Source organism: Streptomyces sp. NPDC057307, assembly GCF_042667665.1.
In the GTDB taxonomy this organism is placed as follows: Bacteria; Actinomycetota; Actinomycetes; order Streptomycetales; family Streptomycetaceae; genus Streptomyces.
In genome coordinates this window covers 1-46,983 of sequence record NZ_JBHUZM010000039.1, presented here as the reverse complement: position 1 = coordinate 46,983, position 46,983 = coordinate 1, and the positions used below count along the sequence as shown (strand labels likewise).

44 protein-coding genes and 1 pseudogene are annotated in these 46,983 nt (G+C 71.0%); 19 read left to right on the top strand and 26 right to left on the bottom strand.

Annotation, left to right across the window (positions count from 1 at the left end):
• On the top strand, positions 1 to 1,803 hold a 1,803-nt coding region (locus ACFUN8_RS16785), incomplete at its 5' end, for a hypothetical protein (protein WP_383637293.1).
• Between the two features lie 384 nt (positions 1,804 to 2,187).
• Here the strand turns inward: ACFUN8_RS16785 and ACFUN8_RS16780 are convergent.
• Positions 2,188 to 4,206, bottom strand: a complete 2,019-nt coding sequence (locus tag ACFUN8_RS16780; protein WP_383637290.1) for a hypothetical protein — start codon at positions 4,204 to 4,206, stop codon at positions 2,188 to 2,190.
• Between the two features lie 725 nt (positions 4,207 to 4,931).
• Here ACFUN8_RS16780 and ACFUN8_RS16775 point away from each other — a divergent pair.
• Positions 4,932 to 5,768 (top strand): alpha/beta fold hydrolase, encoded by an 837-nt coding sequence (locus tag ACFUN8_RS16775; protein ID WP_383637287.1) that lies wholly within the window; start codon positions 4,932 to 4,934, stop codon positions 5,766 to 5,768.
• 32 nt (positions 5,769 to 5,800) lie between these two features.
• Here the strand turns inward: ACFUN8_RS16775 and ACFUN8_RS16770 are convergent, their stop codons facing one another.
• Positions 5,801 to 6,235, bottom strand: a complete 435-nt coding sequence (locus ACFUN8_RS16770) for an ArsR/SmtB family transcription factor (protein ID WP_383637284.1) — start codon at positions 6,233 to 6,235, stop codon at positions 5,801 to 5,803.
• Between the two features lie 95 nt (positions 6,236 to 6,330).
• Here ACFUN8_RS16770 and ACFUN8_RS16765 point away from each other — a divergent pair, with 95 nt between their 5' ends.
• Positions 6,331 to 8,358, top strand: coding sequence for a heavy metal translocating P-type ATPase (locus ACFUN8_RS16765; RefSeq protein ID WP_383637281.1), 2,028 nt, complete (start codon positions 6,331 to 6,333; stop codon positions 8,356 to 8,358).
• 166 nt (positions 8,359 to 8,524) lie between these two features.
• On the opposite strand, the gene ACFUN8_RS16760 is transcribed toward ACFUN8_RS16765, so the two are convergent.
• On the bottom strand, positions 8,525 to 8,791 hold the full coding sequence (locus ACFUN8_RS16760) for a hypothetical protein (protein ID WP_382564881.1): 267 nt from the start codon (positions 8,789 to 8,791) through the stop codon (positions 8,525 to 8,527).
• Between the two features lie 160 nt (positions 8,792 to 8,951).
• Here ACFUN8_RS16760 and ACFUN8_RS16755 point away from each other — a divergent pair, with 160 nt between their 5' ends.
• The gene (locus tag ACFUN8_RS16755; protein ID WP_383637278.1) at positions 8,952 to 9,710 is read left to right on the top strand and encodes a Type 1 glutamine amidotransferase-like domain-containing protein; all 759 of its coding nucleotides are present in this window, start codon (positions 8,952 to 8,954) and stop codon (positions 9,708 to 9,710) included.
• Here the strand turns inward: ACFUN8_RS16755 and ACFUN8_RS16750 are convergent.
• The 4 genes from ACFUN8_RS16750 to ACFUN8_RS16735 form a co-directional block, all read right to left on the bottom strand.
• The gene (locus tag ACFUN8_RS16750; protein WP_383637275.1) at positions 9,704 to 10,405 is read right to left on the bottom strand and encodes an NAD(P)-dependent oxidoreductase; all 702 of its coding nucleotides are present in this window, start codon (positions 10,403 to 10,405) and stop codon (positions 9,704 to 9,706) included. The two genes, ACFUN8_RS16755 and ACFUN8_RS16750, sit on opposite strands and share 7 nt — an antisense overlap.
• A 198-nt stretch (positions 10,406 to 10,603) precedes the next feature.
• On the bottom strand, positions 10,604 to 11,167 hold the full coding sequence (locus ACFUN8_RS16745) for an exonuclease domain-containing protein (RefSeq protein WP_383637272.1): 564 nt from the start codon (positions 11,165 to 11,167) through the stop codon (positions 10,604 to 10,606).
• 33 nt (positions 11,168 to 11,200) lie between these two features.
• Positions 11,201 to 11,860, bottom strand: coding sequence for a DUF402 domain-containing protein (locus ACFUN8_RS16740; protein ID WP_383637269.1), 660 nt, complete (start codon positions 11,858 to 11,860; stop codon positions 11,201 to 11,203).
• A gap of 121 nt (positions 11,861 to 11,981) precedes the next feature.
• Positions 11,982 to 13,247 carry an LAETG motif-containing sortase-dependent surface protein gene (locus tag ACFUN8_RS16735; RefSeq protein WP_383637266.1) on the bottom strand — a complete coding sequence of 422 codons (1,266 nt, stop codon included), beginning with the start codon at positions 13,245 to 13,247 and terminating at the stop codon, positions 11,982 to 11,984.
• A 156-nt stretch (positions 13,248 to 13,403) separates the two neighbouring features.
• Between ACFUN8_RS16735 and ACFUN8_RS16730 the strand changes: the two genes are divergently transcribed.
• On the top strand, positions 13,404 to 13,853 hold the full coding sequence (locus tag ACFUN8_RS16730) for a hypothetical protein (RefSeq protein ID WP_383637263.1): 450 nt from the start codon (positions 13,404 to 13,406) through the stop codon (positions 13,851 to 13,853).
• A 38-nt stretch (positions 13,854 to 13,891) separates the two neighbouring features.
• On the opposite strand, the gene dmpG is transcribed toward ACFUN8_RS16730, so the two are convergent.
• The 7 genes from dmpG to ACFUN8_RS16695 form a co-directional block, all read right to left on the bottom strand.
• Positions 13,892 to 14,914, bottom strand: a complete 1,023-nt coding sequence (gene dmpG, locus ACFUN8_RS16725) for a 4-hydroxy-2-oxovalerate aldolase (RefSeq protein ID WP_383637333.1) — start codon at positions 14,912 to 14,914, stop codon at positions 13,892 to 13,894.
• Between the two features lie 110 nt (positions 14,915 to 15,024).
• Positions 15,025 to 15,969: an acetaldehyde dehydrogenase (acetylating) gene (locus ACFUN8_RS16720; RefSeq protein ID WP_383637260.1), complete on the bottom strand. Its 945-nt coding sequence runs from the start codon at positions 15,967 to 15,969 to the stop codon at positions 15,025 to 15,027.
• Positions 15,966 to 16,772 carry a 2-keto-4-pentenoate hydratase gene (locus tag ACFUN8_RS16715; RefSeq protein ID WP_383637257.1) on the bottom strand — a complete coding sequence of 269 codons (807 nt, stop codon included), beginning with the start codon at positions 16,770 to 16,772 and terminating at the stop codon, positions 15,966 to 15,968. The genes ACFUN8_RS16720 and ACFUN8_RS16715 overlap by 4 nt, the downstream gene beginning before the upstream one ends.
• Positions 16,773 to 16,821: 49 nt before the next feature.
• Positions 16,822 to 17,757, bottom strand: coding sequence for a 2,3-dihydroxyphenylpropionate 1,2-dioxygenase (locus tag ACFUN8_RS16710; protein ID WP_383637254.1), 936 nt, complete (start codon positions 17,755 to 17,757; stop codon positions 16,822 to 16,824).
• Positions 17,754 to 18,722: an alpha/beta fold hydrolase gene (locus tag ACFUN8_RS16705; protein ID WP_383637251.1), complete on the bottom strand. Its 969-nt coding sequence runs from the start codon at positions 18,720 to 18,722 to the stop codon at positions 17,754 to 17,756. The genes ACFUN8_RS16710 and ACFUN8_RS16705 overlap by 4 nt, the downstream gene beginning before the upstream one ends.
• Positions 18,719 to 19,222: a cupin domain-containing protein gene (locus ACFUN8_RS16700; protein WP_383637248.1), complete on the bottom strand. Its 504-nt coding sequence runs from the start codon at positions 19,220 to 19,222 to the stop codon at positions 18,719 to 18,721. Before ACFUN8_RS16700 ends, ACFUN8_RS16705 begins: the two co-directional genes overlap by 4 nt.
• On the bottom strand, positions 19,222 to 19,998 hold the full coding sequence (locus ACFUN8_RS16695; RefSeq protein ID WP_383637330.1) for an SDR family oxidoreductase: 777 nt from the start codon (positions 19,996 to 19,998) through the stop codon (positions 19,222 to 19,224). The genes ACFUN8_RS16700 and ACFUN8_RS16695 overlap by 1 nt, the downstream gene beginning before the upstream one ends.
• 125 nt (positions 19,999 to 20,123) lie before the next feature.
• On the opposite strand from ACFUN8_RS16695, the gene ACFUN8_RS16690 reads away from it, so the two are divergent.
• The 3 genes from ACFUN8_RS16690 to ACFUN8_RS16680 all read left to right on the top strand — a co-directional run bounded on the left by ACFUN8_RS16690 (position 20,124) and on the right by ACFUN8_RS16680 (position 23,241).
• The gene (locus ACFUN8_RS16690) at positions 20,124 to 20,960 is read left to right on the top strand and encodes an IclR family transcriptional regulator (RefSeq protein WP_383637245.1); all 837 of its coding nucleotides are present in this window, start codon (positions 20,124 to 20,126) and stop codon (positions 20,958 to 20,960) included.
• A gap of 154 nt (positions 20,961 to 21,114) precedes the next feature.
• Complete coding sequence (locus tag ACFUN8_RS16685) at positions 21,115 to 21,579, top strand: cupin domain-containing protein (protein ID WP_383637242.1); 465 nt, start codon at positions 21,115 to 21,117, stop codon at positions 21,577 to 21,579.
• A 3-nt stretch (positions 21,580 to 21,582) separates the two neighbouring features.
• Positions 21,583 to 23,241, top strand: coding sequence for a flavin-containing monooxygenase (locus ACFUN8_RS16680; RefSeq protein ID WP_383637239.1), 1,659 nt, complete (start codon positions 21,583 to 21,585; stop codon positions 23,239 to 23,241).
• A 13-nt stretch (positions 23,242 to 23,254) separates the two neighbouring features.
• Here ACFUN8_RS16680 and ACFUN8_RS16675 read toward each other — a convergent pair whose 3' ends face one another.
• The 6 genes from ACFUN8_RS16675 to ACFUN8_RS16650 all read right to left on the bottom strand — a co-directional run bounded on the left by ACFUN8_RS16675 (position 23,255) and on the right by ACFUN8_RS16650 (position 28,735).
• Complete coding sequence (locus ACFUN8_RS16675; protein ID WP_383637236.1) at positions 23,255 to 23,761, bottom strand: ion channel; 507 nt, start codon at positions 23,759 to 23,761, stop codon at positions 23,255 to 23,257.
• Positions 23,762 to 23,851: 90 nt separating this feature from the next.
• Positions 23,852 to 24,451, bottom strand: a complete 600-nt coding sequence (locus tag ACFUN8_RS16670) for a class F sortase (RefSeq protein WP_383637233.1) — start codon at positions 24,449 to 24,451, stop codon at positions 23,852 to 23,854.
• A gap of 189 nt (positions 24,452 to 24,640) precedes the next feature.
• The gene (locus tag ACFUN8_RS16665; RefSeq protein ID WP_383637230.1) at positions 24,641 to 25,075 is read right to left on the bottom strand and encodes a hypothetical protein; all 435 of its coding nucleotides are present in this window, start codon (positions 25,073 to 25,075) and stop codon (positions 24,641 to 24,643) included.
• Positions 25,076 to 25,198: 123 nt separating this feature from the next.
• Positions 25,199 to 27,316, bottom strand: a complete 2,118-nt coding sequence (locus tag ACFUN8_RS16660) for a sensor histidine kinase (RefSeq protein WP_383637227.1) — start codon at positions 27,314 to 27,316, stop codon at positions 25,199 to 25,201.
• A complete protein-coding gene (locus tag ACFUN8_RS16655; RefSeq protein WP_383637224.1) occupies positions 27,303 to 28,064 on the bottom strand; it encodes a response regulator transcription factor in 762 nt (253 codons plus the stop codon). Before ACFUN8_RS16655 ends, ACFUN8_RS16660 begins: the two co-directional genes overlap by 14 nt.
• Positions 28,065 to 28,141: 77 nt before the next feature.
• Positions 28,142 to 28,735 (bottom strand): TetR/AcrR family transcriptional regulator, encoded by a 594-nt coding sequence (locus ACFUN8_RS16650; RefSeq protein ID WP_383637221.1) that lies wholly within the window; start codon positions 28,733 to 28,735, stop codon positions 28,142 to 28,144.
• 88 nt (positions 28,736 to 28,823) lie between these two features.
• On the opposite strand from ACFUN8_RS16650, the gene ACFUN8_RS16645 reads away from it, so the two are divergent.
• The gene (locus tag ACFUN8_RS16645) at positions 28,824 to 29,576 is read left to right on the top strand and encodes an SDR family oxidoreductase (protein WP_383637218.1); all 753 of its coding nucleotides are present in this window, start codon (positions 28,824 to 28,826) and stop codon (positions 29,574 to 29,576) included.
• 133 nt (positions 29,577 to 29,709) lie between these two features.
• Here ACFUN8_RS16645 and ACFUN8_RS16640 read toward each other — a convergent pair whose 3' ends face one another.
• On the bottom strand, positions 29,710 to 30,147 hold the full coding sequence (locus ACFUN8_RS16640) for a Rid family hydrolase (RefSeq protein WP_383637215.1): 438 nt from the start codon (positions 30,145 to 30,147) through the stop codon (positions 29,710 to 29,712).
• A gap of 175 nt (positions 30,148 to 30,322) precedes the next feature.
• Here ACFUN8_RS16640 and ACFUN8_RS16635 point away from each other — a divergent pair, with 175 nt between their 5' ends.
• The 8 genes from ACFUN8_RS16635 (at position 30,323) to ACFUN8_RS16600 (ending at position 41,155) form a co-directional block, all read left to right on the top strand.
• On the top strand, positions 30,323 to 31,324 hold the full coding sequence (locus ACFUN8_RS16635; RefSeq protein WP_383637212.1) for a GlxA family transcriptional regulator: 1,002 nt from the start codon (positions 30,323 to 30,325) through the stop codon (positions 31,322 to 31,324).
• A 731-nt stretch (positions 31,325 to 32,055) separates the two neighbouring features.
• Positions 32,056 to 32,214: a hypothetical protein gene (locus ACFUN8_RS16630; RefSeq protein WP_382564928.1), complete on the top strand. Its 159-nt coding sequence runs from the start codon at positions 32,056 to 32,058 to the stop codon at positions 32,212 to 32,214.
• A gap of 254 nt (positions 32,215 to 32,468) precedes the next feature.
• The gene (locus ACFUN8_RS16625) at positions 32,469 to 32,972 is read left to right on the top strand and encodes a hypothetical protein (RefSeq protein WP_383637209.1); all 504 of its coding nucleotides are present in this window, start codon (positions 32,469 to 32,471) and stop codon (positions 32,970 to 32,972) included.
• On the top strand, positions 32,942 to 34,360 hold the full coding sequence (locus ACFUN8_RS16620) for a hypothetical protein (protein ID WP_383637206.1): 1,419 nt from the start codon (positions 32,942 to 32,944) through the stop codon (positions 34,358 to 34,360). Before ACFUN8_RS16625 ends, ACFUN8_RS16620 begins: the two co-directional genes overlap by 31 nt.
• Positions 34,357 to 35,805 carry a VWA domain-containing protein gene (locus ACFUN8_RS16615; protein WP_383637203.1) on the top strand — a complete coding sequence of 483 codons (1,449 nt, stop codon included), beginning with the start codon at positions 34,357 to 34,359 and terminating at the stop codon, positions 35,803 to 35,805. Before ACFUN8_RS16620 ends, ACFUN8_RS16615 begins: the two co-directional genes overlap by 4 nt.
• Positions 35,806 to 35,817: 12 nt before the next feature.
• Positions 35,818 to 36,930 (top strand): AAA family ATPase, encoded by a 1,113-nt coding sequence (locus tag ACFUN8_RS16610; RefSeq protein ID WP_382564935.1) that lies wholly within the window; start codon positions 35,818 to 35,820, stop codon positions 36,928 to 36,930.
• The gene (locus tag ACFUN8_RS16605) at positions 36,927 to 39,788 is read left to right on the top strand and encodes a hypothetical protein (RefSeq protein WP_383637200.1); all 2,862 of its coding nucleotides are present in this window, start codon (positions 36,927 to 36,929) and stop codon (positions 39,786 to 39,788) included. The genes ACFUN8_RS16610 and ACFUN8_RS16605 overlap by 4 nt, the downstream gene beginning before the upstream one ends.
• Positions 39,789 to 40,057: 269 nt before the next feature.
• Positions 40,058 to 41,155, top strand: coding sequence for a glutamate--cysteine ligase (locus ACFUN8_RS16600; RefSeq protein WP_383637326.1), 1,098 nt, complete (start codon positions 40,058 to 40,060; stop codon positions 41,153 to 41,155).
• 81 nt (positions 41,156 to 41,236) lie between these two features.
• On the opposite strand, the pseudogene ACFUN8_RS16595 reads toward ACFUN8_RS16600, so the two are convergent.
• A pseudogene (locus ACFUN8_RS16595) lies at positions 41,237 to 41,533 on the bottom strand (helix-turn-helix domain-containing protein); the annotation flags it as partial.
• Between the two features lie 43 nt (positions 41,534 to 41,576).
• Here ACFUN8_RS16595 and ACFUN8_RS16590 point away from each other — a divergent pair.
• A complete protein-coding gene (locus ACFUN8_RS16590; RefSeq protein ID WP_383637197.1) occupies positions 41,577 to 41,753 on the top strand; it encodes a hypothetical protein in 177 nt (58 codons plus the stop codon).
• 76 nt (positions 41,754 to 41,829) lie between these two features.
• Here ACFUN8_RS16590 and ACFUN8_RS16585 read toward each other — a convergent pair whose 3' ends face one another.
• The 4 genes from ACFUN8_RS16585 to ACFUN8_RS16570 form a co-directional block, all read right to left on the bottom strand.
• Positions 41,830 to 43,056, bottom strand: coding sequence for an MFS transporter (locus ACFUN8_RS16585; RefSeq protein ID WP_383637194.1), 1,227 nt, complete (start codon positions 43,054 to 43,056; stop codon positions 41,830 to 41,832).
• Positions 43,057 to 43,254: 198 nt separating this feature from the next.
• Positions 43,255 to 44,025, bottom strand: coding sequence for an NPP1 family protein (locus tag ACFUN8_RS16580; RefSeq protein ID WP_383637191.1), 771 nt, complete (start codon positions 44,023 to 44,025; stop codon positions 43,255 to 43,257).
• Positions 44,026 to 44,232: 207 nt separating this feature from the next.
• Positions 44,233 to 44,688: a MerR family transcriptional regulator gene (locus tag ACFUN8_RS16575; protein WP_383637188.1), complete on the bottom strand. Its 456-nt coding sequence runs from the start codon at positions 44,686 to 44,688 to the stop codon at positions 44,233 to 44,235.
• A 41-nt stretch (positions 44,689 to 44,729) separates the two neighbouring features.
• Positions 44,730 to 45,746, bottom strand: coding sequence for an MDR family NADP-dependent oxidoreductase (locus ACFUN8_RS16570; protein WP_383637185.1), 1,017 nt, complete (start codon positions 45,744 to 45,746; stop codon positions 44,730 to 44,732).
• A 186-nt stretch (positions 45,747 to 45,932) separates the two neighbouring features.
• Here ACFUN8_RS16570 and ACFUN8_RS16565 point away from each other — a divergent pair, with 186 nt between their 5' ends.
• Entirely contained in the window at positions 45,933 to 46,898 is a 966-nt protein-coding gene (locus ACFUN8_RS16565; RefSeq protein WP_383637182.1) for an SDR family NAD(P)-dependent oxidoreductase, read from the top strand.
• Positions 46,899 to 46,983: the final 85 nt, after the last annotated feature.

Sequence of the window (46,983 nt, the reverse complement as noted above, 5' to 3'; positions counted from 1 at the left end):
GGCGACGGGCGACGGGCGACGGGCGACGGGCGACGGGCGACGGGCGACGGGCGACGGGCGACGGGCGACGGGCGACGGGCGACGGGCGACGGGCGACGGGCGGTTCTGTTCGCCGCGCGCTCGGCGATCGCTCTGTACAGGTTGCTCGACGTCCTTCCGGTGTTCGCCGGTGACGAGCGCGTCAGCCGAGTCTTCACGCTCGTTCCCGGTTCCGCGTTCGGGGTCGACGCGCTCGCGGCGATCGAACGGGTGGGCGCGCACACCGTCCCCTGGGACGAGGCGTGCCGCGGCTCGTACGACCTGATCGTCACCGCGAGTCCGAAGGGTGCGCTGCATCTCCTGCGGGGCCCCCGCGTGCTGTTGCCGCACGGCGCCGGCTTCGGCAAGACGTTCCGCGGTGAGGGATCCGCGGGAGAGGCGTCGGGCCTGGATCCGACGTACTTGGTGCCGGACGGCGGTGCACCGCCCGCTCTGCACGCCTTGGCCCACCCCAGCCAGATCGACCGGCTGGCGGCCCTCAGTCCGCAAGCGGCGGCACGCGCCACCGTGGTCGGTGATCCGACCTTGGAGCGGGTCCTCGCCTCGCTCGCCCTGCGCGACAGCTTCCGCGCCGCGCTGGGGACGGGTGGCAGGCGGCTGGTCGCACTGACGTCCACCTGGGGTGAGGAGTCCCTGCTCCGGCGTCGTGCGAGTCTCCCCGGCGAACTCGCCGCCCGCCTTCCGCAGGACGCGTACCAGCTCGCGCTGATCGTGCACCCCAACCAGTGGAGCCGGACCGGTGAGTTCGACCTGTCGGAGCAGCTCGCGCCGGCGCTCGACGCCGGGATGATCCTCGCCCGGCCGCACGAGGAGTGGGCCTCGATCCTGGTGGCCGCCGACGCGTTGATCACCGATCACGGTTCGACCGCGCTGTATTTCGCGGCCGCGCTGGACGGTCCGGTGCTCGCCGCCTACGACGGGGGCGACGAGCTGATCCCCGGCAGCCCCATGGCGGAACTCCTGGCCCGCGCACCACGCCTGGACCGCTCCGCCGACCTCGAAGAGGCGCTGGGCAGTTATCGGGCGGGGACCGGACGGGCTGCCGCCACCTCCGCGTTCACCGTCATCTCGACCGCCTCCGCCGAGCGTGAGAGCGCGTTGGTACGGCTCCGGCGGGAGCTGTACCGGCTGCTCGATCTCGTCCCGCCCGCCGTCCCCGCCGCCGCCCGGCTGCTGCCGATTCCGGCTCCGCCCTCTCGTACACCGTCCGCCTTCGCCGTACGCGTACGTCTCGACGAGGATGAGACGCACATCGAGCGCTTCCCCAGCCACTTCGAGGCGCCCGCGCACCACCTCGCCGCCGAGTACGGCGCGGCCGGGGAACGGCAGTTGCAGAGTGCGGCGTTGCTGTACCTGCGTATAGGCCAGTCAGCGACAGCCGCTCCGTACAGCGTCGTGTGGACCGTGGCCGGCTGGACCTCTCACGCGCTCGACAGCTACCCGGGCTGCCGTACCGCGGCTGCCGTACTGTCCCCGACGCACTGTGTCGTGCGGGTCCGGGGCGGTTCGCTGCTGTCCGTCCGGATCGAAGCACCGCAGGAGGACGGCCGGATCGTCCACAGCGATCCGGCGGCCGTGCTCTCCGCGGTTCACGCACGACTGGCCGCGTCGGGCGGGCAGTTCACCTCTGCAGCCGCTGTGGCCTCCGCAACCTCTATGGGCTCTGCGACCTCTACGCCCTCTGTGACCTGCGTGATCGGAGACCGGCGGTACGCGGTGCGCCTCTCCCCCGCCACCGCGGAGGAGGCGGCGCGGGTCCTCTAGGCCGTTTCTTATGGATCATCAGATCGCTGGTTGATGTGTGTCGTTGACTGACATGCAGTGGGCGCGGATGGAGCCGTTGCCGCCGGATCGGACTCCACCTCGCCGCCATCTTCATCCGGTCTGCCCGGTCTGCCCGGTGCAGTTCAACCAGGGCCGCGACGTCGGCGATGGCTGCCGGTGCGTCGGTCAGCCGCAACGGGAGGTCCGGGACGCCGTTGCGGGTGTAGGTCGGCAACTCGCCGTCGCAGAACTGCACGAGGAAGCCCTGAACATCCACTGCCCACCAGTCCCATACGAACCCAGGTCGAGGGTGCCGCAGGATCGCCGTCATGCCGTCACCGTATCCAGGCCGCACAGGACTGGCGAAGAGCCACAGGAAACGGCCTAGGCGAGGCCGTTCCGGGCGCGAATGGCGTGGGCGGACGCCCGGTGTGCCTCTGCCTCGTCAGGGTGCCCCTCCTCGTCGGCCAGTTCGGCGAACGCGTCGAGGATCCGTTGCTCGTCGGCGTCGGAGCCCCGGCCGCGGGCGCTGGCGAGTGAGTCGTCGTACAGCACCCGCGCCTCTCCGGTACGTCCGAGTCCGCGCAGGACGCCGCCCCACGCGAAACCGATACGCCCGGACAGCCGCTCACGTCCCAGTTCGACGGCCGATCGGTGGGCCTGCTCCAGCAGTTGGGCCGCTTCGTCCAAGTCGCCGAGTTCGGCGGTCGCCTGGCCCAGTCGGTAGGTCTGGAGCGTGACGCCGTAAGTGTTGGAGATCGTGCGGTGCACGTCGCGGGAGCGCCGGAAGTCCGCCGCGGCGGCGGCCCAGTCGCCTCGGACCGAGTGAAGCATGCCTCGGAACTCAACGGCGGACGCCCGCAGTTTGCTCGTCCGCGCGGAATCCCCGAGCGTGTCCAGCGTCGCCAGCGCCCGCTCCAGCTCCTGCGCCGCCTCGTCCGTTCTCCCCTGTTCCCACAGGGGACGAGCCAGTTGGCACCGCATACGGACCAGCGCGGGCAGGTCCCCGGCGCGCCCTGCCGCCGCGACGCCGAGGCCGAACACCTCGATGTCGTCGGCGGGTTGGGGATGGTCGAGATAGTGCGTCCACAGAGGTTCGCACAGGGCCCATGTCTCCGTGTCGAGGCCCAGCGAGTGCGCGAGACGCACCGAGGCGTACAGCGCGTGTCGTTCGGCGTGCAGCCAACGTGCCGCGCGCCGAGCCCTTCTCCTGGCCTCCTCGGGCTGCCCGTTCCGCTCGGCGTCGGCGGGATCCGGGAGCGGGAAGTCGGGGGCGCCTTCGACGGGCGGAACGGCGTCCGCCACGACCAGCCTCCGGCCGGCGGCGAAGGCGTCCGCCCGCTGGGCCTGCCGCAGGAACCAGATCACACTACGCCGCTGTGCCTCGGCCCGTTCCCGCTCCGCCCCGTCGTTCCTGGCCCGGCGACGGGCGTGCGCGCGCATCAGCTCGGGCAGCCGCATCCCGCCGTCCGCGGTGCCGGGCACCTCACGTGTGTCGAGCAGCCCGGCGATCTCCAGTTCTTCGAGCGCATCGTCGGCCGCGTCCCTTCCGAGCCCGAGAAGCGCCGTGGCGGATTCCGGGGTGAACGACGGTCCTGGATGTTCGGCCAGCAGTCGGTAGAGCAGGGCGGCTTCCGAGGTGAGGCTGAGATACGCCGCGTCCCACACCTTCTCGACCACCGGCACGCCCTTCTCGTTCAGCTCCTTCGACAGTTCGGCGAGCAGGCGGGACAGGGGCCGTCGGCGGTACTTACGGATCCACCGGGCGGCCACGTGCAGGGCGGCCGGCAGACCGGAGCAGAGCTGGACGACCCCCTGCGCCGCCTCGGGCTCGTCCGTGAGGCGCTGATCGCTTACCACGAGCCGTAGCAGTTCCGCGGAATCCGCGTCGTCCAGCGGATGCAGCTCCAGATCGACCGCGGCGCCGTCCTCGATGTCGTACAGCGGACCGTGGCTCGCGACGATCGCCACACTGGCGCCGGACCCCGGGAGCAGTGGTACGACCTCCGCTCCGTAGCGCGCGTTGTCGATCACCACGACCAGCCGCTTGCCGTCGGTCCGGGTCCAGTACTGCTTACAGCGTCCCTTGAAGGAGGGCGCCAGCATCTCGGGGGCGACGCCCAGCGAGACGAGCAGTTGGCCCACCGCGTCGGCGACCACCACCGCCCCGTCCCGCCGGAAGTCGTCGAGATCCACGTACAGCACGCTGTCCGGGTACTGGTCGCGCAGCGCGCGGGCGATCCGGAAGGCCAGCTCCGTCTTGCCCGATCCGCCGGGTCCGCTCAACGCGAGGCACAGCGGCCGGGAGCGCGCGTGCCAGTCGGCGACCGCGGTGAAGGCCCGGTTCTGCTCGTCCTCCCGATTGACGAAGTGCACAATCTCCGGAGGAAGTTCATACGCCATGCGGTCCGCCCGACTCCGATGTCCCACGCCCGGGACGCCCGTGGACGGACGCTGCGATCCGCCGTCCTGACGTGCCCTCATGTATGCCGCAACTCTAGGCGGTCAACGCCGCCGAAGCCGGGTGAACTTGATCCGTTCCCCCGGGCGGACCGGCCGCGGGACGTGGACAACCGGACCTCTGGGGGTGTCTTGTCGATCCGGCCCGATCGACAGGACGCCTCCCTAGCCGCGGAACCCGCCCGGCCCCAGGTGCAGGCCGCCCGTGGCGTCGTCTCGGGCAGGGCGATCCGGGTGGTGGCGGAGGAAATGTTGACGATCCGGCCGCCGTCGCGCAGGAGCGGCAGCGCCCGCCACCGTGAGCGCTTCGGGAGCGGTGGGCGCGTACGCCGTGCCGGCACCGGAACCGGCCAGGGTCTCGTCGGCGACCGCTGCGATGTCGGCCGTGGCGACGGACGCCGCCGCGCCTCCGGACGTCGGCACGGTGATCGCGCCCCGGACACCACGTACAGCTGTTGTTCGGCGAAGTTCTGCATGACCCACGCAGGGCGGACGACCGGAGGCGGCGCCGGCCAGGTACCGGCCACGTTCACTCACCCGCCGCAACCAGGGCGCGCACCTCAGGAGTCGGATCAACACTGAGAGCGACCTCCGCTTCCCCACCAGCAGAATTGAGCCCTCCCATGGTTGTGTCACCCCCTTCCCTCCGCCCGGTACGACGTCGCCTCATGCGCGTGGGTGCCTTGTCCCTGGCCCTGACCGCGGGGGTGTTCGCCACCGGCTCGGCCGTCGCCGGCGGGGACCCGTCCGGCAGTGGGAACTCCGAGCCGGCCGGTCGGGGCGCGAAGCCGACGGTGGTGCTGGTCCATGGCGCGTTCGCGGACGCGTCGAGCTGGAACGGGGTGGTCGAGCGGCTCCAGCACGAGGGGTATCCGGTGGTCGCCCCGCCGAACCCGCTGCGGAGTGTGCTCGGCGACTCCGCCTACGTCGCGTCGATCCTCAAGTCGATCGACGGGCCGATCGTCCTCGCCGGCCATTCGTACGGTGGTGCGGTCATCAGCCAGGCGGCCGCCGGCAACAAGAACGTCAAGGCCCTCGTGTACGTGTCGGCGTTCATGCCGGACGTGGGTGAGAGCCCCGCCGCGCTCTCGACGAAGTTCGAGGGCAGCGAACTCGCCCCCGCGCTGCGGGAGGTCCCGTACACGGACGGGAAGACCAGCGGGACGGACCTGTACATCCAGAACGCCAAGTTCCACGCGGTGTTCGCCGCCGACCTGCCGAAGGGGCAGGCCAGGGAGATGGCGGTCGAGCAGCGCCCGGTCGCCGCTGCCGGGTTCGCGCAGAACGCGACCGCGGCGGCGTGGAAGTCGATCCCGTCGTGGGCCGTTGTCGCGAGGAACGACAAGGCCATCGCGCCGGATCTGGAGCGTTTCGAGGCGAAGCGCGCCAAGTCCCGCACCGTCGAGGTCGACTCCTCGCATGTGGCGATGATCTCGCACCCCGACCTGGTCACCGACCAGATCCGTGCCGCCGCCCACGCCACATCCGGCAGGGCGAAGAAGTAGGCGCGACCTCGGGCGAAGGGCCGTGCGCCGGTTCAGCGCGCTGCGGCGGGCGCGGCCCCCTTCTTCTGCGGGAGCGCTTCGGCGGAGGTGCCGGTGGTGTCGGTGATGTCGGTGGTGTCGGTCGTACCGAGGCGGAGGTGTTCCACGTGGTAGAGCGCCTGGTCGAGTAGGCCGGCGACGTGGTCGTCGTGGAGGGCGTAGACGACGGAACGGCCCTCGCGGGTGCCCGTGACAAGGCCGAGGTTGCGCAGCAGGCGTAGCTGGTGGGAGCAGGCGGACTGTTCCATGCCGACCGCCGTGGCCAACTCGGTCGCGGCGCACGGGCCTTCGCGCAGGCGGGCGAGGATCAGCAGACGCGACGGCGTGGCCAGCGCCTGGAGGGTGGTCGCGACCTGGGGCGCGTTCTCCGGAGTCAGCCGGGTGCGTGGCGTCGCGCTGCTGTCCGGTGTGTTCGCTCCATGGCCCATGGTCGCCATTCTACGGAATGAACACATGAATAGCTGTTCAAGCATTCCTGTATGTTGAGGGCCACGACCTCCTCCCGTGAAGGACTCCCGCCGTCATGCCCTCCGTCATGCCCGCCACCCCGACCAAGCCCGCACCGCCGCGCCTCGCCGCGCCCGCCGCCACTCGACGGCGCACCCCCGTCCTGGCTCTGCCCGAAGCCCGCCGGGCGACGGTCTCCCTGGTGCTGTTCCTGATCGCTCTCCCCCTCGACCTGCTCGGAGCGCCGGCGTGGACATGGGGGCCGCTGTTCGCCGTCACGTACCTCACCGGCGGCTGGGAACCGGCACGGGCGGGCCTGAAGGCCCTCAAGGACAGGTCCTTGGACGTGGATCTGCTGATGGTGGTCGCCGCCCTCGGCGCGGCCGCCATCGGGCAGGTCCTCGACGGGGCGCTTCTGATCGTCATCTTCGCCACCTCCGGCGCCCTGGAGGCCGTCGCGACCGCGCGCACCGCGGACTCCGTGCGCGGACTGCTCGATCTCGCTCCCAGCACCGCCACCCGGCTCCTGGCCGACGGCACGGAGGAAAGCGTGGTGACCGAGGAACTCGCCGTCGGGGACACCGTCGTGATCCGCCCGGGCGAGCGGATCGGGGCCGACGGCCGCGTACGGGAGGGAGTGAGCGAGGTCGACCAGGCCACCATCACCGGCGAACCGCTTCCGGTGACCAAGGAGCCGGGTGACGAGGTCTTCGCCGGCACCCTCAACGGCACGGGTGCGCTACGGGTCGAGGTCGAGCGGGACGCCTCGGACTCCGTGATCGCCCGCATCGTGAAAATGGTCGAGGAAGCCTCCGAGACCAAAGCCCCCGCGCAGTTGTTCATCGAGAAGGTCGAGCAGCGGTACTCGATCGGCATGGTCGTCGCCACCCTCGCGGTGTTCCTGGTCCCCCTCGCCTTCGGTGCCGAACTGACCGGCTCGCTGCTGCGTGCGATGACCTTCATGATCGTCGCTTCGCCGTGTGCCGTGGTGCTGGCGACGATGCCTCCGTTGCTCTCGACGATCGCGAACGCGGGCCGGCACGGTGTGCTGGTGAAGTCCGCCGTGGTCATGGAGCGGCTCGGTCAGGTCGACGCGGTCGCCCTGGACAAGACCGGAACGCTGACCGAGGGCACTCCGCGCGTCACCGACATCCTGCCGCTGGACGGCGCCGGCCTGAACGTCCCCGGTCCGGGCGAGGACGCCCTGCTCACGCTCGCGGCGGCGGCCGAGCACGCCAGCGAACACCCGCTGGCCCGCGCGGTGGTGGACGCCGCCCGTGCGCGCGGTCTCGCACTGCCCACCGCCGTGGACTTCAGCTCGTCCCCCGGCATCGGCGTCACGGCCACCGTGAACGGCGACAAGATCGAGGTGGGCGCCCCTTCCCGGCCGCTGAACGGCCATCAGGACGACCGGAGCGACCAGGACACGTCGCCCTCCCCCGCCGCCACGCTCGCGAGTGAGTTGGAGGAGGGTGGCCGCACCGCCGTGCTGGTCCGGGTGAACGGCGTGCCGGCAGGTGTGCTGGGCATCGCGGACCGGCTACGGCCGGACGCCGCCGCCACCGTTGCCGCCCTGGCGCGGCTCACCGGTGCCACCCCGATGCTCCTCACCGGAGACAACCCGCGTGCCGCCGCGCGTCTGGCCGCCGAGGTCGGCATCACCGACGTACGCGCCGGGCTGCTGCCCCAGGAGAAGGCCGCCGCCGTCCGGGATCAGGAGATGGCCGGCCGTAAGGTCCTGGTGGTCGGCGACGGAGTCAACGACGCTCCCGCGCTGGCCGCCGCCCATACCGGCGTCGCCATGGGCCGCGCCGGATCCGACCTCGCGCTGGAGACCGCCGACGTGGTGATCGTCCGGGACGAACTCGCCACCGTCCCCACGGTCGTCGCGCTCTCGCGCCGCGCCCGCGCCCTCGTCGTACAGAACCTGGTCATCGCCTCGGTGTTCATCACCGGCCTTGTGGTCTGGGACCTCGCGGGGAACCTGCCGCTGCCGCTCGGTGTCCTCGGCCACGAAGGATCCACCGTCATCGTCGGTCTCAACGGCCTGCGCCTGCTGCGCGAAACCGCGTGGAAGCGCGCCGGCGCCGAGGCCGTCACATGAGCCGCCGGACACGGCTTCGGGTACGACGTGAGCCGCCGGACGGGGCCCTGAACGCGCGACGGGCGCCGCCGGACGGGGACGTGAGGTCCGGGTCGGCCGGCGGCGCGTCGGGGCGGGCACGCGGAGGTGTGCCGTCGGTCGTTGATCGGACAGCGGACAGTTGCCGTCACGGGCTGTCGCCCTGCCAGTCCCACCGTCTCGAATCACCGGCACGCGGCCCGTACCCGGCGCGCCCACCCGGCCCGTACGCCCCGATCTCCGTCACGAGCATCGCGCCGGCGCCCAGCTCCTCGTCCGTCCAGCCGGTCACGTCCAGGAGCAGCCCGTCCAGCGGACCCGCGCACAGCTCGCGGTACGCGCGGCCCGGCCGAGGCCCCGGATCCGGGTCGTCATGGTCGGCGCCGTACACCCGCCGCCGCATCAATTCGTCCATCAGGGCAGCATCCCAGCCACCACTGACAACCGAGGGCGGGGCGCCGGCCGGCACATGTGCCGACCGGCTTCTATTCGATTGCGGGCACGGACAGGCCCCGGCATTGTTCGACACACCCGCCAGCCCCGCGTCCGTCCGCCGAGGAGGCACCGCCGTGGCCATGAAACCCACTCGCCGTCTCGCTCTCCTCGGCGGAGGCTTCTCCACGGACGACGACGGGCTGCTGGACGACTGGGTGCTCGGCCACGCGCGCGGTCCCCGGCCCAAGGTGTGCTTCGCTCCCACGGCCACGGGCGACACCCCCGCGTACATCGAGCAGTTCCTCACCGCCTTCCGGTCACGCGACTGCGAACCGTCCGTCCTGCGGCTGTTCCGGCGCGAACTCGACGCCGACGCCCTGCGGACCTTTCTGCTCGCCCAGGACGTCGTGTACGTCGGTGGCGGCAGTACCGCGAACCTGCTCGCGGTCTGGCGTACACACGGCGTGGACCGGCTGTTGCGCGAGGCGTACGACGGCGGAACGCTCCTGTGCGGGATCAGCGCCGGCGCGAACTGCTGGGCCGAGGGCTCGCACACCGACTCCTTCGGCCCTCTGACGTCCCTGCCCGACGGGTTGGGGCTGCTGCCGGGATCGGTGTGTCCGCACTACGACAGCGAACCGGGCCGCCGTCCCTCGTACCGGAAGGCCGTGGCGACCGGCACGCTGCCCGCCGGATGGGCGGTGGACGACGGTGTGGGGGCCCTTTTCACGGACGGGCTCCTGACGGAGACCGTGACCCGCGCCCCGGACGCCGGCCTGTACCGAGTGGAGCCGGACGGCGAGGATGACGTCACCGAGCGAGCGGTGGTGTGCCGTCCGCTGGGCGGACCGCTTCGTGGTGTGCCGGCCCGTCGGCAGGTCGGCCCAGCCGTTCAGTAGCCGATCGTGAAGCGGCGCTGGACGAAGCGGGGCAGCTCCACCTCGTCGACCAGGGCGACGGCGGCGTCCTCCGCGGAGATACGACTGACTCCGTCGGCATCCGTGACCAACTGGTCGCCGCCGACCCGGAATCGGCCGGTGCGTTCACCGGGGGCGATGTCCTCGGCGGGACTGAAGTAGGTCCAGAGGCGGTTCGACGTCCGCAGGACGTTCAGGGCGTCCCGGGCTCCGCGTACCGCTGCCGCGTACTCGCGCGGCAGCCCGAGCTTGTCGAGGGTCTCGTGCAGAAGGCCCTCGGAGTCGGCGAGCACCACTCCCGGTTCTCTCTCCAGACTGCCGGCGCCGCCGATGACGATCAGCCGGGTTCTGGGGTGGCTCTCCAGAGCCTTGAGCAGCGCTCGGGCGGCGGTGGTGTGGACCGCGGGGTCGGCTATGGAACGCCGCAGGGTGTCCGCCATGTCCTTGGCCGCGTTGCCGGGTTGGAACCCGCTGATCAGTACGTCCAGGCCCGGCAGGACGGCGGCGATGCTCGCGGGGTCGAGGATGTCCACGCTCGCCCAGGTGACGTTCGCGCGGTGTTCGTCGATCCGCGAGGCGTCACGGCTGAGTGCCGTGACGCGGTGGCCCCGGCCGAGTGCCTCCGTGACGACCCGGCTGCCGATGGTGCCGGTGGCACCGATCACTCCGATGTGCATGGCTCTCCCCTTGTTCGCGGTCTCCGTGCCGGCCACTGCCACGCACATTGACGCCGTGCGTCAACTATACGGCGTGCAGTTCTGATACGGCCACCAATATCCTGAGGGAGGTGGTGCTGGAATTGGGAATGTCAGGGGCGCTGCGCCTGACCACTCTGCTGTTTCAGAAGCACGCCGCGGCCGGGGAGTTCAACCGGGTCAGCCGGCGGGCCAGTCGCCGCGTCTCGCCAGATCCAGCACCAGAGCGGCGATGTTCCACGCGTCGTCGTCGCCTCGGTGGTGGCGGCCTTCGAGAGGGAGGCCGGCCGCCCGCAGTGCCTGGGCCATCCCGGGGCGTCGCCGCAGGGCGTAGGAGACGGTGAAGGCGGCCTTCGCGTTGGTGTGGCGGCGGCCGAAGGGGTACGTCGTATCCGTCCGCCGGCACTGGCGGGTGAACTGGTTACGGTCGTAATCGCCCCAACTGGCCCAGGGCAGCAGGCCCGTCCGGTGCCGGGCGGCCAGCGTGCGGCACGCGTCGGCGAACGACAGGCCCGCGTCCACCTCGGCCTGCGTCAGCCCGGTCAGCTCCGTGCAGAACGGGCTGACCTTCGAGCGTGCCGGGCGGACCAGCAGCCGGTGCTTGGCGAGGCGTTCCCCCGCACGCAGGTCAACGACCGTGAGCCCGATCTCGATGATCTCGTTCACCTGGCCGGGCGGCGGTGGTCCCTCCCAGCATGTCGCTTCGACGTCGACCACGTTGAGCAGGTACTCGGCATCGTCCATGAGAAGTGAGCGTAGGAACAGCCGCGTTGGAGGTCATCCGGATTTCCCGGCCGGGAGGCACGGCACGGGCCAGGACGGGTCCCACCGCCAGGCCGCCCACCGGTCGGCCTCCGCGAACGGCCCCGCGCGCTGTTCGAGCATGGCGAGCACCTGGGCGCGGGCCGACTCCACCGCCCGGTGCTCGGTGTCGGTGACGATGCCGAGGCGCCGGACGTGGGCGTACTCGTCCTCGTCCTTCCACCGCAGCGTGCTCAGGTCGGGGGCGACGACGAGATCGACGGTCAGGTCGAAGGTGTCGAACCCGTCCGCCGCACGGCGGGTGGGGTGCTCGAAGTTGACGTACCAGTTCCGGAGCCGGTGCGCGCCGACATGGTCGGGGGCGAAGAAGGCGTTGACGCTGAACCACGCCCGCGGCGGCTTCCACAGCAGCACTTCGGTGTCCTGCCATACGCCGGGAGCCAGATCCCACTCCCCCGTCGCCATCGCGTCGAAGGCGGACGTACGCACCGAACGGTCGTCGTCGTCGCGGGCCTTGGCGTACAGCGACGCCCAGCGCGCCTCGGCTCCGGGCACGCACGCCGTCACCAACGCCTCGTCGGTGTCGGCGATGACGCGCATCGCCTGCGCGCTCCACACCCGGTCCCGGTACATGTCCCGCCGTGTCACCGTCTCACCGACGTCGAACGTCCTCATCCGCTCACCATACGAGCCGGGGCACGCGTCATCACGCGAGCCACCACGCGCGCGTGCCGACGGCCGGCATTCGATCCCCGTGAATGCCGGCCGCGAGTGGGGCGGGATACGCCTGTAGGTGTCAGCCCGTGTGCTGGGCGCGGCGGCGGCGTACCGCGACGAGGCCGCCCGCGCCCACGACCACCGCCGCGGCCGCCGCGACCGCGATCGGCAGCGTCGCCGAGGAGGACCCGGTGGCGGCCAGGTTGCCGCCGGTCGTCGAGCCCGTACCGCCGGTCGAGGAGGAGCCCCCGGCAGAGCCACCCGAGTCCGAGCCACTTGAGCCCGAACTGCCCGAGCCGCCCGAGCCGTTGGTCGAGCTGCCGGTCGAGCCCGATGAACCGGTCGACGAACCGGTCGACGAACCGCCGCCCGTCACATCCAGCGTGATGTCGGCCTTGTCGTTGGCCTTGTCGGGGTCGAACGGGCGTGCCTCGGTGCTCAGCGCCACCGAGCCCTTGGCGCCGGCCACCTGCTTGTCGATCTTCAGCTTGATCGTGTAGGTCTCTCCCCCGCCCTCGTTGACCCACCTCTGACTCGTACCGCAGGCCAGCGCCTTGCCCTTGGCCTCGCAGAACCCGTGAGACTTGGCGACCGACGTCCCGGCGGGGGGCGTGATGAGGACCTCGACGAGCGGGTCCCCCTCCTTGGTCAGCACCCAGGCGGGCCCGACGTTGGCGAACTCAGCCGTCAGTGTCACCGTGTCGCCGACGGCGCCCTTCAGGGCGTCCCCTGTGACCTGGTAGTCGGCCGTGTTGACGGAGGTGACCGGCACGTCGACGGCGTCCTTGGTGGCCGCGCCCCCGGCCGCGTGCTCGACCAGCTTCACCGCCGGTGCGGTCCCGGCCACCGGGGTGGTGGCGGCCTCGTCCAGTCCCGGCTCGGTGTCCCCGACGGTCACACGCAGGTCGTCGTTGAGCGCGCGGGGCAGCGCCTTTACCGCGAGAGGCTTCTCGGGCGCGTATACGGCGCCGGGCTCCACGGCCTGGTCGAACTTGCACACCACGTTCGACTTCTCGGTCATCTCGTCGTACGAGGGGACCTGATGGGCCTGGCAGTTGGACGGGATCTCCGCGTAGCCGAGGCCCCGCGTGACGGAGTAGTAGACCCACACCGCGTCGACGGCCTGGGTGCCCTTGTTCACCACGGTGACCGACGGGTCGAAGCTGCTGCCCGGCTTCACGCCCTCGATCGGGGCGATGTCTCCCAGGACCAGCCCGGGTGCGGTCTCGTCGGCGAACGCGGTGGGGGCGGCTGCGCACAGCGCGACCAGGCCGGCGGCGCTCAGCGCGGCGACGGCGGTACGGGAGGTGCGACGGTCGCCACGGTTGCGTGGGGGGATCGGCATTGAATAGACCTCTGTAGGACGCGGGTGAACGGACGATGTCCTCCGGGAGAACAGCCCCTCTACCGCTAAGACACCTGTCGATACCGAACGGTTGCACGCGTGCGGGCGCCTCGCCGACTCTTGGCCGCCGCTGGTGACGTCTGCGACGCTGGAGCGATGCGTGAATGTTGGCTGTGCGGCGACCCGGTGGACGCCGGGCAGGTGTACCGCGTCGAGTTGGCGGGAGGCGACGGCCCTCGTACGGTCGACATCCCCGGCTGCGCGGACTGCCGGTGCAGATACGAGGCCCATCGCGCCGGGGGAACGTCCGCGACGGACGTCGGCTTCTTCGTCGCGCTGATAGGGACCCCCACGGCAGGTGTGTTCGCCGTTGGTCTGCGCTCGTTCGTTCTTGGTGCCGTGGCTCTGCTGCTCCTCGGGATGTTCGTGTTCTCCCTGGTGGCGCTGGTCAGGCGGGACCGCGAAAGGACCCCGCCCCTGACGCACGAGCACGGGGGGTGGCAGCACCGTATCGGCATGCGGCCGGAGGTCGCGGCCCTGCTCGGAGAGGGCTGGTGGCTGAAGAGATACCGGCCCTCCCACACGAACGGGCCCGGCGGTCTCTGACGCGGTGCCCGGCCCCCGCCCGACCCGGCGCCGACCGTTCAGCCCCGCCCCTCCGGCAGGTCCAGCGCGATGTCGACCAGCATGTCCTCCTGCCCGCCGACCAGACCCCGTCTCCCGGCCTCCACCAGCAAGTCGCGCACACCAACGCCGTGTTGGCGGGCCGCCGTCTCGGCGTGGCGCAGGAAGCTGGAGTAGACCCCGGCGTATCCGAGGGTCAGCGTCTCGCGGTCGACCCGGATCGGCCGGTCCTGGAGTGGGCGGACGAGATCCTCGGCGGCGTCCTGGAGGGCGAACAGGTCGCAGCCGTGTTCCCAGCCCTCCAACGTGGCGACCGCGACGAAGGGTTCGAGGGGGCAGTTGCCGGCGCCCGCGCCGTGGCCCGCGAGCGAGGCGTCGACCCGGGTCGCGCCCTCCTCGGCCGCGGCCAGCGAGTTGGCCACCGACAGCGACAGGTTCTCGTGCGCGTGGATGCCGATCCCGGTGTCGGGGTCGAGCGTGTCGCGATAGGCCCGGACCCGTTCGCGGACCCCGTTCACCGTGAGGCGCCCGCCTGAGTCGGTGACGTACACGCAGTGCGCGCCGTACGACTCCATCAGCCGTGCCTGGTTGGCCAGTTCGGCCGGGGCGGCCAGGTGACTCATCATCAGGAAGCCCGCCACGTCCATGCCCAACTCGCGCGCCGTCGCGATGTGTTGAGCCGACACGTCGGCCTCGGTGCAGTGTGTGGCGACCCGCACCGACCGAACGCCCAGCGCGAACGCCTGTCGCAGCTCCTTGACCGTGCCGATGCCGGGCAGCAGGAGTGTGGTGAGCCGGGCGCGGGTGATCGCCCCGGCCGCCGCCTCGATCCACTCCCAGTCCGTGTGACTCCCCGGGCCGTAGGTGAGACTGCCGCCGGCCAGTCCGTCGCCGTGCGCGACCTCGATGCCGTCGACCCCGGCGGCGTCCAGCGCTCCGGCGATCCGGGCGACCTGCTCCGGGGTGATCCGGTGGCGCATCGCGTGCATACCGTCCCGGAGTGTGACGTCCTGGACGAACAGCCGACGGTCAGGTCGACCGATCGACGGACCGATGGATGGACAGGTCAGTGGATGGGTCGATGGACGGGTCGGCGGATGGATCTGTGGATGGGGCTGTGGATGGGTCTCTGCACGGGGCGGTCGACGGGTCATCAGATGGCCTCCCGCGCCGGGTGGTTGGCGATGCGCTCGGCGACCGCCAGGGCGGCCGAGGTCATGATGTCGAGATTCCCGGCGTACGCGGGCAGATAGTGGCCCGCACCCTCCACCTGGAGAAACACACTGACCCGGTGCGTGACGCGGGCGTCTCCGGCCAGGGTGCGTACGTCGTCGTCGAGCGGGGTGATCTGTACGCGCTGCTTGAGCCGGTAGCCGGGTACGTACGCCGCCACGTCCGCGACCATCCGCTCGACGGAGGCGACCACCCGCTCGTGTGTGGCGGGATCCGGATCGCCGATCAGACAGGACACCGTGTCGCGCATGATCATCGGTGGCTCGGCCGGATTGAGGATGATCACCGCCTTGCCGCGGCCGGCCCCGCCGACGGTCCGGATCGCGGTCGCCGTGGTCTCGGTGAACTCGTCGATGTTGGCGCGGGTGCCCGGACCGGCCGACTTCGACGCGATGGCCGCGACGATCTCGGCGTACGGGACGGGAGTCACCCGTGAGACGGCGGCGACGACCGGGATGGTCGCCTGACCCCCGCAGGTCACCATGTTGAGATCGGGCGCGTCCAGATGCTCACCGAGATTCACCGCGGGGACGACGAACGGGCCGAGTGCGGCCGGTGTGAGGTCGATCAGCCGTTTGCCGTACGGCGCGAGCGCCCGTGCGTTGGCCTGGTGCGCGCCGGCCGACGTGGCGTCGAAGACGATCTCGATCTCGTCGGCCCCGGGGAGCGCGAGCAGACCCTCGACACCGTCCGCCGTCGTGGGCACACCGAACCGGGCTGCGCGCGCCAGGCCGTCCGACGCCGGGTCGATACCGACCATCGCGGCCATCGTCAGACGCTCCGACAGCCGCATCACCTTGATCATGAGGTCGGTACCGATGTTGCCGGAGCCGATCACCGCGACCTTGGTCACGAACTCGCTCACGAACTGCCTCCCGTGAAGCTCGTACGGACGGTGCCGAGACCGGTGATCTCCGCCTCGAAGACATCGCCCGGCGTCACCGGCACCATCGGGCCGAGTGCGCCGGAGAGCACGATGTCGCCCGCGCGCAGCGGCCGGCCGTGGGCCCGTGCGGTGCGGGCCAGCCAGGCCACTGCCAGGGCGGGACCGCCGAGGCATTCGGCGCCCGTACCGGTGGATACCACGTCGTCGCCGCGCCGCAGCACCATCGCGCATGCGGCCAGATCCAGCCCGTCGAGGGGCCGTGGCTCGGAGCCGAGGACGAAGAGTCCGGAGGAGGCGTTGTCGGCCACGGTGTCGACGAGGGAGATGTCCCAGTCGGCGATCCGGCTGTCCACGATCTCCAGGGCGGCGACCACATGGCCGGTCGCCGCGGCGACCTCGGCCGGGCCGAGGTCTTCGGTGTCGAGATCGGTGGCGAGCACGAAGGCGACCTCCGCCTCGATCTTCGGCCGGATCAGCCGGCCGATGTCGACGTGGGCGCCGTCCGCGCAGGCCATCTCGTCCAGCAGGAACCCGAAGTCGGGCTGGTCCACGCCGAGTTGGGCTTGGACCTTGGGGCTGGTGAGGCCGATCTTGCGGCCGGTGACCCGGGCTCCCGCCGCCTCCCGTCCGGCCACCCATCGCGCCTGCACGGCGTAGGCCGCGTGAATGTCGTCCGGCGGCAGGAGGTCGCGTACCGGTGGACAGGGGCGGTGTGATTCGCGAGCCGCAGTCAGTCGGCGGGATGCCTCCGCGACGGCGCGACCGAGGGGGGACGGGGTCATCTCAGAGGGTGTCGCGGAGGGTGCCCCGGGTGTCGTCTCGGCGGGCATGTCAGACGATCTCGAAGGTCGTGCCGATGGCCATGCCGGTGATCCACTCGGGCACCGGCTCGTACGAACTCCACACCAGGGGCTCGCCGACGGCGGCGTGTCCCACCAGCCAGCAGCGGATCTCGTGGCCACCGCTGCCCGCCTCCGCCTCCAGGCCCTCGTGCCCGAGCGCGGTGACGGAGTCGAGGTCGGTGGCGGCGAGTTGTCCGAGGAACCAGCTGTCCCAGTCGGCGTTCACCCGCGCGGTGGGGTCGCCGCCCATCGCGCGCACCCGGGGTTCCCGGGCCGCGGCGAAGGCGCGGGTGTCCCGGCGGCCGTGGATCAGCGACTCGCGCTTCTCAGCGGCGACCGACACGTCGCGGGGGTCGTTGGAGGGCAGCCAGTGCGACAGCCCGCCGCTGGCGACGACGAGCACCCGCCCGTCGAAGTCGGAGCCCCGGATCGCCGCGCCCAGCGCCTTGCCCAGTGCCACACAGCGCTCCATGCCGGGCAGCGGCGGCGCCGCGGTGTTGACGATCAGCGGGACGAGCGGGATTCCGTCCTTGTGCGACACCATCTTGTAGCTCTGCACGATGCCGTGGTCGACGGTGAGTGCGTACGACAGGGAGATGTCGAAGTCGGCGGCGGCCAGGCCCTCGTGGATCGACCAGGCCAGTTCCGAGGCCACCGGCAGCGGACCCGACGCGCTGCCGAAGTCGCCGAAGCCCTCGGCCGCCTCGACGCCGAGGACGAACGGCGGCATCACGTCGTAGAAGTTGGCGTGGAAGTGGTCGGGGCCGATGACGACGATCGCGTCCGGCGCCAGCTCCGCCACCGCGGCCTCGACCCTGGCGGCGTCGCCGAGGAAGGCCCCGCCCGGCGCTTCGGCGGAGTCGGGCGGCAGCATGGTGACGAAGGGAGAGTGGGACATCCCCACGAAGCCGATGATCTCGCTCATGCCGGATCCTTGTCGAGAAGCAGGAAGTCGCGGTGCGCGCGCAGGTATTCGTCGACCTTCTCCCACTGGGGCCAGTGGCCTGCGTCCTCGATGACGTGCAGTCGGGCGTCGGGCAGCCACTGGAGGAGCGTCGCGGCCTCGTCGAGTCCGCCGGTCGGGTCGTGGTCGGTCCACAGCAGCAGCGTGCGCGCGCCGATCCTGCCGACCCACCCCGGGTCCCAGGCGAAGTCCTCGCGTACGACGGGGTCCTGGAGCACCAGCGTGTTGGTGATCGCCCGCACGAATCCGGGCCTGCTGTAGACCGCCCGCCGCAGGTTCACCAGCTCGTCGGTCACCAACTCCTTGTGGTGGAACAGGAACTCCACCCTGCGGCGTACGGTCGCGTCGCTGGGATCCCGTACGGCGGCCAGCGTGCTCTCCCGCATGAGGGTCATGACTTCGGGCTTGTTGGCTATGTTGCCGGGGGTGTTGAGCACCAGCCGGTCCACCCGCTCGGGGTGGTGCGCGGCCGTCCACGCCACCACCCAGCCGCCGAGCGACTCGCCCGACAGGTGCGCGCTGCGGATGCCCAACGCGTCCATGAGGCCGAGCAGATGATCCGAGAGCACGTCGATGGTGTACGGCGTGTCCGGCAGGTCCGACCAGCCGTGGCCGACCATGTCGTAGAGCGTGACGCGGAAGTCGGCGGCCAGCCCGGCGATGTCGCGGGCGTACGCCTCAAGATGCCCGCCGGTGCCGTGCAGGAGGATCAGATCGGGCCCGGAGCCCGCCCGCAGCACGCGGGTGCGGACTCCACCGACCTCGACATGCAGCAACTCGTGGTCCACATCGGCCAGTTCGGCCCAGATGCTGATGTGGTCGGGGAGACCGGCGCGGTCAGGGGCATCCGCGCGGTCGATGGCCCCGGTGTGATCGGGGGCACCCGCGTGGTCGGGGACCCCTACTCGGTCGGGCGGGCCGCTCATGAATTCTCCTCCTTGAATCTGGCACGGGCCTCGGCCATCGTGACCAGGCCCGCGCTCTGTCGGCGTGCGACACCGAGCAGACCGAGCAGCCGGGAGTTCTCGATCGTCAGGAACTCGACCGGATGCTCGGTGGAGTCGTTGTAGTGGCGGTGCCACGTCCACGGCGGGGTGTAGACGAAGTCGCCGCTCGACCACGGCTCGGTGTCGTCCTCGACCTCGCTGTGGCCCTCGCCCGAGATGACGTAGTGCACCGTCTCGTGATGGTGGCGCTGCATGTCGGAGCTCTCGCCGGCCGGGATCGTCTGCCGGAAGATCTCGAACGTCGTGGTCGGCAGCCGACCGGCGATGGAGAGCGCGGTCGGGTTGTGCACCTGGTCGGCGGGCAGCCGCTCAAGTTCCGCCGCCCGCACCACGACCGGGCGCGCCGTGCTGGGGCGGACGGTGTCGGAGATACCTCCGAGAAAGTCCGCCAGGGTGAAGTCGGGTCCCGACTCGGCCATCAGATCGTCTCCGTTCGTCCGCCGTCGACGGTCAGTACCGTCCCGTTGACGTAGCTTGCTTCCGCCGAGGCCAGGAAGGCCACGGCGGCTCCGATCTCGGCCGGTTCCCCGGCGCGGCCGGCCGGGACGCTCGCGGCGTCCTGGGCGTCGAGGTCGGCGTAGGTGCGCCCGGTGACCGTGGCGCGGGCGGTCAGGATCTGCTCGCGTCGCCCGGTGGCGGTCGGGCCCGGTGCGACACAGTTGACCGTCACGCCCTCGGCCGCGAACTCCCTCGCCAGCAGCTTGGCCGCCGCCGTCACCGCCGAGCGGAGCACGACGGATATCGCGAGATCCGGCTGCGGCTGCCGGACCGCCGTGGAGGTCAGGAACACCACGCGGCCGAAGCCGCGGGCCGCCATCCGGGGCAGCGCCAGCCGGGCCAGTGCGAGGGGGCCGAGCAGCAGAAGGCCGAACGCGGACTGCCACTGCTTGTCGTCGATCTCCAGGATCCGGCCGGGCGGCGGACCGCCGGCGTTGAGGACGAGGATGTCGAGGGAGCCGTGCCGGCTGGTGACCTCGGCCGCCACCGCGTCCGTGGAGAAGGGGTCGGCCAGATCGCCGGCCAGCCAGTGCACGTCTCCTCCGGTGCTCTCCCGCAGACCGGCCGCCGCCGTCTCCAGGGCGTCGGCACGTCTGCCTGTGATGACCACCCGGTGGCCGGCCAGCGCCAGTTGTTCGGCGGTGGCGTATCCGATACCGGTGGCTCCTCCACCTACGAGTGCGGTCCGAACAGCGATGGCGGTCTCCCTGAGGTCGGTGTGGGGGGGGTGGACCTGTCCTTCGGACGGTGCCGGGCTCGTGGGAGCTGGCCCGATCCGGAAGACAGCCCTAGCCTGACCCGCATGACACCGAGGCACCAACCATGAGTCCCACTGAACGGGACACCGGTACGAAAGAGGGGCGCGGTACGGCCGCCGGCGCGGGCGCGGAGACCACCGGCGCGGAGAGTACGGGCGCGGCCGGCATGGGCGCGCTCGACCGCGCGGCGGCGATCCTCGGCGCCTTCACACCGACCCACCGCGAACTGACCCTCGCCGCGCTGGTCCAGCGCAGCGGTCTGCCCCGCTCGACCACGCACCGCACCGCCGACACCATGATCAGGCTGGGCTGGCTGGACAAACCACGCGACCGTTACCGGATCGGCAACCGCCTCTTCGAGATCTCCGGTCTTGCCCCGGTCCGGCACGAACTGCGTGAGGCCGTACTGCCGTATCTCCAGGACCTCTATCAAGCCACCCGTACGACGGTGCAGCTCGGCGTACTCGACAGCCCGCGGGTACTGGTCGTCGAAAAAATCAGCGGGCACCGGCCGATGCCGATGCTCTCGCAGGTCGGCGGCACCATCCCGGCCCACTGCTCGGGTCTCGGACGCGCCATCCTCGCGTGGTCCGACGCCGCGACCGTCGACGCGGTGATCGAGGCCGGGCTCACTCCGCGTACACCCTGGACCATCACGAGCCCGGTGGCGCTGCGGCGTGAGCTGGCCGCCATTCCCGACCGGGGCTGGGCGGTGGACCAGGAGGAGGGCAACACCGGAGTGAACTGTGTGGCCGCGCCGGTCTTCGGGCCGCTCGGCGACGCCGTCGCCGCCCTCTCCGTCACGGGCCCGACGGAACTGGTCCGCGCCGATCGCGTCGGACCCGCCGTACGGATGGCCGCCGCCGCCGCTTCGCGGGCCTACTCCACGCGACGGCGGTGAGCACGGGGGCCGACGAGGGTTCCCGGGAGACCGTAAGCGGAAGGTGTCCCGGTGAGCGGGACGCGCGCTTGGAAGATCTCCCGCGTCCCGTCACGCTGTGAGCCAGGACACACCGGTCGACTGACGGTGTGACAACTCCGAAGGAGGCCCACGAATGACCCTCGGCGGTGGCTATCTGCTTCCCTCGCGCGACGGCACGAAGATCGCCGCGATCGGGCTGGGCATCACGATGAAGACGGACGGCAAGTCGACGCACGACGCGTACTCGCTGTTCGAGTACGCGATCCCTCCGGAGACCGACGGACCACCGCTGCACACGCACACACGCGAGGACGAGTCCTTCATCTGTCTCGCCGGCCGGCTGGACGTCACGCTCGGCGACCAGGACTACGTCCTTGAGTTCGGCGACTACATGTATCTGCCGCGCGATGTGCCGCACGCCTTCCGCAATCCGTACGCGGAGGAGTCACGGGTGATCTCCGTCGTGTCGCCGGCGGGCCTCGAAGGCTATTACCAGGCCCTGGCCGCCATGCCGCCGGGACCGAAGGACATCTCCAGGATCAAGGCGATCATGGACGACTTCGGAATCGTGCTGCACCTGCCGCCCGGGGGGCACTGAGCCATGAGGATCGGGATCATAGGCGCGGGTGTCGCCGGACTGACCACGGCCAAGGTGCTCAAGCAGGCGGGCCACGAGGTCGTGGTCTTCGACCGGACCCCGGACGTCGGGGGTGTGTGGAGCGAGACGCGGCGCTACCCCGGTCTGTCGACGCAGAGCCCGAAGACGCAGTACGCCCTGTCGGACTTCCCCATGCCGAAGGACCTGCCGGAGTGGCCGAGCGGGGCCCAGGTGCAGGGCTATCTCGCCGCCTACGCCCGGCACTTCGAGCTGGAGGCGCACCTGCGGCTGCGGACCGAGGTGACCCGCGTGCGGGCGGCCGGGGACGGGGACGGGAGCGGCTGGACCGTCGACGTACGGGACGCCGACGCACCGGATACCGACGTGGCGGACGACGCCGGCGCACCGCATGCCGACCTGGCGGATGCCGATGTACGGGACGGAGCGGGCGCGCCGGTCAGGGAGAGGTTCGACCGGATCGTCGTCGCCAACGGCGTGTTCTGTGAGCCCGCCGTTCCCGCGTATCCCGGCCTGGACGAATTCACCGCCGCCGGCGGCCGGTTGTGCGCCGGCAACGCGTTCCACGACGCGGAGGAGGCCCGCGACAAGCACGTGCTCGTGGTGGGGTACGGCAAGTCGGCGTGCGACGTGGCCGTACCGATCAGCGGGACCGCCACCAGCACCGACGTCATCGCCCGGCAGTTGCTCTGGAAGGTGCCGCGCAGGATCGGCGGTTTCCTCAACTTCAAGATGCTGCTGCTGACGCGCATGGGGGAGGCCCTGTTCCGCTATCGGCGGCTGCGGGGAGTCGAACGGTTCCTGCACGGGCCCGGCAACGGTCTGCGCCGGCGGATGCTCAACTCGATCGGCTCGGTCTCCGTGCGGCAGTACGGACTGGAGAAGCACGGCCTGGTCCCGAAGGGGCGGATGGAGCAGATCATCCAGGGGGCGATCGGACTCGGCACCGAGGGCTTCTTCGAGGCGGTCGACGCGGGTGCGATCACGGTGCGCCGCGACCGTACGATCACCCGGCTGTTCGCCGAGGCGGGCCGCCCCTTCGCGGAACTCGGCGACGGTACGACGCTGCCCGCCGACCTGGTGGTCTGCGCCACCGGCTTCACCCAGGGCGTCCCGTTCCTCGCCGACGAGGTGCGGGACCAACTCCTCGACGAGCACGGCAACTTCATGCTCTACCGGCAGATCCTGCCGCTCGGCGTACCGGGGTTGTACTTCAACGGCTACAACTCGTCGCTCTTCAGTCCGCTGAACGCCGAGATGGCCGCGCTCTGGATCGCCGCCGACCTCGGGGGCGTGCTGCCACTGCCCGAACCGGCCGCGCGACGGCAGGCGGTGGTCGACCAGATCGCCTTCATGGACGAGGCCACGAACCGGCACCACTGCCGGGGAACGAAGATCATCCCGTTCTCGATGCACAACGCCGACGAGGTGCTGACCGATCTCGGCCTCAACATCAACCCCCTGGTCCGCGCGGTCCATTGGCTGAATCCCATCAACCCGGCGGCCTACCGGCGGGTGACCCCCGCGCTGATGGCGCGTCTGGGGACGCCCCGCGCGCCGGAGGTCCGGTCGTCGGTGGACGGGCCCGCGCGGCCGGCCGTGGAGCCCGCGCCGGCGGACCGGGCGGCCGAGGCGGCTTCGTAAGGGGTCAACGGGCTCATCGGCTCTCCCCGGAGCCGGGCCCGCCCTCGCGGGTGATCAGGTGTTCAAGCCGGTCGAAGCGGGCGTGCAGCGCCCGTAGTTCCTGGTCGGCGTCCGCCCTCCCCCGCGCCTCGGCGTGTTCGACCGCCTCAGCCACCTGGCGGGCTCGGCGCGCGGCGCTGCCGACGAACCAGGTGGCCAGGGAGGCGGTGACGATGCTGAACACGGCGATCCCGACGAGCATCACGACGGCCGCGATGACGCGTCCGGCAGGGGTGACCGGATACAGATCCCCGTACCCGACGGTCGTCGCGGTTTCGATGGACCACCACAGTGCGAGCGGGAACGAGGTGATGGTCGCCCGGGGCGCCGACGCCTCGCACGGGACGATGATCCAGGAGCCGATCAGCATGACCAGAACGACGCCCACGGCCGCCCACAGGGACGCCTTCACATGCAGCCGCCGCCATCGCTCGTTGCCCAGCAACTTGCGGAGGAGATAGACAGGCGAGATCGGTGGCATGGACCGAAACTAACCGTCGGCGCGGCGGCCGAGCTGCAGGACACGACGGGCCACGGCACGACACGGCGAGCCCACTGCTGCCGAGGTGTGTCAGTCGAGCGTGGCGTAGACGATGAGGTTGTTCACCGGGTGCCCCTGGGCGTCGAAGTCGCCGTCGCAGGTGATCAACCGCAGGGCGTGGTCCTTCGTGTCGCCGTAGACCTTGTCGGTGGGAAATGCGTCCTTGCTGACGCTCTCGGTGCCGGTGACGGTGAAACGCGCCGACTCCCCCCGGCTGTTGCGGACGGTGATGTCCGCGCCCTTGGTGAGCTTCTTGAGGTCGTGGAAGACCGCCTTGCCGAACCGGGTGTCGTTGTGGCCGATGACGACGGCCGCGCCGGCCTCGCCGGGTGTGGCGCCACCGGTGTACCAGCCCGCGGTCATGCCCTTCTCGGGCGGCGGGACCTCGACGGTTCCGTCCGCGTTGAGGCCCAGCTGCATCAGGGAACTCCGCACGCCGATCGAGGGGATGGCGACCTCGACGGGAGTGTCGGGCTGCCCAACCGCCTTGGGGGATCGGGGCGATGGGGTACCGGCGGTGGTGGCGGGACCGGTGGCGGAGGCCGGGACGGCCGTCTCAGGTGTGGAGGAGCAGCCGGTCAGCACGATGAGTACCGCGGGTACGACGAGAACGAGGCGGGCAGGGGACACAGCGGGCTCCAGAACAGGGCAGGGGGCGGGGCCCGTTGTCGGATCGGGCCGGACAAGCGGGCCCGAGTGCCGTGCGGCACAGGGCGGTTGTCGGCGACGGGGCGGGTCCCGCGAGGAGCGGGCGACAGGCTGGGTTCCACCTGTGCGATGGCGCCGCCCGGCGAAGGGCGGCGCCACTGTTACGCCGGGTCAGATACCGCGCCGCGCGGCGGAGCGGCGACGTACCACGAAGGTGCCGGCGCCCGCGAGGAGCAGCGCTCCGGCGGCCGAGCCGACGAGGGTGGTCGTCGCGGAGTCTTCGGCCGGGGCCTCGCCCGCGGCGACGCCGCCGCGCGGGGCCTGCTTGGCAGCCGCGGCCTTCTTCGCGGCTTTCTCCTTCGTCATCTTTTCCTGGCCCGAGGCCTCCTTGGCGGCCGCGGCCTTCTTCGCGGCTGCGTCCTTGTCGGACCGCTCCTTCGCGGCGTCCTCCTTCTTCTTCTCGGCTACGGACTTCTCCTCATCGGCCACCGACGCGGACGGCGTCGGCTTCCCGTCGGAGGCGACGGCCGCGGAGACGGGGACGAGCATCGCCCCGGCCACGACGGCCGGCAGGACGACGAGACGCAGGCGGTGACGGTGAGACATGTACGGCTCCAGTTCCAGCCCGACTTCGGTCGTACCTGGATGCCGAATCGCACCAGGTTCCGGGCAGGGCTCCAGGCTGGCGACCACTTGTGAAGAAGCTGTCAGGGCGTCATGTTGATCGCATCAGGGCCTGATCGCGTCAGGCCGGGCGGCGCCTGCCACCGAGGCTGTGTTGTCCGCCGCTTCGCCGGGCGCGGCCGGCAGCCGCAGGGTGAAGACCGATCCCTGTCCCTCGGTGCTCACGACACTCGCCGTTCCGCCCTGCGCCTCGGCGAGTTTGAGCACGATGGCCAGGCCGAGGCCGCTGCCGCCGGTACTCCGGTTGCGGGATTTCTCCGCCCGCCAGAAGCGGTCGAACACATGCGGGATGTCGTCCGCCGGGATGCCGGCGCCGGTGTCGGACACCTCCAGGGCCACCTCGCTCCCGGCTTCGTCCCCGACCGCGTCCTCGGAGCCGGTCATGTACGAACGCAGGGTCACCCGGCCGCCGGACGGTGTGTGCCGTACCGCGTTGGAGACAAGATTGCTGACCGCCTGACGGAGCCGGACGGGATCGGCGTACAGCGACGGCCCCGGCCGGCCGGGCGTCGCCGCGGCGACCGTCAGGGTGACACCGGCGGTCTCGGCCGGGCCCTGGTACGCCGCGGCGACCTGGCCGAGCAGTTCGTCGGCGTACACCGGCTCCGGGTGCAGGCGCAGCGCGCCCGCGTCGGCCGCTCCCAGGTCCTGCAGGTCGTCGATGATGTGCTGGAGCTGGACCGCTTCCTCCAGGAGCGAGGAGACGAACGCCGGGTCCGGATCGGCCAGACCGTCCTGCGCCGCCTCCAGCCAGCCACGGATGTTGCTCAGCGGGGTGCGCAGCTCGTGGGCGACATCGCTGACCATCACCTTGCGCTGCTCCTCCAGCCGGGCGCGGTGCACGGCCATGTCGTTGAAGGCCGCGGCCAGCCGTCCGATCTCGTTGTCCGGGCCGACCGGCACCGGTGCGGAGTCCAGGCCGTCCCGCATCCGCTGGGCGGCTCCGGTGAGGGCTAGCAGGGGCCGTACGAGCCGGGCGCCGGCGAACACCGAGACACCCACGGTGAGAGCCAGGACGAGTGCCGTGACCCCGACGATGCGTGCGGTGTTCGCCGGTGAGAGATCGAAGCCGGGCACGCTGACGGCGCCGGTGCCGTCGATGAACAGCAGTGCGGGCGCGGCGACATAGTCCGTGAGCTGCTCGCGGCGGGCGCTGCCGACGCAGGAGGCGATGGCCCGGTCGTACCCGCGATCGGCGGCCGTGACCGGCTTCCCTTCGGTCCCCTTCTGTTTGGTCTGCCGCTTCTCGGCCTGCTGCCGGTCGGCCGCCATTTTCGCGGCGAGGGCCTTGGTGGCGGACGGGTCGAGCTGTACGGACCTCCGGTCCCAGGACAGGTCGAGATTGAGTGTCGTGCCCTTGTGCCCCTGCCGTTTCAGGCAGGCGTCGGCCAGTTCGTCGAGTTCCTGGAGGGCCTCCTCCTCGGTCGGGGTGGGGTCCGACTCGCCTGCCAGGCACTTCAGTTCCGGGCTGGGCTCGGTCTCGTCGCGTACGAAGTCGACCCGAGGCCGGCCGCTCGGGCTGTCGACCATGTCCGCGGCGATGCCCACCGAGCTCAGGCACGCGACCCGCTCGGCCGTGATCCGCCGCAGCTCGGTGCGTTCCTTCGCGGGGAGCAGGAAGGGGCCCACGGCCCGGGGATCGACACGGTCAGCGCCGGCGGCGGTCATGTCCTCGGGTACCAGGACCGTGTCGACGGAGAGCGGATCGACCACTGCCGATGCCTGGGCCGGCAGCGGCGTGTCGGACGGAGCGCCGGCGGAGGTTCCATCGGCGGAGTCGAAGAGGGGCCGTCGGTCCTCGGTGGTCAGCACGATCCGGCGTTGGGACTTCCGGGCCAGCTCGCGCACGGTGTCCTCGGCGTTCTCCCAACTGGGGTGGGTGGCCGCGTAACCCAGCAGCGAGTCGTAGATCTTCGCGTCGGAGCTGAGGTCCCGCCCCTGCTCCTGACGGATCGCTCCTGAGGTGGTCTGCACCGCGAGCCAGGCCGTGGCGGCGACCGCGCAGGAGGCCACCGACACCGACACGATCAGCAGCCGGCCGAGCAGACTCCTGCGGAGTGGCAGGCGCGGCCTCCGCCGCTGCTTCTGCTCCTTCGGCCTCTCCTTCTGCTCCTGCTCCTGTGGCGTCTTTTGCTGCTTCCGCCACTGTTCAGGACGGCGCATGGCGCACCTTCTTCGCGGGGTCCGTCAGTTTGTAGCCGACGCCGAACACGGTCAGCAGCCGGACCGGGCGCCGTGGGGCGTGCTCGATCTTCTTGCGCAGATGCATGATGTGGACGTCGACGGTGCGGTTGCTGATGTACTTGTCGAAGCCGTGCAGTTCTTCGAGAAGCCGCTCACGGGTGAAGACCCGGTCGGGCTCCGTGGCCATCGCGGCGAGTATGCGGAACTCGCCGGGGGTGCAGATGACCTGTGTCCCCCCGACCGATACCTCGTGCCGAGCGGGATCGACTCTGAGCGTGCCCACCGACAGCGCCTCGTCCTCGACGGTGGCGGGCGTGGAGCGTACGGCGCTCGCGGAGCCTGAAGCGGGGGCGCCGGGACGCCTGTTGCGGCGCAGCAGGGTGCGTACGCGGGCCATCAGCTCCCGAGGGCTGAACGGCTTCGTCATGTAGTCGTCCGCGCCCAGGTCCAGTCCGAGCAGCAGATCGTCCTCGGTACTGCGCGCCGTCAGCATCAGTACCAGCACCTCACGGGACTCGGCGCGCAGGATCCGCACCACGTCGAGGCCGTCGGCCCGGGGCATCATCACATCGAGTACGAGCAGATCCGGTTCCCCGCGCCGTACCTCCTCAAGAGCCGCCCGGCCGTCGGCGACCACCGTGACGGCGTGCCCCTCGTGTTCCAGGTAGCGGCGTACCAATTCGGCCTGTTTGACGTCGTCTTCGGCAACCACGATGTTTGCGCACACGTCGCGATCGTAGCGATCGGTGCCGCGACGGGCCTCTGGCGCGGATCGCAGATCCCGGTCCGAGGTCCGTGGATGTCTCAAACGGGCCAGGCGCGCATCGCGGTGTCGGCCACGCCCTGCAGTTCCGCTCTCGTGGCGCCGTCGCGCGCCTGCTGGGACATGCCCTGGATGATGGCGCCGACGAATCGGGCGAGGGCGGACGGGTCCGTTTCGGGGGGCAGTTCGCCCGTTGCCATGCCCGCGCGGACTCGGGTCTCGAAGCTGGCGATGTTCGCCTCACGCCGCTCCCGCAGGGCTTTCTCGACCTCGGGAGTCACACAGTTGACCGCCGCGCAGATCATCAGGCATCCACGGGGGTGTGACGGGTCGGTGAACTCGGCCGCCGTCTCGGTGAGCAGCCGTGCGAGGCCGGCGCGGGCCGTCGGCTCCTCGTCGAGCGCGCGGGCGCCGAAGGAGCCGTATCGCACCGCGTACGACTCCACGACCTCGGCGAAGAGCGCCTTCTTGTCGCCGAACGCGGCATACAGGCTGGGGGCTCCGATGCCCATGGCGCCGGTCAGGTCGGCGATGGACGTCGTCTCGTAGCCGTGTTCCCAGAAGGTCATCGTCGCCCGCTCCAGCGCCGTGTCGCGGTCGAAGGAGCGGGGCCTGCCGCGCTGTTTGGTGGCCATGCCGCCATCGTAACGCGTTCTGTAGTGACCGCTAGAGATCTGCTACGGTCCTTTCTGTAGCGACCACTAGAGAAAAGGGGGCGTGGCCATGGGCGTGCTCACCGGCAGAACGGCGCTGGTCACCGGCGGCAGCAGGGGCATCGGGCGGGGCATAGCGGAGCGGCTCGGTCAGGAGGGAGCGCGGGTCGCCGTGCACTACGGCACCAACGCGGCCGCCGCGGCGGAGACGGTCAGGGCGGTGGAGAAGGCGGGCGGCTCGGCCTTCGCGCTGGGAGTGGAGCTGGGATCGCCGGGCGACGCGGAAGCGGTGTGGGCGGAGTACGACCGGCACGCGGACGGGGTGGACATCCTGGTCAACAACGCGGGGATCGGTACGTCGACCGTGTACGACGAGATGGGCGAGGCGGAGTACGAGCGGCTGTTCGCGGTCAACACCCGCGCGCCGTTCTTCCTCACCCGACTCGGCCTGGAACGGATGCCCGACGGCGGCCGGGTGATCAACGTGTCGACCGGACTGACGCACGCGGCGGTGATGCCGGACCTGATCGCCTACGCGATGAGCAAGAGCGCGCTCGATGTCTTCACCCGCGACCTGTCCAAGCTCCTTGGCCCCAGGGGCATCACGGTCAACGCGGTGGCCCCGGGCATCATCGACACCGACAACACCGCACCCCAGATCCGCGCGAGCGACGAGGCGTGGGCGCGGGCCGCCGCCGTGTCGGCGCTGGGCCGGGTCGGCCGGGTGGACGACGTCGCCGGGGTGGTGGCCTTCCTCGCGTCGGACGACGGCCGCTGGATCACGGGGCACTGGCTGGACGTGACGGGGGGGTCGCTGCCGTAGCGGACCCGGGCCTGCCCTGCCCCGGCCTGGTTCTGTCTGGTCTGGTCTTGCCGGCCGGGCGGCCGGGGCGGCCGGGACGGGGCGGCCGGGACGGGGCGCAGGGGCGTACGAGGTGGGCGTACGGGTGGGGCCGTCAGACTCGGGCGACCAGTTTGACCTCGACCAGCAGCTCGGGGAAGGCCAGCCGCGACGTGCCGATCATCGTGCTCGCCACCTGAGGGTCAGGCCGGCCGTACGCCTCCTTGCGCACCGGGCCCGCCGCGGCGTCACCGGCATCCGCGTCGAGTACGTAGACGACTTCGTCGACGACATCGTCCAGCGACGCACCGAAACGTCTCAGCAATTCCGCCGCGTTGGCATAGCACTGACGCAACTGATCGCCCATGTCGCTGAAATCGGTAACCCGCCCGTCATCACCGACCGGAGCGGGGGCGACGAGTTTCGTGCCGTCGTGTGCGACTTGACCGGAGAGATAAATGGTGTCGCCGCGCTTGATCGCCTGTACGTATCCGTAACTCTCCTCCCAGGGGACACCGAAGCTTTCGGCCCGATCCCGGTGTGCGTCGCTCATGTCGCTCCGATCGTCGAAAAGTGAGTTCAACGAGGACGGTATTCGGTGAGATCGGCGGCGGAACAGGCTGTGGCGTGCCACTTACAGCAAGGATCGTGCCGGGTCCGGACGCCAGGTCCGACTGCGTCGCCCGTGAGCTACCCTGGGCGGCAAACGCGGAGACAAGGGAGCGTCATTGCGACCCGGAGACGGAAAGATAGTTGTCGCGATTCTCGCGGTTCCACGGCTGTACGCACTGGACGTCAGCATCCCGGCGCATGTGTTCGGCCGGCATCCGGGTTATCGGGTCCTTGTCTGCGGAGATCGCGATTTCGACTCGGCCGGCGATTCCGATGACGGGTCGTCGCAGGTCGTGGCCACGAGCATCAGGCCGACCCACTCGCTCTCCGACATGGAGTGCGCCGATGTCGTCGTGATTCCCGGCTATGAGAATCCGCATGACCCGATCCCGGAGAGTTATGTCGAGGCGCTGCGGATCGCCGTCGAGCGGGGTGCTCGTATCGTCGCCGTCTGCACCGGTGTTTTCGCCCTCGCGGCGAGTGGGACGCTGAACGGCAGGACGGCCACGACGCATTGGGAATACACCGATCGGCTTCGGGCGATGCATCCGTCGGTCGATGTCGTGGAGAACCGGCTGTTTGTCGAGGACGGGGCCATTCTCACCTCCGCGGGCGCGAGTGCGGGAATGGACGTGTGTCTCCATGTCGTCCGCACCGATTTCGGCGTCACCGTCGCGGAAGGCGTGGCGAAGTACGTCGTCAGCTCGCCTGTGCGCAGTGCGAACGAGCCGCAGTATTTGGACGCGCCCACTCCTCCCCGCACCGATCTGCGGGCGACTCGGGAATGGGTGATCGAGAATATCGGATCGCCGATCACTGTCCAGCGGATGGCGGACCACAGTCTGCTTTCGCGGAGAACCTTCATCCGGCGTTTCGCCGGTGAGACGGGAATGCCCCCCATGCATTGGGTCGCCCGGCAGAGGATTCTCGGCGCGCGCCGGCTCCTTGAGGGCTCCGACTGGTCCGTCGAGCGGATCGCCGGTGCGACCGGTTTCGGCACGGCCTCGAACTTCCGGACGCTCTTCCGGCGAGAGGTGGGCGTGACGCCGACCGCCTACCGGAAACAGCACGGGCCGAGCGGGCCGAGCGGGTCGGCGGTTCCGCGCACGGGCGCCTGAGCGCGCGCGGTGAGGGACCGGGTCCGCGCGGCGGGCGGCCGCTCGTCCGCCTCGGGCCGCCTCGCGCCGACGGCGTGGTGCGGAGCGGAGAGGTGCTCCCGCCCGAACCGGACAAATCCATGAAGGCGGCGAAAGCGCCCGCGCCAAAGCGCAAGGTCAATTCCCTTACCACGGCGACCCGATCTTAACCGCCCCCGCAGATCTTGGTGACGACATCGAGCCGTACTGCGGATTCCCGGACGGCAGGTTCATTTCCGTGCTTGGAGACTCCCCCGCCGAACAACGACACGTGTTGCGCGCCAACAAGCACAAACGCAACTACTTGACGCCTTCGAATCATTGGACTCAGCCTGAGTATCAGGAGTAGTACCCTTCCGGCTCCTGGCCGGAAATACTCTTCCGACGAACTACATCACGCCTGATGGGAGCGGTTTTCGGCCACCGCTCCCAGGAGCGCCGAGGGGGCCCGCTGTCAAGGTGCACACAGCCCCCCTACGGCCGGTGACGCTTCGTCCACCTGAATGTCGGGGGTCTGCTGGATTTCATCGCGATGCACTCAGCAATATGCTCGTACCGCAGCACCGCGCGAAACTACCCGCGAATAATTGGAGGACGAAGTCACCATGCGATCGGAAAGCGGTCTGGAAACGCAAGTGTTGCCCGACGGCAAGGTAGATTTCTTCCTTCCTCGCACAGGTCTGCGGCACCGCTGCGGCCCCACGGGCACCTTGATGTGGATCGCTCTCCAGCGCCAGGACTGGAAGCCGGACCGCGCCGCCGAGGTCCTGGCCGAGCACTGGGGCGTCGCCTCCGAGTCGCTGCGCCCCGAGGTGAACGCGTGGGTGAGCCACTTCCAGGACGAGGGTCTGGTGCGCCGGTGCAAGCCGTGACCTGATGTCACCTGCCGGGCACACGGCCGCTGCCCGGCAGACCGGCTCCACATCACCGAGCCCCCGGACCTCAGCCCCCTGGCCCCCGGTCCCACGTTCGCCGCACTCGCACCACCGGCTGCCCCACGTCACCCCACGGACGCCCACCGCCCTGTGGATGGTGATCGGCGTTGTCAGTGGTCACCACTAGGTTCATGCGTGTTCCGCCGTTCTGGCGGCGCCCAAGTTCCCCCTGGTGAAAAGGAGATGGTGCGGTGTCGGACTGGGAGAGGTCGAGCACGGCACGGGTGGTTCCACCCGCTCGGCCGCGCAAGCTCGCCAAGGTCCCCTTCGTCGAGCTGGCCGACGGACGCCTGCAGGGTGTGGTGTCCAGTGGCTCAGACATCGAGCGGGTGTATGTCTCGTCGGTCGGGGCCGGTACCTACGCGTACGCCTGCAGCACCAACAACAACCGGCCGTGCGGCGGTGCGCGGGGCGGGTTCTGCAATCACATCCGCACCCTGGTCAACGAGGCGGTGCTGCAGTACGGGGCCGAGCGCGTCGGCCGCTATCTCCGGGTGGAGACGGCGGACGGGGAGCCGAGCGCCGAGTCCCTCACCATGAGCATGATCGGCACACGTCCCTCGCCGGGCGACAGCACGGCGGCCGCGCCTGTCTTCAGCCGGTTCCTGCGCCACCTGGCGTATCTGGAACTCGCCCCGACGACGGGGCCGTTGCCGGAGATGCAGTGGTTCCCGCCGACCAGGGCGGTGGCGTGATGCGCGCCGACCTGCTCACCGGGACCGTCGACGGGCTGGACGAGGCCCTGGCCGCCGTCGACGCCTTCGACCGGGCTCTGGTCGTCGGTCTGCTCCGTCCCCACGCGGTCCTGACGACCGGCCTGACGGAGCTGGCCGACGCCGTGGCGGGGACGCCGTTGGCGGCGCGAGGCGCCGAGGCGGCGGAGAAGGCGGCGGCCGGCGCCGCGAGCGAGGACCACTTCGTCGCCCTCGCCGCCGCCCGTACGGCCCTGGTCGGCTCCGTCCACGACGCGCTCACGGCCCGCGTGGAGGAGGCGACCGGCCGGGCCCGCGCCGAGGGCGGCGACCCGGCCCCGACCGTTCGACAGGCGGGGAATCTGCTGACCGCCGCCCGTTCCTGGCTGTCCGACCTGGCGCGCTGCGGCTGGCAGGGCATCGACCACGACGTGGTCTCCGGGGCCGCGCCCGTCGTCACCGCGATGCTGCCGGACCCGGCCCTGCGCCGTCTGGCGACGGTTCTCGACGGCTTCGCCGCCGAACTCGCCGCGTCCTGTCCGGGCACGGCCCTGGACCGCGTACCGGTTCGCCGGTGGGCCGACCTGTGGTCGCGGGCGATGATGCTGACCGTGCCCGGCGCGGCCGACGTACCCGTGACCGGTACGGCCACCGGACGGCTCCTCCCCCTGGGCGTCGACCTGCAGGAGCACGCGACCGCCGTACAGGCCCAGGTGCACGCGGTGTTCGAGCCCGCGGACGGCGCCGTGGCCCGTCTGGTGCGCGCGAATGTGTCGGTGCCGAAGCCCGACACGGTTCTGGGCGCCGGCCTCTGGCAACTCCTGCGCCCGCACATGTCGCTCCTGGCCGCGGTGAGCGAGGGCCGCTCGATGGACCTCACCGACATGCCCGTCACCGCCGAGGGCGACCTGATCTGGAACGACACCCAGGCACGCACGGGCGAGCCGGCCGACGCCTTCGCCACGGCCCGCGTCGCCATGGCCACCGCCGCGGCTTCCGCGACCGCGCCCCTGGACCGGCACCCCGCGCGCATCGCCACACCGGTCTTCCTGGAGGGCTACAGCGCCCAACAGGACGACGACGGGCTGACGTTCACCGTCGCGGGGCACCGTCTGGCCGTCGACACCGACCGTATTCCGACCGCCGGACCGCTCACCCCCGCGGCCGTCGCCGCGTCGGTGGCATGCGTCGGGCTGCTCCGCTGGGACGCCGGGGTGTTCGTCGTCCAGCCACTCGCCGTCGAGACCGTCGTACGGAAGAAGCCGGCCGCGGTCCACGCGGGGGCGTGGGCGGGCGGTACGTCGGACAAGGCCGGCGCCAAGGCCGAGAAGGCCGCCACCGACGCCGGAGCGGTGCTGCGCGAGCGAGCCGGAAGGCTGTTGCGGAAATGACGGAAATGACGGGACGGGCCCCCGAGGCGAACTCCCACGGCAACCGCCGCCAGGTTCTGTACTGGCGTCTCCTCGCCCAACTCCTCGACCCTGAGGAGCAGGCGGCGCTGGAGTCGGCGAGCCTCGCCGTCGTGGAGGACATCGGGCTGCCGCCCGCGCTGCTGGACCCCAGGGTGTCGGTGGACACGACCGTGCAGCGTCACCCCGAACTGGCCGCCGAGTTCGACGGCCTGATGGTGCCGGCGCCGCCGTCCGCACCGGACGGCGTGGAAGGCGACGAGGGCGACAAGGGCTCTGAAAGCGACGAGGGCGACTCCGTCGACGGACGTGACCGTGCCGCCGAGGTGCGGCGCGCCGCCCTGGTGTCGAAGGTGCTGCTCAACGTCTACGCCCCCGGCGCCGGCTCCGGCACGGTCACCGCCGGACAGCTCTCGCAGTGGCAGTCCGACGCGGGCCGGCTGGAGCGCGCACTGGGCTGCGAGCCCGGCGCGCTGCGCGGGGGCCGCCCGGGCCAGGGCGCCGGGCGCCCCGACATCGGCGGCGGGCTGGTGCCGGGGATCGGTCCGGAGCTGGGAGCGATCGAAGCCGACCTGGTCAAGCGGATGCGTCTGCGGGAGGTGCTCGCCGACCCCAGGCTCGCCGCGCAACTCACTCCGAGCATGTCGCTGATCGAGCAGTTGCTGCGCGACAAGGGCAACCTGTCCGGTGTGGCACTGGCCAATGCCAAGTCCCTCATCAGGCGGTTCGTCGACGAGGTCGCCGAGGTGCTGCGTACGCAGGTGGAGAAGTCCACGGTCGGCGCCCTGGACCGTTCGGTGCCGCCCAAACGGGTGTACCGCAATCTCGACCTGGACCGCACGATCTGGAAGAACCTCACCAACTGGAGTCCCGAGGAGGAACGGCTCTATGTCGACCGCCTCTTCTACCGCCACACCGCGCGCAAGACGACGCCGCAGCGGCTGATCGTGGTCGTCGACCAGTCGGGCTCCATGGTCGACTCGATGGTCAACTGCACCATTCTGGCCTCCATATTCGCGGGGCTGCCGAAGGTGGATGTGCATCTGATCGCGTACGACACCCGGGCGATCGACCTGACTCCATGGGTGAACGACCCGTTCGAGACGCTGCTGCGCACCAACCTCGGGGGCGGGAACGACGGTCCCGTCGCGATGGCGATGGCCCGCCCGAAGATCTCCGAACCTCGCAACACCGTCATGGTGTGGATCTCCGACTTCTATGAATTCGGCCGCTCCCAGCCGTTGTTCGAGGGCATCGAGGAAGTCCACCGGTCCGGCGTGAAGTTCATTCCGGTCGGCTCGGTGACCAGTTCCGGCCGCCAGGAGGTCAATCCCTGGTTCCGGGAGCGCTTCAAGGCGCTCGGCACACCGGTGGTCTCCGGCCACATCCGCAAGCTTGTTCACGAACTCAAGACGTTTCTCGCTTAGAAAGGCCCTGCTGTGTCAGACATGTTGCGCGCCCCCGCCGAGATCAAGTACGCGGAGGAGCTGGACTGGCTGGAGTCGGTCGACGACGGTCCCAAGCCGTTCTCCTGGCGTCTTTCGCCGAAGATGGTCCGCCTGTTCATCCTGGGGTCCGAGCGGGCCGACGGCCTCGACCGGGAGATCCCGCAGAAGTGGTTCGGTGACCGCAGCCTGGTGGAGCGGGCCGTCGTCACGCTGGCGTCGGACCGCGGCCTGCTGCTGATCGGTGACCCGGGAACCGGCAAGAGCTGGCTGGCCGAGCTGCTGGCCGCCGCGATATGCCGTAGCTCCACCCTGGTGGTGCAGGGCACGGCCGGCACCACCGAGGACCACATCAAGTACTCGTGGAACGTGTCCATGGTGATCGCCAAGGGCCAGTCGCGCGAGTCGATGATCCCCTCGCCGATCATGACCGCGATGGAGACGGGCGCGATCGGCCGGTTCGAGGAGCTCACCCGCTCCACCAGCGACGTCCAGGACGCCCTGATCTCGATCCTTTCGGAGAAGTACATCTCGGTCCCGGAGCTGGACAGCGACGGCATCGTCTTCGCCAAGCCCGGTTTCTCGGTCATCGCCACCGCCAACAGCCGCGACCGGGGTGTCAACGACCTGTCCTCCGCGCTCAAGCGCCGGTTCAATTTCGTCCGTATCCCGGTGGTGACGAACAGGAAGAGCGAGGCGGAGATCGTCCGCTTCCGCACCGAGGAGCTGCTCCGCCGGCATCAGATCGAGCTGGACGTGCCGCCCACACTGCTGGACGTCCTCCTGCAGAGCTTCGCCGATCTGCGTGCCTCCGCCGCGGCCGCGGGCAGCGACGACGAGAAGCTGGAGTCCGCGCTGTCGAGCGCCGAGCAGATCGGCGTCCTGGAGGACGCGATCCTGCACAGCAACTTCTTCGGCGAGCGTGAGCTGACGGCCCGTGCCCTCGCCTCCTCGCTCGTCGGATCGCTGGCGCGGCGCGAACCGGAGGACCTGGCCATCCTCAACAAGTACCTGCACGGTGTCGTGGAGCCGCGCAGCAAGGAACAGGGCGGTTCCTGGCCGGAGTTCCTGGAGGGCGGTCGGGACGCGATCGCCACCCTCTCGTGAGCCCCGTGCGGGAGGGGGCGGTCTTCGAGTCCCTGCGTACGCAGCTGCGGGAGGCCGCGACGGCGCTGGCCGACGGGCCCGACGCGCTGGAGGGCATCCTCCTCGGCATCGTCGACGACGTCGACCGCGCGGTGCGCGAACCGCTGGAGATCTTCCCCGTCTGCCACCACTCACCGGCCTCGGCGATCGCCATGGCGCGGCGGCTGCGGGAGAAGCGGCCGAAGGTCGTCTATCTGGAGCTGTGCGAGGACATGGCTCCGCTCCTGACCGAGTTGCGCAACTGCCGTCTCCCGGTGGCGGTGCAGGCGTTCGCGAGTGAGGTCAAGGGCTTCCCGGCGGACTGGGCGCCGCTGTCGGTGGTCGCGCCGATCACCGAGGCATCGGCGGAGTACCAGGCGATCGCGTACGCGCTGGACACGCCGGGCGTGGAGCTGGTCCTCGTCGACCGCTCGTCGGACCACGTGTTCCAGTGGCAGACGGGCGGGACGGACCTGGCGGAGTCCGCCGGCCCTGAGGCGCCGGCGGAGACGACTGCGGAGGCTTCGCCGGCCGACGAGGAGGCCGCGCTGCACGGCGACGCCGTCGGCGTGGAGATCGGCGACCTGCGTCCGCGCTTCGCCGAGTTGGAGGAGCATCTGCTGCGCCACGGCCGGGTGCGGCACTGGTCGGAGTGGTGGCACCAGTACGTCGAGCTGCCGCTCGGCGACAGCGACCACGACACCTACCGGCAGGTCATGCTGCTGATCGGCAGCCTCTTCCGGCGGCTGGCGCCCGGCGACGCCGAGCGGGTACGGGTGGACGAGGACCGCGAGCGCTACATGTGGACCAGGATGCGGGAGCATCTGGCCGCGTCCGGCACCGACGCCGGGGACTGCCTCTACGTCTGCGGGGCGTTCCACGCGGCCAGCCGGGTCGCGGAGTTCGGCGTCGACGGCGCCGCGACGTTCGAGATCGGTCCGCCGAGCGGCAGCGTGTGGCAGCACGGTCTGATTCCCTCCAGCCACACGGCGATCGAGGCGCAGTTCGGTCTCACCGCCGGCTCCGTCTCCATCGCCGCGACCCAGTGGGCGAAGAACCTCAAGCGCACCCGGGTCCAGCCGTTCCGGCTCGACGGCCAGGTGGGTGCGAAGAAGCCGGCGAGAGCCGCGAAGACCGTGGGGGCCGCGCAGTCCGCGGTGCCCGTCGCCCCCGGGGCCGGGGACGACCTCTCGGACAAGCTGTCCGGTTTCCTGCGGCGCGCGCCGGTGCTCGATCCGCTGGACGAGGCCGAGTTGCTGGGCTGGTCGGTGGAGATCGTGCGCGCCGCGCGCCGCAACGGCTATCTGGCGTCCACCGCCGACGCCATCGCGGTGTTCGAGACGTCGATCCTGCTGGCCGGTATGCGCGACCGGGCCAGGCCCACGCCGTACGACTTCCAGGACGCGGCGATCACCTGTATCGAGAAGGACTCGGTGCCGGGCCGCCGCGACGTCCGCCGCATCGTCGAGATCATGATGGGCGGCGACCGGATCGGGCAGGTCGGCTACGACTCCCTGCCGCCGCTCGCGCGCGACGTGCACGACCGGCTCGCACCGCTGAACCTGAAGCTCGAACAGCGCGGTGTGCAAAGGGCGTTGTTGGACATGGCGGCCGGTCCGGAGCTGGGGCGGTGCTCTGACGTGCTGTGGATGCTGCGCCATCTGCTGCCGCGGGGCGCCGCGCGGGCGATCATGGGCGAACGGCGGCTCGGCGAGCGGCCCATCCAGGAGTCGTGGGATCTGGCGCTCGGCACTCATCAGCGGGAACTGATCGAGCTCGGGTACGAGGGCGTCACCATCGAGCAGGTCCTGGAGCAGCGTCTGCGGCGCCGCGCGTACGACCCGCAGGCGACCACGGCCGGCGTGCTGACGGCGGTGGAGGACGCGACGCTGTATCTGCGCAGCCGCCGTCTCGCCGATGAACTGGGCACGCGCGCCCTGGAGGTCCTGGCGACCGAGCGCAGCGTCGACGGTGCGCCGGAGGTGCTGCGGCGGGTGCGTCGGCTGCTCGCGTACTACCGGACGAGCGAGCCGGTGCTGCCGCCGTGGATCGAGTCCTTCGTCAAGACGGGGTACGCGCACTACTGCACCCTGCTGCCGTCGGCGTTCGGCGACGAGGACGCGACCGTCCGGCAGGTCGCCGCGATGCTGGGCTTCCTGTTCAGCATGGAGAGTCTGGCGCTGTCGCTCGGCTGTGACCGGACGCAGTTGGAGCTCGCGTTCGCGCAGTCGCATCCGCGGGAGCCTGCCAAGGTGGCGCTGCTGTGGGCGGCGCAGGTCCAGCTGGGGCAGCTCTCCCGTGCCGAACTGCGGTCGCGCTGCGACGACTTGCTCGGCGATCCTCTGGTGGTGCCGGTCTATCCGCGCTATCTCAGCGGGTTCCTGCACGCGCTGGAGCCGGTGCCGCAGCTCGCGGACTTCGTGGTGGAGGCGGTGTCCAACGCGTTCGGACGGCTGCCGGATCCGGTGCTGCTGCCGTGGCTGCCGTCCTTGATCAGCACCCTGCGGTCCGACGGCTCCGAGCTGGCGCCGCTGCTGATCCGCGAGGCGGGCCGGATCTTCCCCGGCCGGCTCGCGGCGCTGGACGCCTGGGTGCCGCCCTGGCTGGAGCACCCGGACACGGGGGCCGCGCCTCGTTCCAGCCGGACCGCCGGTGCGGCCGCGGGTGCGGGGGCCGCACTGCTCACCGCGTACCCGGCGACGTGCGACGCGGTCGCGGATCTGCTGGGGTACGAGGGCACGTGGGAAACCACGGCTTCCGCCGGCCCGTCCGGCGCGGTCCTCACCCGCCGGCACCCGGAGACGGCCGAGGCACTGGAGGCGCTGCTGACCGGCCCCTGAGCGAACGCCGCCGGCCTGAACACCCTTAATCCGCAGGCCCCTTGGCCGGGCCCCGGACCGGAGGTGCGCCGCGCCCGTGCGGCCGGCGCCCACCGGTGAACCGGGCCGGGCGTCGGCGGGACGAATCGCGCTTCAACGCGCGGGCGCGGGGCACCCGCAGGACCAGAGCGATCTTCGGGTTGTGAGCCCCGGCAGCTTCTCTTCGCCGTGCGCGGGCGGTCTCCCTCGCTGCGGGGCTCTCAGCGATCGGCGGCGGAAGGGCAGTGATGGTGCGGAGTGTGGGTGTGGAGGAGGAACTTCTCCTGGTGGACGGGGAGAGTGGTGAGCCACGCGCGTTGGCGACGGCCGTGCTGGCAGCCGCCTCACGTGAGGCCGGCGGCGAGGACGAGGTGTTCGAGGCGGAACTGCACCGCCAGCAACTGGAGTTCGCCACCCGGCCCCAGACGGACATGGGCGAGCTGGCGGAGGAGATCGACCGCTGCCGGGCCGAGGCCGCCCGGCACGCCGAACGGCTGGGCGCGACGGTCGCCGCACTCGCCACCTCACCGCTCCCCGTCAGCCCTTCCATCGGCTTCGGCGAGAGGCACCGCTGGCTGGCGGAGCACTTCGGACTGACCACCCAGGAGCAGCTCACCTGCGGCTGCCACGTACATGTGTCGGTCGAGTCCGACGAGGAGGGTGTGGCGGTCCTCGACCGGATCCGCCCCTGGCTGGCCGTACTGCTCGCGCTCAGCTCGAACTCGCCCTTCTGGCAGGGCCAGGACAGCAAGTACAGCAGCTACCGCAGCAGGGTGTGGGGAAGGTGGCCGTCGGCGGGACCGGTCGAACCCTTCGGCTCGGCCGACCGCTACCACCAGCAGGTACGCGAGATGATCGGCACCGGGGCCCTGCTGGACGAGGGGATGATCTACTTCGACGCGCGGCTCTCCCACTCCTTTCCCACCGTCGAGGTCCGGGTCGCCGACGTCTGCCTGGACTCCTCCACCACCGTGCTCCTGGCCACCTTGGTACGCGCCCTGGTGGAGACCGCCTCCCGGCAGTGGAAAGCGGGCGAACCGCCGCCCCGGCACCGGGTGGAGTTGCTCCGACTCGCCTCCTGGCGCTCCGCGCGGTCCGGGCTGGAGGACCAGCTGATCCACCCCCTCACCATGGAGCCCGCCCCCGCCGAGGCAGTCCTGCGCGCCCTGTTCGAACACGTCCGGAGCGCGCTGGAGGACAGCAACGACACCCTGGCCGCGCAGGAGGCGCTGGCCACGCTCCTGAAGACCGGCAGCGGAGCACGGATCCAGCGCGAACTCATGGCGAGCACGGGTGATCTGCGCACCATGGTCACCGCGTGCGCCCGACGCACCCTTGGGGAGAAGTGAGGGGCGGCAACCACGTCTACCGGCCCCACCGGTGCCGGCAGGCCCGCAGCTCGGACCCCCGCCGAGTGATCGGTGAGAGAGCTACTGGCCGCCCTCGGCCGGGAGTTGACGGTTGCGGTAGCGGCCGGGGGTCTCGCCGACGAGAGCGGCGAAAGCCTCGATGAAGCTCGTCGGATTGGCCCAGCCGCAGGCGAGAGCGGTGTCGGTGACGGACTTCCCCGCGGCGAGCCGGGTGAGCGCGTGGTGGACGCGTAGTTGGGTGCGCCACTGGTGAAAACTCATCCGGAGTTCCTGCCCGAAGAGGCGGCTGAGCGTACGCTCGCTCGCCCCGACGCGCGCGCCGAGCTCGGCGAGGGTCTGCTGATTGGCGGGGTCGGCGTCCCGCTCGCCCGACGCGCACCACACCGGCCGACTCTCCACGATGGCCCAGGGGATCGGCTACCTCATCGCCTGCCTCGGCCCGCTCGGTCTCGGCCTGCTGCACTCCGCGAGCGGTGGGTGGTCGCTGCCGGTCGCCGTGCTGCTGGCCGTACTCGTCGCGCAGACCGTCGCGGCCTTCGGCGCGAGCCGCGACCGCCATGTCCTGACGCCCTCCTGAAGGACCGGGGCCGGGGCCGGGGCCCGCGAGGGCTCGGATACGCGGGTCATTCGGGGCGCGGGGGGCGTAGCGCTGCTCAACGCCGGTTCCGGTGGTTCTCGCCGTAGACCGTCACGGCGGCGCAGAGCAGCGCCGGTGCGGCCATGAGTACGAAGCAGAGGGACAGCGGCAGCTTGCCCACCAGCAGGCCCACCAGGGCCGTGCCGCCGGAACTTCCGGCGTTCACCGCCGTGTTGACCCATGCGCCGGCCTGGGTACGGGCGTCGGGCGCGGCGGCCTCGTCCGCGATCAGGTAGGCGGTGGTCAGTGCCGGGGCGACGAACAGCCCCGCCACGGCCGCCGCCGCGCCGAGCGCGTACACGTTCGGCGCGAGGCCCGCCACCGCCAGCGCGGCACCGAGCGCCGCGCAGATCACGGCGAGCCTCGGCCGCGCGGCCGACCGCCAGGAGATCGCGCCGTTCGTCAGGCCGCCGATCGCACTGCCGGCGGAGAGCGCGGCCAGCACCCAGGCCACCGCGCCGGGTTCGCCCTGTTGCTCGGTGAAGGCGATGGCCAGCAGGTCGAGCCCGCCCAGACAGAGCCCGACCCCGGCGGCCGCCAGCACCGGCTGTCCGAGACCGCGTGGTCCGGTGCGGGGCGAGTCCGCGCCCCGTACGCGCGGCTTCGCGGCCCGTACCGGGAACGGTACGGGCGACAGGGCGAACGCGACCGTCCCCGACAGCACCAGCGCGGCGCTGACCGCGACCCCGGCCGCCGGTTCCGCGTACGCCACCAGGATCCCGACGAGGAGGGGACCGGCGACGAGGAGCAGTTCCTCGGCGACACCGTCGAGGCTGTACGCGCGCTGCAACATCCTTCGGTCCGGCATGAGTTGCCCCCACAGGGTCCGCATCGTGGGTCCGAGCGGTGGCGTACAGGCACCGGCGCAGGCGGCGAGAGCGCCCAGCAGCACGGCCGAGGTGCCGGCGGTGCCCGGCACGCCCGCCACCACTCCCGTCCCCGGCTGCTCGCGGGTGACGAGGGCGAACGCGGTGAGCAGCGCCGCGTACACGACAGCCATCGGCACGAGCGCCCGGCGCGGGCCGAACCGGTCGACCAGGGCGGCCCGTACGGGCGAGAGAACGACACTGGTCGCGCCGAACAGCGCCAGCGTCGTGCCGGCGACGGCGAAGGAGCCCGAGGCGTCCTTCGCGGCCAGGGCGAGGGAGAGGGAGACCGTCCCGTAGGAGAGCCGGCCGAGCAGGGCGGCGCCGAAGGTGCTCAGGGCGTGCGGGGTCCGCAGGACAGCGGCGTACGAAGACATGGGAGTGGTTCCTCGATGAGGGCGGCGCGAGTTCGGGCGCCGCGGCCGTACAGGGACGCCGAAAGACCGCGACGGAACATCAGTCGCGGTCTTTACGAGGTCCTACACACGGAAGAGGAACACGGGTTGAAGGTATCAGCGACCGGGCCGGGGGCGGGGTGGCGGGTGCACCGCCTCACGCGCCCCCGGCCCGGTTCGTCACGCGTTGGGGTCGAACGGGATGCCGGCCGGCTTGGCCTTCTCCAGGTGTCCGTTGAAGTTGCCGTCCTTGAGACCGAAGACGGCGCTGCCGAAGTTGGCCTGGCTCAGCTTGTCGCGCAGACCCGCCGGGTATCCGTTCCAGCCGACGAGCCTGGGGAACTGCCAGCTGCCCTGGTGGTTCTCCGGCGGCTCGTCGTTGCCGTTCGCGGGGCGGAAGGCATGCGTCCCGATGCCGTCCTTGTGGTAGACGACCTTGGCGTGCGTGCCGTCGAACCGCATCTGGTCCCGGGTCTGGATGTCGAAATTGCCGTGGGCGGAGGTGGAGACGTACTGGACCTGGTCGTTCTGCACCCACACCACGACGTGCTCCCAGTCGTTGCGGTGCCCGCCGAGCCCGCTGCCGACCACGGCCTGGTCCTTCTCGAAGTAGAGGCCGTACATGATCGCGCACCAGCCGTTGTTGCACTTCGACCGGGAGTATCCGTTGGTGTTGTCGAGGTCCCAGGAGTCACGGCACTGGCCGTTGAGCGCACCGCTCGGGTTGAGGCCCGGGTTGATGGTCCCGTCCTGGCCGATGGCCGGGGTGGGGTAGCAACCGTCGGTGTCGTAGTCGTACGCCGGCTGGAACGTCTGCTCAAGTCCGTCCGCGTTGGCGGGCAGGGCGCTGGGGGGATCGGCGGCGAACGCGCTCCCGGGCAGTGCGATGACCAGTGCGACCGCACTGCCAAGGGTGAATGAGACCTTACGGATGCGCGAGCTTTTCTTCACTGCGTCCTCCTGATCGACCGCGGCGTGGGGCAACGGTCATTTTGACATGCTCGGATCATCTTCTCCGGCTCTTGTTGACATCCCGAGCGTCAGAAAGTGTCAGTGCGGTGAAAGATCAACCAATAGAGGGGGCAGGCGACCCGGGGCAGGCCGCGGAGGTACGCGGCCACCGCCGCACCCCCTCCCGTCAAGCCGTGTCAAGCCGCCTCAAGCCGCCCGACCCACGCCCCGGTTCGCGCCGCGATTCGGGTCCCCGTTCACGATCCGGTCGGGAAACACGTCCCCGAACCGGCCCGCCAGCTCGTCCGCCAGCCTGCTCCGCGCCTCGACCAGCCGCGCGATCCGTTCGTCCAGCGCCGCCAGGCGACGGGCCGTCACCTCGGCGACGGGGCAGTGGTCCAACTGCTCGCGGGGTCCCGGCCCCGCGTCCTCGCCGTCCATCGGGTACACCATGTCGAGGACATCGACGAAGGTCTTCAGATCGCCGATCGTCAGACCCGCTTCCAGGAGGCGGCGTACGGCACGCAGCCGGTGGACGTCCTCGGAGCCGTACTCCCGATGGCCGGACGCCAGGCGCCGGGCCCGCAACAGGCCCTCCTGCTCGTAGTACCGCAGTGCCCGCGGGGTGAGGCCGGCGGCCGCCGCCGCATCGCCGATACGCATGGCAGATCCCTCCAGGTCGGGCGCCCTCGGTCCGACACCGATCACAATTCCACCAGTACTGCTCCCGTGTGGCGTCCTTCGAGCAGTTCGCACAGCGCCCGGGGCGCCTGGTCGATCCCGGACAGCCGCACGTGCGGGAAGACGATGGTCCCCTCGCGCAGTCCACGCCCGAACTCCCGCATGCCCTCGGGGATCGCGTCCAGATGATCGCTGCCCGACATCCCGCGCAGCGTGATCCCCCGCATGATGAGCGAGCCGGTGTCGATCTCGACCGGCGCCGCGAAGCCGCCGGAGAGCTGGCCGGACAGCGCGCCGACGAGTCCCACGCGCGCGCCCCGCCCGGCCACCGCCAGGGCCGCGGCCAGTTGCTCCCCTCCGACGTTGTCGAAGACCACGTCCAGTCCGTCGGGGGCCGCCTCCCGCAACTGCTCCTCGATCGGGGTCGCCGCTCCCCGGATGACGACGGCGTCGTACCCCAACTCCCGCACCAGGTAGTCGCCCTTGAGCCGGGAGCCCGTGCTGCCGATCACCCGCCCGGCCCCGCGCAGCCGTGCGAACTGCCCGGCCATCGTCCCGACACCGCCGGCCGCGCCGGTCACGAACACCGTGTCCCCGGGCCGTACTTCGGCTCCCCGTACGACTCCGAGCCACGCGGTCATCGCCTGGGAGAGGTACGCGGCCGGATCGGGCAGCTCCGCCGGGTCGACGCGCCCGGCCTCGGCCACGTCGACGGCCGCGTACTCACGCCAGCCCAGGCTGTGCGTCACGAGATCACCCGGCGCCAGCTCGCCACCGGGCGCCGCCACCACCTCCCCGACCGCCGGCGCCCACAGCGGCTCACCCAACTCGGCGGCCGGAACGGGCAGATCGGCGCCGCCCGCCAGCAACGTACGCATCACGGCGGCGACGCTCATCAGCCGATTGCGCACCAGCACCTGCCCGGCCCGCACCTCGGGGACCGGCACCCGCACCACCTCGAAGTGATCGGTGCTGAGCAATCCGTCCGGCCGGGCACGCAGCCGTACTTCGCCGTGGGTGACAGGGACAGCGGCAGTCATCGTGACTCCTCAGGACGGGGACGACGGGTCGTGAGGACGGTAGGACTTGACGCCTACGTCAAGTTCAAGTCCCACCGAACCGGCGCCTTCCTCAACGGTCGCGGGAGGACGGGCGCCGAAGCCTTGGTGGATCACGGGCCGCGTGGGAGTTGCCTTCGAGCGCACTCCAACTCGTAGCTTCGATTCATGACCACTCAACAGCATCGGATCGGCTCCGGATTCGGAGCCCGAAGCACCACGGACGATGTCCTGCGGGGCGTCGACCTGTCCGGCCGGCTGGCGGTCGTCACCGGTGGCTACTCGGGGCTCGGACTGGAGACCACCAAGGCACTCACCGGCGCCGGAGCGCGCGTGGTCGTCCCCGCGCGGCGGCGTTCGACCGCCGAGGCGGCGGTCGAGGGGATCGACGGCGTGGAGGTGGACGAGCTGGATCTGACGGATCTACGCAGCGTCGAGACCTTCGCCGACCGGTTTCTCGCCTCGGACCGCGGCATCGACCTGATGATCGACAACGCGGGGATCATGGCCTGCCCGGAGACACGCGTCGGGCCCGGCTGGGAGGCACAGTTCGCCACGAATCACCTGGGCCACTTCGCACTCGTGAACAGATTGTGGCCGGCGATCGAGCGGGGCGGGGCACGCGTGGTGTCGGTGTCCTCCAACGGGCACCAGCTCTCGCCCATGCGCTGGGACGACGTGCAGTTCGAGCACGGCTACGACAAGTGGCAGGCGTACGGCCAGGCGAAGACCGCCAACGCGCTGTTCGCGGTCCAACTGGACGCGCTGGGGCGGGACTCCGGGGTACGGGCCTTCTCGCTGCACCCCGGCACCGTCGCCACATCGCTGGGACGCCACATGTCCGAGACGGAGTTGGCGGATCTGTCGACGGCGATCGACGCCAGCCCGACGAACGGTGGCTGGAAGACCCCCGAGCAGGGTGCCGCGACGCAGGTCTGGGCGGCGACCTCGGCGCGGCTGGCGGGCATGGGCGGGGTGTACTGCGAGGACTGCGACATCGCCGAGCCGGCCGCCCCGGACACCACGCTGGGCAGCGGGGTGAGCGCCTGGGCGACCGACCCCGAACAGGCCGCGCGGCTGTGGCGGTTGTCGGCCGGGCTGACCGGGGTGAACGCGTTCCCCGCGGCGGTGTGAGCCCGAGGTGTCGCACCGTTGGCCGGGCGGACACGCCCGGCCAAAGGTGAAGGACAGCCGGTCCCAGATGCAGCCGGTCCCGAAC

What these genes read in the sequence shown, in the direction of transcription:
- ACFUN8_RS16780 (WP_383637290.1), bottom strand. Translation starts at nt 4,206, where the DNA reads ATGGCGTATGAACTTCCTCCGGAGATTGTGCACTTCGTCAATCGGGAG.
- ACFUN8_RS16775 (WP_383637287.1), top strand. Translation starts at nt 4,932, where the DNA reads ATGCGCGTGGGTGCCTTGTCCCTGGCCCTGACCGCGGGGGTGTTCGCC.
- ACFUN8_RS16770 (WP_383637284.1), bottom strand. Translation starts at nt 6,235, where the DNA reads ATGGGCCATGGAGCGAACACACCGGACAGCAGCGCGACGCCACGCACC.
- ACFUN8_RS16765 (WP_383637281.1), top strand. Translation starts at nt 6,331, where the DNA reads ATGCCCTCCGTCATGCCCGCCACCCCGACCAAGCCCGCACCGCCGCGC.
- ACFUN8_RS16760 (WP_382564881.1), bottom strand. Translation starts at nt 8,791, where the DNA reads ATGGACGAATTGATGCGGCGGCGGGTGTACGGCGCCGACCATGACGAC.
- ACFUN8_RS16755 (WP_383637278.1), top strand. Translation starts at nt 8,952, where the DNA reads ATGAAACCCACTCGCCGTCTCGCTCTCCTCGGCGGAGGCTTCTCCACG.
- ACFUN8_RS16750 (WP_383637275.1), bottom strand. Translation starts at nt 10,405, where the DNA reads ATGCACATCGGAGTGATCGGTGCCACCGGCACCATCGGCAGCCGGGTC.
- ACFUN8_RS16745 (WP_383637272.1), bottom strand. Translation starts at nt 11,167, where the DNA reads ATGGACGATGCCGAGTACCTGCTCAACGTGGTCGACGTCGAAGCGACA.
- ACFUN8_RS16740 (WP_383637269.1), bottom strand. Translation starts at nt 11,860, where the DNA reads ATGAGGACGTTCGACGTCGGTGAGACGGTGACACGGCGGGACATGTAC.
- ACFUN8_RS16735 (WP_383637266.1), bottom strand. Translation starts at nt 13,247, where the DNA reads ATGCCGATCCCCCCACGCAACCGTGGCGACCGTCGCACCTCCCGTACC.
- ACFUN8_RS16730 (WP_383637263.1), top strand. Translation starts at nt 13,404, where the DNA reads ATGCGTGAATGTTGGCTGTGCGGCGACCCGGTGGACGCCGGGCAGGTG.
- ACFUN8_RS16715 (WP_383637257.1), bottom strand. Translation starts at nt 16,772, where the DNA reads ATGACCCCGTCCCCCCTCGGTCGCGCCGTCGCGGAGGCATCCCGCCGA.
- ACFUN8_RS16710 (WP_383637254.1), bottom strand. Translation starts at nt 17,757, where the DNA reads ATGAGCGAGATCATCGGCTTCGTGGGGATGTCCCACTCTCCCTTCGTC.
- ACFUN8_RS16705 (WP_383637251.1), bottom strand. Translation starts at nt 18,722, where the DNA reads ATGAGCGGCCCGCCCGACCGAGTAGGGGTCCCCGACCACGCGGGTGCC.
- ACFUN8_RS16700 (WP_383637248.1), bottom strand. Translation starts at nt 19,222, where the DNA reads ATGGCCGAGTCGGGACCCGACTTCACCCTGGCGGACTTTCTCGGAGGT.
- ACFUN8_RS16690 (WP_383637245.1), top strand. Translation starts at nt 20,124, where the DNA reads ATGAGTCCCACTGAACGGGACACCGGTACGAAAGAGGGGCGCGGTACG.
- ACFUN8_RS16685 (WP_383637242.1), top strand. Translation starts at nt 21,115, where the DNA reads ATGACCCTCGGCGGTGGCTATCTGCTTCCCTCGCGCGACGGCACGAAG.
- ACFUN8_RS16680 (WP_383637239.1), top strand. Translation starts at nt 21,583, where the DNA reads ATGAGGATCGGGATCATAGGCGCGGGTGTCGCCGGACTGACCACGGCC.
- ACFUN8_RS16675 (WP_383637236.1), bottom strand. Translation starts at nt 23,761, where the DNA reads ATGCCACCGATCTCGCCTGTCTATCTCCTCCGCAAGTTGCTGGGCAAC.
- ACFUN8_RS16665 (WP_383637230.1), bottom strand. Translation starts at nt 25,075, where the DNA reads ATGTCTCACCGTCACCGCCTGCGTCTCGTCGTCCTGCCGGCCGTCGTG.
- ACFUN8_RS16660 (WP_383637227.1), bottom strand. Translation starts at nt 27,316, where the DNA reads ATGCGCCGTCCTGAACAGTGGCGGAAGCAGCAAAAGACGCCACAGGAG.
- ACFUN8_RS16650 (WP_383637221.1), bottom strand. Translation starts at nt 28,735, where the DNA reads ATGGCCACCAAACAGCGCGGCAGGCCCCGCTCCTTCGACCGCGACACG.
- ACFUN8_RS16645 (WP_383637218.1), top strand. Translation starts at nt 28,824, where the DNA reads ATGGGCGTGCTCACCGGCAGAACGGCGCTGGTCACCGGCGGCAGCAGG.
- ACFUN8_RS16640 (WP_383637215.1), bottom strand. Translation starts at nt 30,147, where the DNA reads ATGAGCGACGCACACCGGGATCGGGCCGAAAGCTTCGGTGTCCCCTGG.
- ACFUN8_RS16630 (WP_382564928.1), top strand. Translation starts at nt 32,056, where the DNA reads ATGTGGATCGCTCTCCAGCGCCAGGACTGGAAGCCGGACCGCGCCGCC.
- ACFUN8_RS16615 (WP_383637203.1), top strand. Translation starts at nt 34,357, where the DNA reads ATGACGGAAATGACGGGACGGGCCCCCGAGGCGAACTCCCACGGCAAC.
- ACFUN8_RS16590 (WP_383637197.1), top strand. Translation starts at nt 41,577, where the DNA reads ATGGCCCAGGGGATCGGCTACCTCATCGCCTGCCTCGGCCCGCTCGGT.
- ACFUN8_RS16585 (WP_383637194.1), bottom strand. Translation starts at nt 43,056, where the DNA reads ATGTCTTCGTACGCCGCTGTCCTGCGGACCCCGCACGCCCTGAGCACC.
- ACFUN8_RS16575 (WP_383637188.1), bottom strand. Translation starts at nt 44,688, where the DNA reads ATGCGTATCGGCGATGCGGCGGCGGCCGCCGGCCTCACCCCGCGGGCA.
- ACFUN8_RS16570 (WP_383637185.1), bottom strand. Translation starts at nt 45,746, where the DNA reads ATGACTGCCGCTGTCCCTGTCACCCACGGCGAAGTACGGCTGCGTGCC.
- ACFUN8_RS16565 (WP_383637182.1), top strand. Translation starts at nt 45,933, where the DNA reads ATGACCACTCAACAGCATCGGATCGGCTCCGGATTCGGAGCCCGAAGC.